Annotated in this window: 43 protein-coding genes (1 of these 43 running past the window's edge); 18 read left to right on the top strand and 25 right to left on the bottom strand. The window is 59.9% G+C overall.

The features are described 5' to 3' along the window. The 9 genes from ACMLHG_RS09690 to ACMLHG_RS09650 form a co-directional block, all read left to right on the top strand. Positions 1 to 225: the final stretch of an urea amidolyase associated protein UAAP2 gene (locus ACMLHG_RS09690; RefSeq protein WP_294432861.1), read on the top strand. Its footprint begins 420 nt before the window's first position; only the last 225 of its 645 coding nucleotides appear in the window; the start codon falls outside the window, past its left edge; its stop codon occupies positions 223 to 225. A 13-nt stretch (positions 226 to 238) separates the two neighbouring features. Then, complete coding sequence (locus ACMLHG_RS09685; protein WP_294432862.1) at positions 239 to 889, top strand: DUF1989 domain-containing protein; 651 nt, start codon at positions 239 to 241, stop codon at positions 887 to 889. Between the two features lie 3 nt (positions 890 to 892). Then, positions 893 to 4,495 carry an urea carboxylase gene (gene uca, locus ACMLHG_RS09680; RefSeq protein ID WP_417170356.1) on the top strand — a complete coding sequence of 1,201 codons (3,603 nt, stop codon included), beginning with the start codon at positions 893 to 895 and terminating at the stop codon, positions 4,493 to 4,495. 77 nt (positions 4,496 to 4,572) lie between these two features. After that, entirely contained in the window at positions 4,573 to 6,303 is a 1,731-nt protein-coding gene (gene atzF / locus ACMLHG_RS09675; protein ID WP_295807070.1) for an allophanate hydrolase, read from the top strand. 16 nt (positions 6,304 to 6,319) lie between these two features. Next, on the top strand, positions 6,320 to 7,150 hold the full coding sequence (locus ACMLHG_RS09670) for an alpha/beta hydrolase (protein WP_295807067.1): 831 nt from the start codon (positions 6,320 to 6,322) through the stop codon (positions 7,148 to 7,150). Positions 7,151 to 7,278: 128 nt separating this feature from the next. After that, on the top strand, positions 7,279 to 8,112 hold the full coding sequence (locus ACMLHG_RS09665) for a M48 family metallopeptidase (protein WP_417170355.1): 834 nt from the start codon (positions 7,279 to 7,281) through the stop codon (positions 8,110 to 8,112). 442 nt (positions 8,113 to 8,554) lie between these two features. Further along, a complete protein-coding gene (locus ACMLHG_RS09660) occupies positions 8,555 to 9,322 on the top strand; it encodes a type II secretion system protein (RefSeq protein WP_417170354.1) in 768 nt (255 codons plus the stop codon). A 14-nt stretch (positions 9,323 to 9,336) separates the two neighbouring features. Further along, positions 9,337 to 11,610 (top strand): hypothetical protein, encoded by a 2,274-nt coding sequence (locus ACMLHG_RS09655; protein ID WP_417170353.1) that lies wholly within the window; start codon positions 9,337 to 9,339, stop codon positions 11,608 to 11,610. 6 nt (positions 11,611 to 11,616) lie between these two features. Continuing rightward, on the top strand, positions 11,617 to 12,930 hold the full coding sequence (locus ACMLHG_RS09650; RefSeq protein WP_417170352.1) for an FAD-dependent oxidoreductase: 1,314 nt from the start codon (positions 11,617 to 11,619) through the stop codon (positions 12,928 to 12,930). Between the two features lie 18 nt (positions 12,931 to 12,948). On the opposite strand, the gene ACMLHG_RS09645 is transcribed toward ACMLHG_RS09650, so the two are convergent. Beyond that, the gene (locus ACMLHG_RS09645) at positions 12,949 to 14,985 is read right to left on the bottom strand and encodes a family 78 glycoside hydrolase catalytic domain (RefSeq protein ID WP_417170351.1); all 2,037 of its coding nucleotides are present in this window, start codon (positions 14,983 to 14,985) and stop codon (positions 12,949 to 12,951) included. 287 nt (positions 14,986 to 15,272) lie between these two features. On the opposite strand from ACMLHG_RS09645, the gene ACMLHG_RS09640 reads away from it, so the two are divergent. From ACMLHG_RS09640 to ACMLHG_RS09630, 3 genes are all read left to right on the top strand, one after another. Next, complete coding sequence (locus ACMLHG_RS09640; protein ID WP_417170350.1) at positions 15,273 to 16,082, top strand: DUF1559 domain-containing protein; 810 nt, start codon at positions 15,273 to 15,275, stop codon at positions 16,080 to 16,082. 105 nt (positions 16,083 to 16,187) lie between these two features. Next, a complete protein-coding gene (locus tag ACMLHG_RS09635; RefSeq protein WP_417170349.1) occupies positions 16,188 to 17,324 on the top strand; it encodes a DUF6786 family protein in 1,137 nt (378 codons plus the stop codon). 137 nt (positions 17,325 to 17,461) lie between these two features. Then, positions 17,462 to 20,518, top strand: coding sequence for a hypothetical protein (locus ACMLHG_RS09630; RefSeq protein ID WP_417170348.1), 3,057 nt, complete (start codon positions 17,462 to 17,464; stop codon positions 20,516 to 20,518). 82 nt (positions 20,519 to 20,600) lie between these two features. Here the strand turns inward: ACMLHG_RS09630 and lpoB are convergent, their stop codons facing one another. The 13 genes from lpoB to ACMLHG_RS09565 all read right to left on the bottom strand — a co-directional run bounded on the left by lpoB (position 20,601) and on the right by ACMLHG_RS09565 (position 31,860). Continuing rightward, complete coding sequence (gene lpoB, locus ACMLHG_RS09625; RefSeq protein WP_295807039.1) at positions 20,601 to 21,212, bottom strand: penicillin-binding protein activator LpoB; 612 nt, start codon at positions 21,210 to 21,212, stop codon at positions 20,601 to 20,603. 19 nt (positions 21,213 to 21,231) lie between these two features. After that, the gene (locus ACMLHG_RS09620) at positions 21,232 to 21,690 is read right to left on the bottom strand and encodes a YcfL family protein (protein WP_294432878.1); all 459 of its coding nucleotides are present in this window, start codon (positions 21,688 to 21,690) and stop codon (positions 21,232 to 21,234) included. Between the two features lie 28 nt (positions 21,691 to 21,718). Continuing rightward, a complete protein-coding gene (locus tag ACMLHG_RS09615) occupies positions 21,719 to 22,327 on the bottom strand; it encodes a penicillin-binding protein activator LpoB (protein WP_294432879.1) in 609 nt (202 codons plus the stop codon). Between the two features lie 4 nt (positions 22,328 to 22,331). Then, on the bottom strand, positions 22,332 to 23,825 hold the full coding sequence (locus tag ACMLHG_RS09610; RefSeq protein ID WP_417170347.1) for a hypothetical protein: 1,494 nt from the start codon (positions 23,823 to 23,825) through the stop codon (positions 22,332 to 22,334). Positions 23,826 to 23,847: 22 nt separating this feature from the next. Next, a complete protein-coding gene (locus tag ACMLHG_RS09605; RefSeq protein WP_417170346.1) occupies positions 23,848 to 25,158 on the bottom strand; it encodes a CsgG/HfaB family protein in 1,311 nt (436 codons plus the stop codon). Further along, positions 25,155 to 25,994: a hypothetical protein gene (locus tag ACMLHG_RS09600; protein WP_294432882.1), complete on the bottom strand. Its 840-nt coding sequence runs from the start codon at positions 25,992 to 25,994 to the stop codon at positions 25,155 to 25,157. The genes ACMLHG_RS09605 and ACMLHG_RS09600 overlap by 4 nt, the downstream gene beginning before the upstream one ends. Before the next feature lies 1 nt (position 25,995). Continuing rightward, the gene (locus ACMLHG_RS09595) at positions 25,996 to 26,427 is read right to left on the bottom strand and encodes a hypothetical protein (protein WP_417170345.1); all 432 of its coding nucleotides are present in this window, start codon (positions 26,425 to 26,427) and stop codon (positions 25,996 to 25,998) included. A 105-nt stretch (positions 26,428 to 26,532) separates the two neighbouring features. Then, entirely contained in the window at positions 26,533 to 26,907 is a 375-nt protein-coding gene (locus ACMLHG_RS09590; protein WP_295807025.1) for a hypothetical protein, read from the bottom strand. A 14-nt stretch (positions 26,908 to 26,921) separates the two neighbouring features. Further along, positions 26,922 to 27,821: an ABC transporter permease gene (locus ACMLHG_RS09585; RefSeq protein WP_417170344.1), complete on the bottom strand. Its 900-nt coding sequence runs from the start codon at positions 27,819 to 27,821 to the stop codon at positions 26,922 to 26,924. After that, positions 27,727 to 28,194, bottom strand: coding sequence for an ABC transporter permease (locus tag ACMLHG_RS09580; RefSeq protein WP_417170343.1), 468 nt, complete (start codon positions 28,192 to 28,194; stop codon positions 27,727 to 27,729). The genes ACMLHG_RS09585 and ACMLHG_RS09580 overlap by 95 nt, the downstream gene beginning before the upstream one ends. Next, on the bottom strand, positions 28,191 to 28,883 hold the full coding sequence (locus tag ACMLHG_RS09575; protein WP_417170359.1) for an ABC transporter ATP-binding protein: 693 nt from the start codon (positions 28,881 to 28,883) through the stop codon (positions 28,191 to 28,193). The genes ACMLHG_RS09580 and ACMLHG_RS09575 overlap by 4 nt, the downstream gene beginning before the upstream one ends. Positions 28,884 to 28,909: 26 nt before the next feature. Next, positions 28,910 to 30,436 carry an efflux RND transporter periplasmic adaptor subunit gene (locus tag ACMLHG_RS09570; protein ID WP_295807021.1) on the bottom strand — a complete coding sequence of 509 codons (1,527 nt, stop codon included), beginning with the start codon at positions 30,434 to 30,436 and terminating at the stop codon, positions 28,910 to 28,912. Further along, the gene (locus ACMLHG_RS09565; protein WP_295807019.1) at positions 30,433 to 31,860 is read right to left on the bottom strand and encodes a type II secretion system protein GspD; all 1,428 of its coding nucleotides are present in this window, start codon (positions 31,858 to 31,860) and stop codon (positions 30,433 to 30,435) included. Before ACMLHG_RS09565 ends, ACMLHG_RS09570 begins: the two co-directional genes overlap by 4 nt. Before the next feature lie 348 nt (positions 31,861 to 32,208). On the opposite strand from ACMLHG_RS09565, the gene ACMLHG_RS09560 reads away from it, so the two are divergent. After that, positions 32,209 to 32,811, top strand: a complete 603-nt coding sequence (locus ACMLHG_RS09560) for a TIGR00730 family Rossman fold protein (RefSeq protein WP_417170342.1) — start codon at positions 32,209 to 32,211, stop codon at positions 32,809 to 32,811. An 83-nt stretch (positions 32,812 to 32,894) separates the two neighbouring features. On the opposite strand, the gene ACMLHG_RS09555 is transcribed toward ACMLHG_RS09560, so the two are convergent. The 3 genes from ACMLHG_RS09555 to ACMLHG_RS09545 are packed head-to-tail and all read right to left on the bottom strand — an operon-like array spanning position 32,895 to position 37,777. Beyond that, on the bottom strand, positions 32,895 to 34,901 hold the full coding sequence (locus ACMLHG_RS09555) for a beta-galactosidase (protein WP_417170341.1): 2,007 nt from the start codon (positions 34,899 to 34,901) through the stop codon (positions 32,895 to 32,897). Further along, positions 34,883 to 37,018 carry a beta-galactosidase gene (locus ACMLHG_RS09550; RefSeq protein ID WP_295807006.1) on the bottom strand — a complete coding sequence of 712 codons (2,136 nt, stop codon included), beginning with the start codon at positions 37,016 to 37,018 and terminating at the stop codon, positions 34,883 to 34,885. Before ACMLHG_RS09550 ends, ACMLHG_RS09555 begins: the two co-directional genes overlap by 19 nt. Positions 37,019 to 37,051: 33 nt before the next feature. Then, a complete protein-coding gene (locus tag ACMLHG_RS09545; protein WP_294432898.1) occupies positions 37,052 to 37,777 on the bottom strand; it encodes a prepilin-type N-terminal cleavage/methylation domain-containing protein in 726 nt (241 codons plus the stop codon). Between the two features lie 206 nt (positions 37,778 to 37,983). On the opposite strand from ACMLHG_RS09545, the gene ACMLHG_RS09540 reads away from it, so the two are divergent. Continuing rightward, positions 37,984 to 39,189, top strand: coding sequence for a substrate-binding domain-containing protein (locus tag ACMLHG_RS09540; protein ID WP_294432899.1), 1,206 nt, complete (start codon positions 37,984 to 37,986; stop codon positions 39,187 to 39,189). A 61-nt stretch (positions 39,190 to 39,250) separates the two neighbouring features. Here ACMLHG_RS09540 and serS read toward each other — a convergent pair whose 3' ends face one another. From serS to ACMLHG_RS09525, 3 genes are read right to left on the bottom strand one after another with little or no spacing between them, the layout of a single operon-like run. Then, positions 39,251 to 40,498, bottom strand: coding sequence for a serine--tRNA ligase (gene serS / locus ACMLHG_RS09535; RefSeq protein ID WP_294432902.1), 1,248 nt, complete (start codon positions 40,496 to 40,498; stop codon positions 39,251 to 39,253). Positions 40,499 to 40,516: 18 nt separating this feature from the next. Further along, entirely contained in the window at positions 40,517 to 42,235 is a 1,719-nt protein-coding gene (locus tag ACMLHG_RS09530; RefSeq protein WP_294432905.1) for a serine hydroxymethyltransferase, read from the bottom strand. A 46-nt stretch (positions 42,236 to 42,281) separates the two neighbouring features. Continuing rightward, positions 42,282 to 42,725, bottom strand: a complete 444-nt coding sequence (locus ACMLHG_RS09525; RefSeq protein WP_417170340.1) for a low molecular weight protein arginine phosphatase — start codon at positions 42,723 to 42,725, stop codon at positions 42,282 to 42,284. Between the two features lie 522 nt (positions 42,726 to 43,247). On the opposite strand from ACMLHG_RS09525, the gene ACMLHG_RS09520 reads away from it, so the two are divergent. The 3 genes from ACMLHG_RS09520 to ACMLHG_RS09510 are packed head-to-tail and all read left to right on the top strand — an operon-like array spanning position 43,248 to position 47,226. After that, on the top strand, positions 43,248 to 44,465 hold the full coding sequence (locus ACMLHG_RS09520) for a substrate-binding domain-containing protein (protein ID WP_417170339.1): 1,218 nt from the start codon (positions 43,248 to 43,250) through the stop codon (positions 44,463 to 44,465). Between the two features lie 13 nt (positions 44,466 to 44,478). Beyond that, on the top strand, positions 44,479 to 45,195 hold the full coding sequence (locus tag ACMLHG_RS09515) for a type II secretion system protein (RefSeq protein WP_294432908.1): 717 nt from the start codon (positions 44,479 to 44,481) through the stop codon (positions 45,193 to 45,195). A gap of 21 nt (positions 45,196 to 45,216) precedes the next feature. Next, positions 45,217 to 47,226, top strand: a complete 2,010-nt coding sequence (locus ACMLHG_RS09510) for a hypothetical protein (protein WP_417170338.1) — start codon at positions 45,217 to 45,219, stop codon at positions 47,224 to 47,226. Positions 47,227 to 47,235: 9 nt separating this feature from the next. Here the strand turns inward: ACMLHG_RS09510 and ACMLHG_RS09505 are convergent, their stop codons facing one another. The 5 genes from ACMLHG_RS09505 to ACMLHG_RS09485 all read right to left on the bottom strand — a co-directional run bounded on the left by ACMLHG_RS09505 (position 47,236) and on the right by ACMLHG_RS09485 (position 56,125). Continuing rightward, a complete protein-coding gene (locus ACMLHG_RS09505; RefSeq protein ID WP_417170337.1) occupies positions 47,236 to 49,014 on the bottom strand; it encodes a glycoside hydrolase family 36 protein in 1,779 nt (592 codons plus the stop codon). 376 nt (positions 49,015 to 49,390) lie between these two features. Then, positions 49,391 to 50,797 carry a GH39 family glycosyl hydrolase gene (locus tag ACMLHG_RS09500; protein ID WP_417170336.1) on the bottom strand — a complete coding sequence of 469 codons (1,407 nt, stop codon included), beginning with the start codon at positions 50,795 to 50,797 and terminating at the stop codon, positions 49,391 to 49,393. Next, positions 50,794 to 52,224 (bottom strand): MGH1-like glycoside hydrolase domain-containing protein, encoded by a 1,431-nt coding sequence (locus ACMLHG_RS09495; RefSeq protein WP_295806986.1) that lies wholly within the window; start codon positions 52,222 to 52,224, stop codon positions 50,794 to 50,796. Before ACMLHG_RS09495 ends, ACMLHG_RS09500 begins: the two co-directional genes overlap by 4 nt. Positions 52,225 to 52,275: 51 nt before the next feature. Then, on the bottom strand, positions 52,276 to 55,398 hold the full coding sequence (locus ACMLHG_RS09490) for a hypothetical protein (RefSeq protein ID WP_417170335.1): 3,123 nt from the start codon (positions 55,396 to 55,398) through the stop codon (positions 52,276 to 52,278). Between the two features lie 13 nt (positions 55,399 to 55,411). Beyond that, positions 55,412 to 56,125: a DUF1559 domain-containing protein gene (locus tag ACMLHG_RS09485; RefSeq protein ID WP_417170334.1), complete on the bottom strand. Its 714-nt coding sequence runs from the start codon at positions 56,123 to 56,125 to the stop codon at positions 55,412 to 55,414. A gap of 98 nt (positions 56,126 to 56,223) precedes the next feature. On the opposite strand from ACMLHG_RS09485, the gene ACMLHG_RS09480 reads away from it, so the two are divergent. After that, positions 56,224 to 57,671, top strand: a 1,448-nt coding sequence (locus tag ACMLHG_RS09480; RefSeq protein ID WP_417170333.1) for a recombinase family protein, incomplete at its 3' end; no start/stop codon positions are given.

Below are 57,671 nucleotides of genomic sequence, written 5' to 3'. Positions count from 1 at the left end.
ATGGACAAGCGCGACCAGGTCAACAATCTGAACTTCTTCATGTACGTTCCGCTCGACGCGGAGGGGCGGCTCAATTTCGCCGACGGCATCTCCTCGCCCGGAAAGTACATCGAACTGGAGGCCATGATGAACGTCATCGTGCTGGTTTCCAACTGTCCGCAGCTGAACAATCCCTGCAACGGCTACGATCCGACTCCGGTCAAAATGATCATCTGGGATGAATGACGGGGAGGTTGCCATGAACGAGAAACTGCTGGATGTTCCGAGAGACCGCTCCCGTGCGGTCTATTCGGAGACCGTCAAGGCCGGTACCGGCTGGATGCACACCGTGAAGAAGGGGCAGATTCTGCGGATTGTCGATCTCTGCGGCAATCAGTCGGTTGACATGCTCCTCTACAACGCCCACGATCCGGCCGAGCGTTACAACGTGAACAACACTCTGGCCGCGCAGCGCAAGGCGCTGATCGAGTTGGGGACGGAGATCCGCTCCAACGACGACCGCGTCATGCTGCGGGTGGTGGCGGATACCTGCGGCGAGCACGATACGCTCGGCAGCGGCTGTTCCGCCGAAGGGAATGTGATCCGTTACACCGACCGGACCCGCTATATGCACAGCTGTCGCGACACCTTTGTCCGGAAGTTTCTGGAAACTCCCGGCATGAGCAAGCGCGACCAGACCTGCAATCTGAATTTTTTCACGAAGGTTCTGCTTGACGGGAACGGCCGTCTGGAGTTCGCCGACGGCATTTCCGGCGCGGGAAAGTATGTCGATCTGCTGGCGGAAATGGATGTGACGATCCTCGTCTCCAACTGTGCACAGCTGAACAATCCCTGCAACGATTACAATCCCACACCGGTCGAGATGATCATCTGGGATCCTCAGGAGTAGAAAATGTTTACCAAGGTACTGGTTGCAAACCGCGGCGAGATCGCATGCCGCATCATACGAACCCTGAAGAAGATGGGGGTGGGGCCGGTCGCCGTGTATTCGGCCCCGGATGCGACTGCCGCCCACGTCCTTCAGGCGGATGAGGCGGTGCGGGTCGGACCCGCCGCCGCCGCGGAGAGCTATTTGAATGTGGAGGCGATTCTGGACGCCGCCCGCCGGACCGGGGCGCAGGCGATTCACCCCGGCTACGGTTTTTTGAGTGAGAATGCCGCATTCGCCCGGCTCTGTGCGGAAAACGGGATCGAATTCATCGGCCCCACGCCGGAGCAGCTGGTCGACTTCGGTTTGAAACACAAGGCGCGCGAGCTCGCGGAACGTTGGCAGGTGCCGCTCGTTCCGGGGAGCGGACTTCTGGAAACTCCGGCGGCGGCGAAGGCCGCCGCCGCGCAAATCGGCTACCCGGTGATGCTCAAGAGCACCGCCGGCGGCGGCGGCATCGGAATGTGCATCTGCCGGAACGACGCCGAACTTGAAGAGGGGTTTGAACGGATCGGGCGGCTGAGCCGCAACAACTTCAAGGATTCCGGCCTCTTCGTCGAAAAGTACATCGAACGTGCCCGCCACGTCGAGGTGCAGATTTTCGGCGACGGCAAGGGAGGGATCGCCATCCTCGGTGAGCGGGACTGCTCCGTTCAGCGGCGCAACCAGAAGGTGATCGAAGAGACCCCTGCGCCGAATCTGCCGGAGGCGACCCGCCGGGCGCTTCACGACGCGGCCCGCCGTCTCGGCGAAGGGGTTGCCTACCGTTCCGCCGGAACGGTGGAGTTCATCTACGACAGCGAGGCGGACCGGTTCTATTTTCTCGAGGTCAATACGCGGCTTCAGGTGGAGCATGGCGTGACCGAGGCGGTGTTCGGCATCGACCTGGTCGAATGGATGGTCCGGCTGGCGGCGGGAGAGCTCCCGTTCGAGCCCGGCCGTCAGTTTGTTCCGGAAGGGGCGGCGATGGAGTTCCGGGTCTATGCGGAGGATCCGGGCAAGAATTTCCAGCCCTCCAGCGGGCTGGTGACCCAGGCGCTCTTCCCGGCGCAGACCCGGTGCGACACCTGGATCTCCACGGGGACGGAGGTCAGCGCCTTCTACGATCCGCTGCTGGCGAAGATCATCGTCAAGGGGGCGGACCGGGCCGAAGTTCTCCGGCTGGCGGAGCGCGCTCTGGCGGAGACGAAGATCGCCGGTTTCGAAACCAATCTGCTGCTGTTGCGGGATGTTCTCGCCATGGAGCCGTTCCGTGAAGGGACGGCCGGAACCTGGCTGCTCAAACACTATCACTATGCGGCGCCGACGCTTGAAATTCTCGCGCCGGGTGCGCAGACCACCGTGCAGGATTATCCCGGCCGGCTCGGCTACTGGGCGGTCGGCGTTCCGCCGTCGGGGCCGATGGATGCGTTCAGCTTCCGGCTGGCCAACCGGATTGTCGGGAACGCCCCCGAGGCGCCCGGACTGGAGATGACGCTTTCCGGCGCATCGCTGCGTTTCAACACCGGGGCGGTTTTCGCGCTGACCGGCGGCGACTTCCCGGCGACGCTGAACGGCACATCGATTCCCCGGAACACGCCGTTGCACGCGGAAGCCGGTGATGTGCTGAAGATCGGTGTGACCCGCTGTGGCCAGCGCTGTTATTTCGCCGTCGCAGGCGGAATCAACGTGCCGGAATATCTCGGCAGCCGTTCCACCTTCACGCTCGGTCGTTTCGGCGGCCACGGCGGGCGGGCGCTCGCCGCCGGCGATGTGCTCCACATCGGCGAATGGAAGGCGGCGGAGCCGCTGCAGCCGTCGCCGGAGGCGCTGCCGAAGATCGGGAACACCTGGAACATCGCGGTTCTCTACGGGCCGCACGGCGCGCCGGACTATTTCACCGACGAGGACATCGAAGAGTTTTTCCGGGCCGAATGGGAGGTGCATTACAACTCCTCCCGCACCGGTGTCCGCCTGGTCGGCCCCCGGCCGAAGTGGGCGCGTCCGGATGGCGGGGAGGCCGGTCTGCACCCCTCCAATCTGCATGACAACGCCTATGCGGTGGGCACGATCGACTTCACCGGTGACATGCCGGTGATTCTGGGCAAGGACGGGCCGAGTCTCGGCGGATTCGTCTGTCCGGCGACGATCATCACGGCGGATCTCTGGAAGGTCGGCCAGCTCCGCAGCGGCGACAAGGTGAAGTTTGTTCCGGTCACGCCGGAGCAGGCGGCCGTGCTCCGGGAGGAGCTCGACGCGCTGCTGCAGAATCCGGACCGGAAGGATCTCGTTCTCGATGAACCGGTCGGAATCGTGCCGAAGTCGCCGATTCTGGCGGAGTTCCACCGCGAGGACCCCATGTCGCACATCGTCTGCCGTCAGGATGGCGACGCCTACTTCCTGCTGGAGTTCGGTCCGCCGGTCATCGATCTGCGTCTCCGGTTTACCGCGCATGCGTGGATGCTGAAACTTGAAGAGATGCACCTGCCGGCGATTCTGGACATCACGCCGGGAATCCGATCCATACAGATCCACTTCGATCCGGCGAAGATGAAGCAGGAAGAGTTGCTGGAGCTGATCGGCACTTTGGCGGAGAAGCTGAAGACGGAGACGATCAACTCCGTGCCGACCCGGACGGTCTACCTGCCGCTGAGCTGGGATGATCCCGCGACGCGTCTGGCGATTCAGAAGTACGTCAGCACGGTGCGGCCGGATGCTCCGTGGTGCTGCCCGAACAACATCGAATTCATCCGGAGAATCAACGGTCTCGATTCGGTCGAGGAGGTTGCGCAGATCGTCTTCGATGCGAACTACATCGTGATGGGGCTGGGCGACGTCTATCTCGGCGCTCCGGTGGCGACGCCGCTGGATCCGCGCCGCCGCCTGGTCACGACCAAGTACAATCCGGCGCGGACCTGGACCCCGGAAAACGCGGTCGGCATCGGCGGCGCCTACATGTGCGTCTACGGCATGGAGGGGCCCGGCGGATATCAGTTCGTGGGGCGGACGGTCCAGATGTGGAACCGCTTCAACGTCACGCCGGAGTTTGCGGAGGGCAAACCCTATCTGCTCCGGTTCTTCGACCAGGTCCGGTTCTTCCCGGTCGGTGCGGAGGAACTGCTGAACATCCGGCGCGACTTCATCGCGGGGAAATACCACCTCCGCATTGAGAACAGCGTGTTCGACATCCGGGAGTATGAGAAGTTCCTGGAGGAGAACGCCGCCTCCATCGAGGCCTTCGAAACCCGGCGGAAGCGGGCGTTCGAAGAGGAGAAGGCGCGCTGGATCGCCAACGGCCAGCTCACGTTCGAAAGTCACACGATTGAAGCTGTCGCTCCCGCCGACGAGGCGGTGCTGCGGGACGATGAGAGCGGGGTCTACTCGCCGGTCGCCGGCAGTCTCTGGAAGCTGAACGTCGCCGCGCCCGGCACGAAGGTCCGGGCCGGGGAGGTGCTGGCGGTTCTGGAGAGCATGAAGACGGAGATTCCGATCGCGGCGGAGAGCGACTGCGAGGTCACCCGCATCTTCTGCTCCGCGGGGATGGAAGTCAAGAGCGGACAGTGTCTGTTCGCCGTGAAAGAAAGTTGAATGGAGGTTGCCCCGTGTCCCGGTTCTCCTGCCTTTCGGGGCACGGGGAGGCCTCCTTTTTCCGAAGAGGTGCAAGGATGAACTGCGAATTGTCGATTGCCGCGCTTCTGCGCTCCTACCGGAACGGCACGGAGACGCCGCGCAGGGTTCTGACCGGACTGCTGCGCGCGTGCGCCGACGCGCCGGCCGGCATCTGGATCTCCCGGATCAGCGAGGAACAGCTGGAGGGTTTTCTGGCGCGGCTGGAGAAGAGCTCGCCGGAAGCGCTTCCGCTGTACGGCATCCCGTTTGCCGTGAAGGACAACATCGATGTGGCGGGCCTGCCGACGACGGCGGCCTGTCCGGATTATCTCTACCGGCCGGAACGTTCCGCCCGGGTGGTGGAACTGCTGATCGAGGCCGGTGCGGTTCCGCTCGGCAAGACGAACATGGATCAGTTCGCCACCGGTCTGGTCGGCGTCCGTTCGCCGTACGGGGCGGCGCCGAACCGGCTGGCGCCGGGATATGTCTCCGGCGGTTCGAGCAGTGGTTCTGCGGCGGCGCTGGCGTACGGGTTGTGCAGTTTCTCCCTCGGGACCGACACCGCCGGGTCGGGCCGGGTGCCGGCGGCGTTCAATGAGCTGGTCGGCGTGAAACCGAGCCGCGGCGTGCTCAGCTGTCGCGGCGTGGTTCCGGCGTGTCGTTCGCTCGACTGCGTCTCCCTCTTCGCCCGGAATCTCGAAGATGCCGACATTCTGCTGAAGACGACGGCGCAGTTCGATCCGGAGGATGCCTACAGCCGGGTGCTCCCGGAGCGTGCGCCGCTGCCGCTGCGCTGGAAGTTCGGCGTGCCGCGCGACGAGGATCTCGAATTCTTCGGCTGCACGGCGTATCAGGAGGCGTTTCAGCGCGCGGTAACGCGCATGGAGGATGCCGGCGGCGAGAAGGTGACGATCGACTTTTCGCCGTTCCTCGCGGCCGCGCGTCTGCTCTACGAGGGGCCGTGGGTGTTTGAGCGCTATGCGGCGGTCGGGGAGTTCATCGAGCGCCATCCGGAGTCGGTGCTCCCGGTCATCCGGTCGATCATCACGCCGTCGAAGACGCCCCATCCGGCGGAGGTGTTCCGGGCGATGTACCGGCTGCAGGAGTGTCGTGCGGCCGCCGAGGCGCAGTTTGCGGGGGTGGATCTCCTCCTCACGCCGACCGCCGGAACCATCTACCGCATCGACGAGGTCGAGGCGGATCCCATCCGGCTCAACAGCAACCTCGGATACTATACCAACTACATGAATCTGCTGGATTTCTCGGCGCTGGCGATTCCCGCGGGGAGGGCGGCCGGACTGCCGTTCGGAGTGACGCTGGTGGGGCGGGCGTTCGACGACCGCCTGCTTCTGGAGGCGGCGCGCCGTTTCCGCGGGGCGGAGCGTTATCCGATTGCCGTCTGCGGCGCGCACCTCGCCGGAATGGCGCTCCATTCTGAACTGGAGGCGCTCGGAGCCCGCTTTCTGGGGAGTGCGGAAACCGCTCCCCGTTACCGGATGTTCCTGCTGGAGAACGGCCTGTTGCCGAAGCCGGCACTGTTGCGGACCGGCAGGGAGGGGAGCTCGTTCTATGTGGAGCTCTACGATCTTACGGCGGAAGCGTTTGCCCGTTTTGTCGCCTCGATTCCTCCGCCGCTCGGGCTGGGGGCGCTGGAGTTGAAGGACGGGCGCCGCGTTTCCGGCTTCATCGGGGAGGCGGCGGTCGCGGAGTGCGGTTGCGACATCTCGGGGTTTGCCGACTGGCGCGCCTGGGTTGCCGCGCAGGCAAAGAACGCACGCGGAATCTGAAGGAAGGAGCGGTCCCATGGTTGCCGATTGGCGGAATATGACGCAGGCCGAACTGGACGCGGCGTATGACAACTCCCGTGCGGTCGTTGACAGTCCGCAGATTCTGGCCGGCTTCGAGGAGCGCAGCCGGGCGCTGGCGGAGCGCCGGCCGGAGTTTCTGGATCTCCGTTACGGGCCGCGGGAACGGCAGAGGATCGATCTCTTCTCCGCCGGTTCCGCGGGGAGTCCGCTGCTGGTTTTCATTCACGGCGGGTACTGGCAGATGCGCTGCAAGGAGACCTTCCGTTTTCTGGCGGAGGGGCCGTTGCGGCACGGTATTTCCGTGGCGCTGCCCGGCTATACGCTCGCTCCGGAGCAGAGCCTTGCCGGAATCGTCGAGGAGGTCCGCAGCGCGCTGCGCTGGCTGCGGGAACACGCCGCCGCGCTCGGGTTCGACAGCTCCCGGATCGTGGTTTCCGGCTGGTCGGCGGGCGGGCATCTCGCCGCCATGATGGCGGACGAGCCGGGGGTGACCGGCGTGCTGGCCATCAGCGGAATTTTCGATCTGGAACCGATTCTCCACAGTTATCTCAACGAGAAACTCCGTCTGGCTCCGGAGGAGGTCGCGGGGTTGAGTCCTCAACGCCGGCCGCTTTCCGGGCGGCGACTGATCGCGGTGTGCGGTTCGGCCGAATTGCCGGAATTGCAGCGGCAGAGCTGGGATTTCGCCCGGCTCCGGGCGGCGGCGCACCTGCCCGGCGGCGCTTTCACGCTGAGCGGACGCAACCACTTCACGATCCTGCCGGAACTGGAAAAGGCGGAGGGGGAAATCACCGCTCTGCTGCCGATCCTGTTTGCCGGGAAATGAGAACCGGCTGGACTGAAGATTTCCGGAATTTTTTCACGGGAGAGCCGGAGAGCTCCGCTTGCAAATGAGCGGAATCCGGCTATAGTAATCGCCCGGATAATCGGGATTTTCCGGGAGGATCGTGAAATATGGTTCGGGTGAAAGTGGTACAGTTTCTTCGCGGGAGCAGGCAGGGGCTGCTGCTCCTCTTCGCTCTCATGGTGAGCACACTGGCTTTGACGGGGTGCCGTTCGGTTCCGGTCACCGACCGCACGCAGTTGATGCTGACGAGTTCCAGTTACGAAAACCGTCTGGGGGAGGAGGCCTACGCCGAATACAAGGCGCAGTATCCGCGTTCGACCAATGCCGAGTACAATCAGGCGCTTGCCCGGTGCGGGAAGGCGATTGTCGAAGTCGCCGGCCAGAAGGATTTCAACTGGGAGTTTCTGGTGCTTGAGAGCTCCACGCAGAACGCCTTCTGCCTGCCGGGGGGCAAGGTGGCGGTCTACTCCGGCATCATGGATCTCATGAACAACGAGGCGGAACTGGCCTTCGTCGTCGCCCATGAAATTGCCCACGCCATCGCGCGCCACAGCGGCGAGCGGATCTCCTGGGGATATCTGCAGTCGCTGGGCGGTCTGCTCGTCGCGATCGGATTTCAGAACGACACGATCAACGGCGTGTACGGCACCGGCACCGAACTCGGCGTGATGCTCCCCTTCAGCCGGAGCAATGAATCCGAAGCGGACCAGATCGGGCTGCTGCTGATGGCCGAAGCCGGCTACAACCCCCGTGCCGCGGTGCAGTTCTGGAGCCGTTTCAGTTCGAATTCATCGAACGGCCTCTTCAGCAGCTGGCTGAGCACCCATCCCTGTGACAGCGACCGCATCAAGGCGATGAATGACCAGATGGGGGCGGCCGAGGAAGCGTATAAAAAAGCGCGCTCTCCGAAGGGGTATGGGGTGACTTTCCACCATAAGTGACCATTCGGCTTCGGAGACGGCGAAATTATCTCTCGCCGTCTTTCTTTCCCCCCCGAAAAATGGGGGACGCCGGCTTTTTCCGTCATCTTTTTCGACTGTTTTTTCAATTTTGATTGAAAACGCACAGTTTTTTTCCTGTTTTGTGGAAGAACATTCCTTTTCAATGTAATATAATATTGGTTGGAATACGAATGATATTCCGCCGGTCAGGGGATGTCGCGGGGAGGGCCCGCGGCAGTCGGGGAAGGATGGAAAACGTCATACCGGCCGGCGGCGGGAGAGAAGGAGGGGGACTTGGAACACCCGGGGGAGAAAGGAGGAATGGCGTAGAAAGATATCCCCGGTTTCCGGCGGGAATGGATTCCCGGCGGTCTCATTTGATGTTCCCGACACATTTTCCCCGGTATTTCGACAAGGTTTTCGACAGCAGCAAGGAGAGAAAATGAGAAGGGTGTTTACTCTGATTGAACTACTCGTCGTAATAGCGATCATCGCAATTCTCGCTTCCATGCTGTTGCCCGCACTCAATCAGGTGCGGGAGACGGCCCGCTCCTCCACCTGCAAGAACAATCTTAAACAGCAGGGACTTGCCATGCACCAGTATGCAGCGGACAACAGCGACTGTTTTGCCTTGCACAGCAACGGCGTGGAGGGCTCCGACGGAAACCGGTTCTGGACCTGGCTCTTGATTGCCGAAGGGCGCTACCTGCCGAAGAAAAGTTTTCTCTGCCCTTCCCGCAACGGCGCAGCGGACTGGGTGAAGGAGTTGTGGAATGAACCGGGGAAGTTCCTCCAGAATTCTGATCACGACGGCTGGTACGTCTGTGACTACGGAATGAACAATCAGTATGTTTCCGGGGTGAAACTCAGCCGCTTCCCGGCGGCTTCCAAAACCCTTTTGATTACGGAATCTGCAGACGCGGAACGGAAGGAGGGGGATCTTCAACCGCCCGGCTTTCACCGGATTGCCGCAAATTATCAGACGACCGAAGCGGTCGCCTGGCCGGTGCATCGGGGCAGTTCGGAAATCAACGCCGTATTTGTCGACGGTCATATCGTCTCGGAGCGGGGACCGGCGGGAGAAGCCGGGGCCAAATGGCTGATGTCCACCAAAGGCAGCAAAATCGGCTGCCCCTGGGTGGATAAGACCAGTACGGCCAATGCCCCCTATAATTTCTGGATTCGTCATGATGGATATTACAGATGGTGAGGAGGAACATAGTCATGCGTGGAATTGCAGTTTCGCTTTTAGCCGGAGCCTGCCTTGCCGCATCCAGCGGAGAGAAGCCGGCGGAAACGATGATTGTCCGGCCCGACGAGGTGTGGCGCCCCATCGATATGACCGCGTTGTCGGTTCAGCCGGGCAGCGCGCTGGACTTAAGCGGAATCCATGAGCCGGGGCCGGCGGGGAAGTACGGCCGGGTCATGATCGGGCCGGATGGAACTTTCCGCTTTGAAAAACAGCCGGAAAAACCGGTCCGCTTCTTCGCGTTCAACGCCTTTGCCAATCACGTGATGAGCTGGAAGGAGTCGATGCTCAAGGTCGGGTCGAAGGAGGAAACCCATAAGAACATCCGGGAATTTGCCGCGAAGGTGCGCCGTCAGGGGTACAATATGGTGCGTTTTCAGGGGGTGGATCTTCTGCTGATGTTCGGCAAAGACGCTCCCGGACGGGCGCAGTTCAGCCCGAGCAATCTCGACTGCTTCCAGTACATGCTCCACTGCCTGAAGCAGGAAGGGGTCTATTTCGGTATCGACCTCTTCAGCTACACCGGCTATGAAAAATTCAACCATCAGTGGGATGACGCGATGGCCAAGCGGTACAAGGAGCGGATGTACTTCGACCCGGTGGCGCGGCAGATGTGGCTCGACGGCGTGAAGGCGCTCATGACCGGGAAAAATCCCTATACTGGCCTGACGTTGAACGAGGAACCGGCTCTGATCTACGTCGATCTGCACAACGAGCAGGAACTCGGCATCTGGATCAAGAAGGAACCGCTGAGCGATCCCGAAATCAAACCGCTGGCGGAGGCGGCTTGGCGCGCCTTCCTCAAGAAGCGCTACGGCGGCGACATCGGCAGACTCTCCCGGAGCTGGAAAGAGAACTTCACTTCGTTCGATGTTGTGCCGCTCTTTGTGAAGAAAAATCTGCAGGAGTGGGGGGCGAAAGGCAAGGACGCCAACGACTTCCTGTACGGCGTCGAGCGGGAGATGCTCGAATTCTACCGGAAGGGGCTGAAGGGGATCGGCTGCCGGACCTTTGCGACGCTCTACGATGTTCTCGGTTACTTCCGTTTCACTTCGATCCGGCGCGATGTGCCGGTGATCACCGCGCACGGCTACCACAACCACCCGACCGCGAACAACAATCCCGGCTCCCGGATGGATCAGTACAGTCTGATCAGCAATGCGGCCGTCTATCTGCGCTATATGTCGACCATGCGGGTCTGGAACCGGCCCTTCCTGATCACCGAATACAACGCGCCGTTCTGGGGGCGTTACCGCCATCAGGAGGGGTTGCTGCTGCCCTCTTACGCGGCGTTGCAGAACTACGACGGCATCACGGTGCATTCCCTTGCGGTGACCCGGATTCCGGCGGAACTTGCGGATTTTCAGCTGGGGCGGGATCCGATCGGCCGGGCCGGACAGGTGATCGCCGCCTTCGCCTTCGGGCGTGGCGACGTGGCCACCGCGCGGCACAAGGTGGGAATCGCGTTGAGTGACCGCTTCATGCGGGATCATCGCAATATGAACAACGGCGTGAGTTCCGAGCAGAACCGTCTGGCCTATCTGACCGGGCTGGGGGTGGTGCTTGACGGGAAAATTCCGGCCGGACTTCCTCCCTATCCGAAACTCGATCTCACGATGCTTCCAATCGGCGGGAGCCGGATTGAGGCGAAGGCGATGTTCACCGTGCCGGTCGACACGAACAATGTCTCGAACTTTGTGGCGATCATCGACAAACTGCGATCGGCGAAGATCCTGCCTCCGGGCAATCTGACCGATCCGGCGAAGGGGGTGTTCCAGAGCGACACCGGCGAGCTGATCATGCGGACGGCGGAAAACCGGCTGACGGTGAACACGCCCCGGTTGAAGGGGGGGGCGTGGAACGGGGAAACGGTTGAGCTTTCCGGCTTCGCCTTCCAAAGTTCGGTGCCCTGTACCGCCGCGCTGATTTCGCTGGACAAGCTCCCGCTGGAGCGCTCGCGCCGGATGCTGCTGGTCTTCTCGACCGATGCGCTGAACAGCAACATGGAGCTCTCCGCCGACCGCAAGGTTCTTCACAAGGCCGGGACACTGCCGGTCCTGCTGGAAACCGGACGCCTCACGGTGGAACTGCCGCGGGAAGTCGCGCTGAAATGCTTTGCACTCGGAATTGACGGCAGTCGGCGGGAGGAGCTCCCGCTTCGGAGGGAAGGGGGGCGCAGCCGGTTTTCCGTCGATACGGCGAAACTCCAGAACGGTCCGTCGCTCTACTTTGAATTCGCGGAAAAATAATGTGAAATGGTTGAAATGGAAAACGTGTTTTATTCTCCGGGCGAGGTCCCGGTTCTTGCCGATGTGGATCTCTGCGTTGCCGGCGGCAGCTGTACCGGGGTGTTTGCGGCGGTCACTGCCGCGCGAAGCGGGGCGCGGGTCGCGCTCGTCGAGGTGCAGAACCGGTTCGGCGGCACCGCCGTCGCTTCGCTGGTCAATTACTGGCACAGTCTCTCGACGCTCGACGGTTCACGGCAGATCGTGTTCGGTCTGACCCAGGAGGTGATCGACCGGCTGGCCCGGCGCGACGCGGTGGAGCTGGCGACCGACAACAATCCGTCGTGGTACGCCCGGCTGAATACGGAAGAGCTGGCGATCGAACTGGATGAACTGGTTCGGGAATCGGGAGTTCTGCCGTTTCTCCACACCCGGGCGGTGGATGTGCTCCGCGATGACCGGGGGGCTCTTGCCGGTATTGTCACGGCGGGCAAGGGCGGTCTGGGTGTTCTCCGGGCGAAGTACTTCATCGATGCGACCGGAGACGGCGATCTCTGCGTGGCCGCCGGGGTGAAGATGTGGCGCAATGCGACGCTTCAGCCGGCGACCGCCTGTGCGAGGTTGAGCTGCTGGCCGCAATTCAAACGGCCGCTGGGCGAACTGGTTCACGAAGCGGCGCAGGAGTTCGGTCTGCCGGAGGGCGACATCTGGGGAACATTCCTGCCGCACAGCAACTCCTATATGCTGGCGGGCACCAAAATTTCCCGGACCGATCTCTCGGATGCGGCGGCGCTGACCGCGGGGGAAATGGAGGGGCGCCGTCAGCTGCGGGCGATTCAGGACATCATCGCCCGGGCCGGTTACACCCGGCCGGTGCTGGAGGCGCTGCCGTCGCTGATCGGCATCCGGGAGACGCGCCACATCCATTCTCTTCACCGGTTGAAAACGGAGGATCTGCTCTCCGGGCGGCGCTTCCCGGACGCGGCGGCACGCGGTACCTACCGGGTGGATGTCCACAGCCAGGAACGGGCGGGGACCCGCTTCCTCTATCTCGACGGGCGGGAGGAGTTTCTTTCGCCGTACCAGCCGCCGGAACAGGGATTCTGGCGCGACCCGTCACTGCCGTCGCCGGAGTACTATGAAATTCCGCTGCGCAGTCTGATTCCGCCCGGTTTCGACAACCTGATCGCGGCGGGGCGGATGATCGACGCCGAAGAGGGCGCCTACGGAGCGGCGCGGGTGATGGTCAATCTGAACCAGATCGGCGAGGCCGCCGGAGCCGCCGCCGTCCGGGTTCTGAACGGCGGGCGATTGATTCCGGAGCAGGCGGCATCCGCCTGCTGAGCCTTCCCGGAGAGTTCTTTACCGGCGGGAGAAGCGGAGGATGCGCTCCATCTCCCAGTCGGTCAGGAACAGTGCGCCGAGCGACATTGTGAGGTGGAAGAGGGAGGTGTTCCACTTCTGATCCTTGTACCACCCCTCGAAGGTGCGCGTCGCCCCTTCGGAGAGCATCCGCAGCCAGGCGTCTTTGTCGGTCAGCAGTTCGTGAATTAGCTCCGTTTCCCCCTCCCGGCGGAGGAACGCCAGCAACGGAAAGGTCACGAAAAGCAGACTCTGCGACAGCCGTTTTTCGCGGATCATCGCAACGGTGTTCCGTACCCCCGCCCGGTCGGGAAAGAGTTCGAAAAATGCGGCGAATACGTTGCCGGGCAAACTGATATGACCGGTCGAAACACTGTCGCGAAACAGCTGCTTCGCCGGGTCGTAGAAGGCGGCGAAGAACGCTTTCTCCAGCGGCGCGGTTTCGGCATAGGGCGGCTGCCCGAGCATTGCGGCCACCTCGTTCAGGCACTTGATCGCGCCGATGTACCAGGCGTTGAGCGCGTTGTGTTTGGTGTCACAGCGCTTCCCCTCGGTGAGATCGACGTCGTAGCCGTCGCGCAGATTGGCGGGCCACTCGACCACGCACCACTTGTCCAGATGATTGAGCAGCCCGTCCGCTTCAGCGTACTCCTCGCGGTAGAAGTCGAGGATGTCGGCGAATGCGGCGTACCGTTCGCGGGCGAACTCGAGATTCCCGGTGAGGCGGCAGTACTCCAGCAGCAGCAGGAACATGATGAGCGGATATTCGGCGATCTCCTGCATGAAGGAGCAGGCCGCGCAGGTCATCAGGCCGCGGTTGATGAATGAGGTGCGGAGAAAGTCATCGAAGAACTTCTCCATCGGCGCGAAATCTTTTGTCAGGATGGACCAGGCGAGCAGGCTGTAGCAGGCGTCGCCGAGGTAGTAACCCTTCTCCCGCTCCATGCAGTCCTGAATGACCTCCTGCATGCCGTAGTGGAGGGTGTCGACACAGAGCTTCCACACCGCCAGTGAATTCTCGTCGGTCCGGTTGCAGAGCGCCTTGAGCGGGAAGGGGTAGTGCCGCGCGCAGAGGCGCAGGGAATCCGGTTCGATTTCGCACCCCGGGGGGAGCAGGAGTTCGACATAGCGGAAACTTTTGTAGTCGAACTGGTTGAGCGTGTCGATATTCCCGGAGAGGCGGAGGAACTCGATGTAGTTGCAATTCGCCCGGAGCTGATGCCGGACGGAACCATCTTCGTTGAGTTCCTGCCCGAAGCGCATTTCGATTTCGTCCGCCCGTTTCCCGCGGGCGCGAAAGGTGAGACTGCCGACGTAGATGGCGCCGAAGTCGATCCGGAACCCGTTCGCCAGCGGCTCTACGGCGGCGGGAGCGATCGATTCGAATTCCAGCTGTGCGGTCGGCTGGCGGAACATCCGGTACGCGGCGTGGCGGCGGATTTTCGCCGGAGTCCAGTTGGAATCGTCGAACTCCGGCTGTTCGAAGCCGATTTCGGGGGCAGCGGCGTCGTAGCGTTCGAGAAACTGGGTTTCATACCCGGCCTTTCCGGCCGCGGAGAATCCGGAGTGCACCCGGCAGAGGAAGCTCTCATCGGAGGCGAGCAGCAGTTTCTCCTGCGCGAACAGGTCGAGCAGCAGCCCGTGCTGCCGGTCGCCGCTCACCCAGACCCGGTTGATGAGTCCCTGATAGTAGGTGTGCACGGCGATGGTGTTCTCGCCGGGGTGGACGAACTTCGACAGGTCCACCCGGTTGTAGAAGTAGTGGAAACTGTAGCCGGCGGCCGGCCCCTGCGTGACGAAAACGCCGTTTACATACAGTTTGTAGTAATCGTCGGCGCTGATGTGAAGGATCACATTGTCCGTTGCCGTCAGCGTGAATTTTCTCCGGAAGAGGATGTGGCGGTTCTGCCGCTCCGGCTCAACTTCCGGCAGCGAGGAGCGGTCGAGCTGGCGATGAAACATGTTCTGAGGAGTGAGGTTGCAGAACTCCTCCGTGGTGATCCAGTATCCGGCGAAAACTTCCGGTTCTTCCTTCATGGTGAAAATTCCTGCTTTGAGATTGATCGTTTGCGCGATGTGTTTACTATACCGCTCCGGCAGGCTTTTGCCAGCCGGAGAGGGGGGGATTCCCGCTCTTTTTCGCGGATGGAATCGCTTTGGTTGGATGGTTCCCAGGAAAACATAACCAAAAAAAGAGTGTTTTTTCACGGTTTTTTGAGCAGGGGGATTGCTTTCCATTTTTGTTTCCGGTATAATGTAATCAAATGAACAGCGACACCGGGGGACGGACCGTGTTTCCCGCAATGTGGAACAGGAGAGCGAAGATGTTGAGATGGAAAGGTTTTCGTGCTGACAAACGGCGGAATTTTACTTTGATCGAACTCCTCATCGTGATTGCGATCATCGCGATTCTCGCGTCGATGCTGCTGCCGGCGCTGAACAAGGCGCGCGACCGGGCGAAGACGATCCTCTGCGTCAACAATCTCAAGCAGATCGGGCTGGGGCTGATTCGCTACACCGCCGATTACGGCTATTATCCCTGGCCGATGGACAAAGATCAAACTCTGCCGACCGGCTACGCGAAGGGCTGGGTCTGGAATTTGATGACCGGCGTGGACGGCGCCGGGAAGAGATTTGCGTCCAGCTATGTTCCGCCCTGGGCAGAGCGGATGCCCAACGGCAGTTACCTCGGGCTGCGCTGCCCGCTGCACGATACACAGCGTTCCGCACCCGGCAGCACCGGACCGGTGAACTCCTATATCTTTGTCGGCAGCAACTCCCAGGTCAATTATGCGGGGAACTCCGTCGGCATCACCGGCTTTCTGGCGACCGGCAGCCGTTCCGCAGTCCGGCCGGAAAAGGTGAGAAATCCTTCGAAAAAGATTGGCATCATCGAGCGTGAGAAAGATCAGGACAATTTCGGGATGGGATACATCGACGACGGCCGTTACCTTTACAACACACCAAGTTCCCCCACTATCGGGCCGGTTCACAACAAGGATGCGGGTTACCTCTGTCTCGACGGGCACGCCGGTATGATCAACGTTGTCGCCGAACTGAATGCCGACGGCAACGCCTACAGTGCTCACACCACCGAGCTCTGGCAGAAGTATTTTGCCACCAACTATCCCTGAGTCCTCGATTTTCCTGCGGAAATCCGTTTCCGGCGGTTGCGTTCCTCCGGAAACGGCGCTATACTAAATCCCGGATGGACAAACGTTGTATTGCGGGAGAATCCTATGAATCAGACATTTCAGAGCGAAGTCGAATTTCTCCGGTCACATGGACTTGCCCCGGTCGTGCTCGGCAACAACGAAGGCGCGCGCCTGGTCACGCTGGCCGAATATCAGGGGCGGGTGATGACCAGCACCATGGCCGGCGACGGGGGGCCCGGCTGCGGCTGGATCAACCGCGCGCTGATCGCCTCCGGCGAACGGACGCCGCACATCAACGCCTACGGCGGCGAGGACCGCTTCTGGCTCGGGCCGGAAGGGGGACAGTTTTCGCTCTATTTCCCGCCCGGCGCGCCGTTCGACTTCGACCACTGGCAGGTGCCCGCCGCCGAGGATACCGAGGTCTGGAGGCTCGATTCCGCGGGAGAACCCGAAGCGGCGTTCTACACGGAGTTCTCCATCCGGAACTGGAGCGGATTCGAGAAAAAAATCCGCATGGAGCGGGTGGTGCGGCTGCTTGACTGCGCTGGAATCGCCGCCGATCTCGGCGTCACCTTTGACAAAACCCGCGTTTTCGCCGTCGGCTATGTGACGGAAAACCGCGTGACCAACATCGGGCAGGAGGCGTGGACCCGGGAGAACGGCGCGCTCTCCATCTGGATGCTCGGCATGTTCAACCCGTCGGCGCGGACCGTGATCGTCATCCCCTACCGCACCGACGCTCCGGGCGCGATTGTCAAGGATGACTACTTCGGGCGCATTCCCGGCGACCGGCTCCGCATCGACTCCGGGCGCGGCCGGATCCTCTTCTCCGCTGACGGCAACTGCCGCGGCAAACTCGGCCTCTCCAACCGCCGCGCCACCGGCGTGCTCGGCAGTTATGACGCCGAAAACCGGATTCTCACCGTGGTTCACTATTCGCCCGGCCCCGCCGACGCCGAATATGTCAACGCCGCCTGGGAGATTCAGGAGCGCCCCTTCGAAGGCGACACGGTCAACGCCTACAACGACGGACCGCTCGCCGACGGTTCGCAGATGGGGCCGTTCTACGAACTGGAATCGAGTTCTCCGGCCGGATTCCCCGCGCCGGGCGATTCCCTGTGCCACACCCACGCCACCTTCCACTTCTCAGGGGACCCGGAGGAGCTGAACCGGATTGCGGAAAAACTGCTCAACGGCCCGGTCACATCGCTGACCTTGTGAGCCGGTTGCGCCTCCACCGCCGTACCCCGGGTGTTTTTCGTCGGAAAATCCTCTCTTGACGGATTGAAATCCCGGCCCGGGTACGGTATCTTAAACACATATCAGACCATTGCACCAGAGAATGAAAGAGTATTTTGATGATGAAACAACCGCTTGAACTGGCCGCTCCGCCGGCCGATTACCGTCCGATTCCGTTCTGGAGCTGGAATGAGAAACTGGAGCCGGAGGTGCTCCGCGAACAGATTCGCCAGATGCATGACGCCGGAATCGGCGGCTTTTTCATGCACGCGCGCGGAGGACTTCAGACCGCCTACCTTTCGCCGGAGTGGATGAGTTGCGTCGAAGCCTGCATCGACGAGGCCGACAAGCTCGGCATGAACGCCTGGCTCTACGATGAGAACGGCTGGCCCAGCGGCTTCGGCGGCGGCGCGGTCAACGGCCTCGGCGTGAAATACCAGCAGAAATATCTGCGGTATGAGTTTCTCGACGCCGCAGAAGCAGGCGGCCGTACCGACACCATCGGCTGGTATACGCCGGAGGGCGAACTGATCGGCAAGACCCTCCCCGCCGGTGTGGAAGGGCGGGTTCTGCGCTGTTACTTCGAAGTCAATCCCTACTATGTGGACAACCTCGATCCGGAAGTGGTGGCGGAGTTTCTCCGGGTTACCCACGACTACTATTACCGCAATCTGCCGAAACGGCTCTCCCGCCGTCTGAAGGGGATCTTCACCGACGAGCCGCAGCTGTCGCGCAACGGCTTCCTCTGGTCGTTCGTACTGGAGGAGGAGTACTGGAAGGCCTACCACCGCGAACTTCTGCCGGAACTGCCGATGCTCTTCCTCGGCATGCCGGGCAGCGACGCGATGCGGATTCGTTTCTGGAGCCTCGCCGCCCGCCTCTTCAGCCGGAACTTCATGCAGCAGATCCGCGAATGGTGCGATGAACACGGCTGGATGCTGACCGGTCACCACGTGCTCGAAGAGACCTGCCAGGGGCAGATCAACAGCAACGGTTCGGTGATGGCGCAGTACCGCTGGTACCACATTCCGGGCATGGACCACCTCGGCCGTTCGGAACCCAGTCCGGTCGCCATGACCCAGCTGGTCTCCGCCGCGATGCAGGTCGGCCAGAAACAGATCCTCTCCGAGAGCTTCGCGCTCTGTGGCTGGAATTTCAACTTCTCCGGCATGCTGTGGATGTTCCAGCAGCAGTTCGCGCACGGGGTGAACCTCCCCTGCCAGCATCTGCAGGGCTATTCGCTGCGCGGACTGCGCAAGCGGGACTATCCGGCTTCGCTCTTCGTGCACCAGCCGTGGTGGGGCGACTACCGGCAGATCAACGACGCCTTCGCCCGGATCGGCATGATGCTCGCCGAGGGGAAGGCGTCCGCCGAAGTGCTGGTGCTCCACCCGCTCTCGACCGCGTGGATGCACTACAGCGAATGCGACCGGCTGAAGGCGATGGAGTTCTATACGGAAGGGCTGAAACGGCTCACCGTCGAACTCGACTCCCTGCAGATTCCGCACCATTACGCCGACGAGGTGCTCACTTCGGAGCTCGGCTCCTTCGAAGACGGAAAGATCCGGATCGGCCGGATGGCGTATTCTCTGGTGGTGATTCCGCAACTGGTCAACCTCTCCTCGCAGATTCTGACGATGCTGGAAAAATTCACCGAGGCCGGCGGCATCGTGCTGGTGGTCCGCAACCGGCTCGAACCGGAGAAACTCACCGTTGACGGCGAGCCCGCGTCGCAGCAGGTGCGCGACTGGTTCGCCTCGCTGCCCGCCTACGACTCGGAGGCCGCCGCCGCCGAGACCGTCGCGGATCTGCTGCCCGACCGGGTGCGGATTACCGAGCACGGGGTGCCCGCCCGCCGGGTGGTCGGCACCTTCCGCGACTTCGACAATCTGGAGGGGCGCAGCGGCCGGATGCACTTCATCACCAATCTGCAGTACAACCAGCCTTGTTCGCTGACGATCGCGCTGCCCCGCACCGGGCGGCAGGTGGAGGTGATCGATCCCTTCAGCGGGAAGTTCTCGATCCTCTCCGGAGTCCGCCATTCCGGGAACCATCTCGTCTTCGACTATCCGCTGGCGGCGGGGGAGGCGGCGATCTTCTTCGTTTCGCCGCATCCGGAGAAACATGCTCCGAAAATCCGGGTCGAGGATGTGTTCGCGCTGGAACCGGTCCGGCGGCTCGACTCTGCTTTTACGGTCGAGCACGCCTCCGAAAACCTCTTCACTCTCGACCGCTGCCGCTACCGGGTCGACGGCGGCGAGTGGATCGACGAGCATGTCTGCGTGATCCATGCCCGGCTGCTCCGGCTCCGGAGGCCCTGCGATCTGGAGATGGAGTTCCGTTTCAATCTCGCGCCGGACTTCGACTTCTCCGCGCCGCTTTCGCTGGTGGCGGAGACGCCGGAACGGTGTGAATTCGCGCTCAACGGACACCGTTTCGACGCGGTGGATTCCGGGGCGGTGTTCGACCAGGCGTTCCGCCGGATTCCGTTGCCGGCGGCGCTGATCGGCGGCGTCAACGTGCTGTCGATCCGCACCCGCTACACCCAGCCGGAGGAGGTCTACGCCAAGCTCGAACGCGCCCGGCAGTTCGAAACCGAGTACAACACGCTCTGTTTCGATTCGGAGGTGGAGAGCGTCTATCTGGCCGGAAACTTCTCCGTGCGCCACATCGGCCGCGAGGAGGAGCTTATGCGCGGGGCGGAGCGGTTCCACGGCCGGTTCGAACTCGGCGCTCCGATGACCGGTGCGGCGGTCGATGCCGCCGATCTGGTCCGCGCCGGAATGCCGTTCTTCGCCGGAAAGGTGACGCTCGCGCGGGAGATCGATCTCACCGCCGACGAGGCCGAATCGATCCGGTATCTGCGTTTCGCCGCGGTCGGCGCGAACTCCTACCGCGTCTGGATCAACGGGGAAGAGGCCGGATTCCGCTTCCAGGGGCCCTACGCCCTGCGGATTGACTCCTTCCTCCGCGCCGGCGTGAACCGGATTGAAGTGGAGCTGACCACCTCGCTGCGCAACCTGCTCGGCCCCCACCACCTCGACGAAGGGGAGAGCTACGGCGTCAACACCCGCTCCTTCGACAAGGAGCCGAACGCGATCGACAACCCCGCGCCGCCCTGGAACGACGGCTACTGCTTCGTCAAGCTCGGACTGCGGGACATCGTCCTCGCCTGAGGCGCGATACGGAAATCCCCCGCGTTTTCTTCTGCGTGAAGAGAAGCGCGGGGGATTTTTTTGCCCGTTGCCGGCGGCGGCATCAGTCGAAGATCGATTTGGTCTCCTGCTTGCCGATTTCGACGTTGTCCTCCCAGACTGCGAGGCCGGTGGCGAGGTCGGTCATCACCACGTGGAAGAAGAAGTAGGACTCTTCAACCCGGCCCACCCGGTTGCTCTGCTGGACGATCTCACCCGAGAGGCTCATATCCGGCGCGATCACGGTGCCGCGCTTCTGCACGGTCGCCTGATTGAAGAGGTCGTCGTTCTCCAGTTCGCGCACCTGCCGGACCGCGGCCTCCTCGGCTCCCTTCGCACCGACCGCGGTGGTGGTGACCGCTTTGCCGGAGCGGAGAATCGCCTGCCGGATCTTGTCGGTCAGAATCCGGGTGTTGACCGGCGTGGAGGTGTTGTTTTTCACCTCGCCGACCATCACGATCGTCTTGCGTCCGTCGGCCCGGTTCAGCGCGCCGGAGGCGAGGAGCGAATCGATCGATTTCAATGCGGCGGTCTGCCAGTCCTTGACGTCGATCCGGTGGGTGCTGGTCAGCGTCTGGTCGCCGGCGGGGTCGATGCGGTGCGGCGCGACGGCGCAGCCGTACCCGAGCAGCAGTGCCGCGGCCGCCGCTCCTCCATAGAGTGCACGTGTCTTCATCGGTTGATTTTCCTTTCCGTCAATCGTTTTTTTCCTTGAGGCTCACCATGTAGTCGGCGCACTGTGACGTCGGCGCCACACTGCGGATGTATTTGGTCTCGCCCGGGTAGAAGATTTCCGTCATCCAGTTCGAGGAGGGGGAGGGCACCTGCATGCCGTTGCCGTCGAGCCAGTCCACCCGGTAGTTGATGTAATAGGGATTCTCGCCGGTCATCCAGCTCCAGATTTCGGAGAAGAAGCCGTACCGTTCGCTGCGCAGCGTCACCTGAAGCTGCCGCACGCCGCCGTCGGTCTGCGCCATGTTGACCGCCAGCACCGCCAGCCGGTCGCGGCAGAAGCTGTCGCTGGTGAAGCGTTTCAGATCGGCGGCGGTGACGCCGGGGCCGCCGGAGAGGGTGTTCACCGTGTTCTGACAGCCGGTCAGCGCCAGAAGAACGGCGGCGAGACAGGCGGCCCGGACGAGTGTCTGCTGGATCATATGTTGGATTCCTTTCCTGCTTGCCCGCTCAGAAGAGCGGATAGGTTCCCTGTTTTAAAATTTCCACAGTGTGCTCCCAGACGGCGATTCCGGTCACCAGATCGGTGAGCGCCATGTGGAAGAGAAAATAGCTCTCTTCGGTGCGTCCCTGATAGATGGTCTGCTGGGTGATCGCGCCGGAGAGGCTGAAGTTCGGCGCGATCACGGTGCCGCGCTTCGGCACGGTCGCCTGGTTGAAGAGGTCGTCGGAATCCTTGTCGCGGATTCTCCGGACGGCGAGGTCGAGGTTGCCGCCCGCGCCGAGCGCCGAGGTCACCTTCGCCTGCCCCGACTGGAGGATCGCCCGGCGGATCTTGTCGGTCAGGATCTGCGACTCCAGGTGGAGCGTCGTGTAGTTGCGGATGCGGCTGACCATCACCACCGCCGGCTTGCCGTCGGGACGGCGGAGCGCGCCGGAGGCGAGCAGGGAGTCGATGTTCTCCGCCGCCGCCCGGTTCCAGTCGGCCGGGTCGAGTTCGCTGATCGTCACCAGCGCCTCGTCGCTGTCCACCCCGATGATCCGGGCGGGGGAGGCGCATCCCGCTGCCAGCAGCATCGCCATTGCGGCGAAGAGAAAAGTCATGAGCCGCCAGTTCATAGTTTCACTCCATCGTACTCCACTGTTTCAGGTAAAATTTTCCGCCCGCCTCCCGGAGGTAGATCAGCGCCCGGGTGGTTTCCGGTTCGAATTTCAGGGTCTTCCGGAAGAGGCTCTTCCGGTCGGCGCCCTCGATTTCGACGGTGATCTCCCGGTTCGCCGGAATCGGCAGGTGAAGAATCCGGTAGCGCTGCGCGATCGTCACCCAGCGCCGCCAGTCGGTGTCGTTGATCGAAACGCTCGAAGTGGCGGCGACCTGCGCCGTCGCCGCCGCGACCGCCAGCGCTTTGCCGTCGAAGTTCGGCGAGGCGAGCAGGGCGGCGAGCGACGCCTTGGCCGCTTCGTGTTCGATGGTCTTGCTCCGGATGGCGGCGGCGGCGCCGCCCGCCAGTTCCGGCATGGTCAGCTGCCAGAATTCATCCTGCGCGATGCTGGTGAGGTCGGCGAGTTCACTGCCGACGCAGTGGCGGCCTCCGCCGCTGGCGCGGAGCGTCAGCGCCTGGGCGCGGCTGTCCTCCGGCAGGTTGAACTTCCAGTGCCCGGGAACCATTCCCGGCAGGCGGACGGTGGTGCTGCGCTCCTTCCAGCCCGGCGGAATTCCCTGCGCCAGAATGACCACCGCCAGATTGTCGGTGAGCGGGTAGTCCCACGGCTTGACCGAGGCGAGTTCCGGAGGAATTTTTTCGCCGAGCAGATGGAGCACGGTCGCATAGTCGCGGCGGAAGAGTTCGTTGTCCGGCTGGAGCCAGAAGAGGTACTTGAGGTCGACCGCCGCTTCGTCGAACTGATTGTCCCAGTAATAGCCGAGGGCGGAGAGGTAGAAAGGAAGCGGGTTGAAGAGGAGCGCCAGCCGCGGCCGCAGCCGGTCCTTGTATTCGCCGTACTCCGCCTGCACCCCGGCGGCGCGGAAGGTTCCGGCCGCCGTCTGGTTCTCCTTCTCCAGCTTCCGCAGCCGGTAGGGGGCGACTTTGCGGCCGAAGTTCTCCTGATCGTATTCGCGCAGATTCGGGTCGGACTCCTTGAGCAGATAGAGGTACTGCCCGGCGCGGAGCCGCCGGATTTCGACCAGGGCGTCTTCCAGCTCGCCCCGGCTGAAATAGGTGAAGAACTTGAGCATTCCGAGCACCAGCCGGTCGTTCCGGTAGCCGTGATAGGTGGCCGTCCCCGGCCGGTGGAGGCGAATTCTGCCCTGCCGGTCGAAGAGCCAGAAGAGCTTTTCCGCCCGCTCCAGCGCGGTGAGCGCCTCGTCGAACCGCCCGGCGTCGAGGTTGATGCTGCCCGCCTCCAGATGCCAGAGCAGTGCTTCGCGGCCGGTCTCGCCGTTCTCCGCGTCGCTCATTTTCATGCTGAGTTCGGCGGCACGGTCGAGGTCGCCGGAGTAGTAGAGCTGCTGAAGTTTCTGCTGATCCTGCCGGGTGAAGTCGGAGCGGCAGCCGCCGGCCAGCGCCAGCAGCGCCGTCAGCAGAATTGCTCCGCGTGATCTCCTCCGTCTTCTCACGGCCCGTCTTCTCCTGACGCTCTTACGGTGTGGCTTTCGGGTAGGCAGGCTTTGCGGCCTGCGGCGTCGCAGTCCGGGAATCCGCCTTCAGGCGACAGCGGGCGCCGACGGCGGGGAGTTCCCCTTTGCCCTGCCAGGAGGCGGTGCTCATGTCGGCCGTGACCGATTCAATCCGGGCGTCGCCGAGCCGTTTTTCCGCCGACCCCAGCACCCGGCCGGTCCTGGGATGCACCACCGGTTTGCCCGGCTGATAGATTTCGTAGATCTGCCCGGCACGTACGCCGGCCCCTTCGCCGCGGGTGAGATAGAGGGTGTTGCCATCGACTGCGGCAACCAGCACCGGATCGAGCCGTTCGAGCAGTTTGCGCCCGGCGGTTTCCGCGGCCAGGCTGAGCAGGTCGTTCTGGTAGTCGGCGGCGGTCCAGTCGCGGCGGGTCTCGGCGGGAATCTCATTGCTCCGGCGGCGGCAGGTGATCGACTCCACCGCGACGAGGGTGCCGCTTTTGACCTCGATGATCCGCAGTTCCGCCTCCAGCGTGGCGACGGTGCGGGTGGAGGTTCCGGCGATGGCGGTGCCGGAGGAGAGATTCTGCACCTCCAACCGGGTGAGCTTCGGCAGGATCAGCCAGTCGCCGACCGCCAGCGCGCCGGTTTTGATCTGCTGACCGGGGGCGGCGAGCGCGGCGTCGGCCAGCGCCGATTCGGCGGCAACTGCCTGGAGCGTATCGCGGCCGAGGAGTTCGAAACTGCCGGATTTCAGCAGAAATTCACTGAGTTTCGTCCCGAACGAGGTGCCGGAGGCGGGAGCGATGCCGGGCGCGACTTGCACCGGGAACACGGCGAGCTGTTTTCTCACGGCGGTTTCGCCGGGGCGGGCGAGAAGGCCGATCTTGTCGAGCGCCCAGTCCAGCCGCCGCATGAGGCCGTTGAGATCAGGTGCGTCGAGGGAGATGTGCCGTTTCGGGTCGACTTTCCCGGTACTGCAGTCGACGACCATCAGCGTCATGCCCATCCGGGAACCGATTTGGGCCACCGAAGTGACCAGAAGATACTTGACCCCGTGGACCCGGCCGAGTTCGGCCAGCTGCCCGGCGCTGTCGGCCAGTCCGGATTCGGTCTGAAACGCCACCTCCTTGAGCATCGCCTGCAGTGCGGTGCGGGAGATCACCTCATAGTTTCCGCCGAGTTTCGCTTCGATCTGGTCGGCCAGTCCGGCGAGACCGGCGGCGTCGATGTTCCCGCGGGTCATGATCTCCGCCACGGCGATCCGGTCGGCGGCGTGAAGTGCCGTCGCGCAGAAGAGCGCCAGAATAAAGAGATGCAGTTTTTTCATCGCTTCTCCTCCTTCGCTTCGAACCGCCGGTTCATGGCGGCGGCGGCCTGCCGGACCGCGTCTTTCATCAGTTTTTCATAGAGCCCGGTGTCGGTGTGGGTCACCGCGCTGTGGTCGAGTTGGCGGACCTTGCCGGTGAAGAGACCGCTGAAGGCGATGGAATTGTCCCGCAGGTCCACGAGTTTGACGAGCAGGTCCAGCGTGTAGATTTTGTTCTTTGTTTCGATGCCGTACCCTTTGAAGGCGGTCTCCTCCTTCTGACAGTCGGAGACGACCGCGTAGAGCACATGGGTCGCTCCGGAGAGGCGGCGGAACTTCTGTCCGGCTTCCGCCATCGCCGTCGCCTGAGTGCCCAGTTCGATGGCCAGCAGCGAGTCGTCGAGCGTCCGCCGGTCGACCGGAGTGAAGGTCTGCGGATACTCTCCCAGCGCGGCGAGCATGTATTCCGAACCGATCACCGCGGTGCGCTGCGGCGAGTTGAGAAGCTTCGCCGCGAGGGCGTCCCGCAGGGCGAGGGTGCGGTCGTTGAGCTGATCCATCCGGGCGCGCTCCTCCTGCCGTTCCTGCAGTGTTGCCCGGTTTTCGAACAGCCGGATCAATCCGAGCATCCGGTCGTCGATGGTACCGTAGTCGTTTGCGTTCAAAGAACTGTACGAAATGGAGGGAATCCTCTCCTCGGTGTAGCGGTAGAACTTCTGCCCGACGGTGTCGATGGTGGAGAAATCGAATACCGCCACCTTGATTTTTTCCTGCTGCCCCGTCTTCGCCGGAGCTTCCGCCGCCGGCAGAAGCGTCGCGGCCGCCAGCAGGGCGGCAACCCATGAAAACAGTTTCATTTCATCTTCCCTTCCGGTGTATGAGTTCCTTTTCGATCACTATGGTCTGGCCGTCGTAGAGTGTCAGAGGGTCGAGGCTGATCTTCCAGCGCATCCGGTCGCGGAAGAGCCGCCCGCGCACCGTTCTGCCGTTTTCCAGCCGGACCGAAACCATCCGGCTGCCGTCCTCGAGCGTCTCCTGCAAAATTACTCCGGCCGATTCTCCACGGTGGAGGCCCGCGTCGCGCAGCGCCCGGTCCGCCGCCCGTTTCAGCTCCGCGCCGGTGGGGGCGGCTGTGTCCTGAACTGCGGTGGAAGAGGAAAGGGGCGTGGCGGGGGAGGGTGCGGGACACTCCGCGGCGCAGAACCGCCCGACAGCGAAGCCGAGCAGAATTCCGGCGAGCGCTCCCGCTGCCGCCGTCACGGCTGGATTTTTCCACATTCCCGGTGCCATATTGCCTCTCCTCTGATGGACCGGGATCAATTTACATGTCTGGCGCTTCTTTTTCAACCGGAACCGAGAAAAAAAGTACAGGCGGCGAGGCCGTGAGGCACGCGGTCAGATATCCACTCCGAACAGGTTGACCGGCAGCATGCAGGCGTGGAAGGCCATTTCGAAGGGGGCGGCTCCCCCCTCGATCAGGTTGTTGACGCCGGAGCCGAGACAGCCGAACGGAAGTCCGAGCGTGCACTGCACCGCCCCGAGCGGCAGGTAGAGGGTCTTGAAGGCGGAGATCCCGGTCTTGGCCAGACCGCGGGCGCCGCAGGCGAGCCCGTTCATGAGATAGGGGTGGGTCGCCTCCGCCATCCGCATCGCCGCCGGGGCGAGCAGCGCCAGCGTCACCGGGTCCATCGCCCGGGCGCGGGGCGCGGCGAAAAAGCTCCCCGCCGCCAGCAGAAGTGCGGCAAGGAGAAGTTTCGTTCGCGTCATCATGGGCAGATCCTCCGTTATTCCGAACGCAGAACCGTGATCGGATTCTGCTGCGCCGCCTTGTAGGCCGGATAGGTTCCGAAGATCACGCCGACCAGACTGGAGATCGCCAGCGAGAGCAGAATGCTCCACAGCGAATAGACCGTCGGCATGCCGCTGTAATAGGTGATGGTCCGCGCGATGCCGACCCCGAGCAGGATGCCCGCCACGCCGCCGGTCGAGGTGAGAAAGACCGTCTCGATCAGGAACTGCAGCAGAATATCCGACTTCTGTGCGCCGAGTGCGCGGCGGGTGCCGATCTCCTTGCGCCGTTCATAGACGCTCGCAAGCATGATGTTCATGATGCCGATGCCGCCGACCACCAGCGAGATGCCGGCGATGGAGCCCATCACGATGGTGAAGATGTTCTGGGTCTGCTCGCGCTGTTTGAGCAGTTCGAGCGGCACGACCATGCCCCAGTCACGGGTTTCGTCGTGCACCTTCTCCAGATAGGCGGCGATGCGCTTGGAGGTGTTGTCGATGTAGCTGGTGTCGTTCACCTTGACCAGGAAGAGGTCGTAGGCGATCCGGGTGATTTTAAACTGCCGCCCCTCCCGCTGGTAGGTGTAGTCCTTGAACTTTGCCCGCGCCGTCGACATCGGAATCAGGATCATGTCGTTCTGCCCGCCGACCTCCGGATACTGCGTGCCGTACTCGTTGGAAAGGATTCCGATGATCCGGTAAACCCCGTCTTCGATGCGGAGGGTGTCGCCGACAATATCGGTCCGGCCGATGGAGAAGAGTTTCCGCTTGACGTTTTTGCCGATGACGCAGACGTTGGATTCATTTTTGAAATCCACCGGCGAAAACCAGCGCCCTTTTTCGATTCGCGCCGAGGAGTCCTCGAGGAAGCGGTAGTCGCATCCGACAAGTTTCAAGTCGGTTCGCTGCAACCCCTTGAGTATTTTTTTTTCTCGCGTCGAAAACGCCGGTAATCCGTTCGACGTTGTCCATCCGGCTGATGTGGAAGAGGTCGCGTTCGGTGAGGCCGTAGCGCTCCATGACGCTGGCGTTTTCCGACCCCTCGCTCCGCCCCTCCAGCGGCGGCCGCTTGGAAAAGAGGATGATTTTGTCGATTCCCATCGCTTCGATCTGGGCGAGTGCGGAACGCTTCGCCCCCTCCGACACCGCCAGCATGGCGATTACGCTGCCGACGCCGAAGATGACGCCGAGCGAGGTGAGGATTGACCGCACCTTGTGCAGCAGCAGGTTGTGCAGTGACAACCGGAAGAGATCCCGAACCAGCATCATCGGATTTTCTCTCCTTCCAGCGGGGTGTTTTCAATCCGCCCGTCCCGCAGGCGGATGATCTTGTCGTAGTGCGGCGCGAGCAGGGGGTTGTGGGTCACCATCACGATGGTCACCCCCTGGCCGCGGTTGAGTTCGTGAAAGAGCTTCATGATTTCATCGCTGGTCTTCTCGTCGAGGTTGCCGGTCGGCTCGTCGGCGAGGATGAAGGCGGGCTGGTTGCTCAGCGCCCGGGCGATGGCGATCCGCTGGCACTCTCCGCCGGAGAGCTGAGTCGGGCGGTGTCCGAGCCGGTGGCCGAGGCCGACCCGTTTGGCCAGCTCCAGCGCCCGGGCCCGGCGGATTCGCCCCGGAATCCGTGCGTAAACCATCGGTACTTCGATGTTCTGTTCGATCGTGAGATGCGAAAAGAGGTTGAAGCTCTGGAAGATGAAGCCGATTTTCCGGTTGCGGATTGCCGCCTGTTCCACATCGGAGAGGCGGCTGACTTCAGTCTCTTCCAGATAGTACTGCCCGGAAGTCGGCACATCAAGCATCCCCAGAATGTTCAGCAGCGTCGACTTGCCGGAGCCGGAGGTGCCGATGAATCCGACAAACTCCCCCCGCGTCACCGTCGCGTTGATTCCCTTGAGCACGGGAACCTGCAGTTCGCCGGTGACGTAGGTTTTGCGGATGTCGATCAGCCGGACGATTTCGTCTCCGCCGCCCGCCATGGCCGTCATTGTGCCTCCTGCGTCTTCTGATAGGGCCGGTAGAGATAGACCACGTCTCCCTCTTCGAGCCCCTTGGTGATCTGAACGAAGTTGTCGTTGGAGTCGCCGATGGTGACATCCACCTCCGTCGGGCCGCCGAGTCCGCTGCGGTAGACGAAGAAGCGGTCGTTCTCCTCGAAAACCGCTTCGACCGGTACGAAGATCGTGTTCGGAATGACCCGGGTGACCACGTTGATTTGCACGCTCATGCCGTTGACCAGCTTGGGGGACTGCTTGTCGAGTTTGATCTTCGACTTGTAGATCTTCGGCGAGGAGCTGTCCCAGACGACCAGGTTGACCGGAAGCGTGTCGATGTGAGAAATCGTGCCGCCGAACTTCTCCCCGGGGAGGGAGTCGGGCGAGATCACCGCCCGGTCGCCGATCTTGATCTTGGAGCGGTACTGCTCGGGCAGGTCGAAATCCACCACCAGGTTGGACATCTCCGGAATGGTGATGAGCACCTGTCCCTTGCCGACATCGATGCCGGGCTTGACGTCGAGATTGCCCCAGCGGCGGTCCGGGTCGGCGTAGATCACGATGCCGTCGACCGGAGCGACCAGCTTCATCATCTCCATGTAGCTCTTGTAGCGGTTGAGCTGGTCGGTCAGCCGGCGGATGCGGCGGCGGAGGTTCGCGATCGACTTCTTCTGCTGGACCAGCTTCGATTCGGTCGAAATCTTCACCTTGCGCAAGTTGAGTTTCGCCTGTTCGAGCGCGTTGACCAGCCGGGTGATCTTGCTCGGATTGTCGTAGCGGCGGAAGACTCGCAGATTGTCCTCGGCCGTCTGGAGCGCATTCTCCGCCTCGTCGATTTTGCTCTGCTGGGAGTTCAGCTCCTCGCGCTTCTTGTCGTCGGCGTTTTCGTCACTTTTGGTGGCGGTGTCGCTGTCGCGGATTTCGGTGTAGGCGCTGTTGGCTTCTGCGAGCGACGCTTCCGCCTTGGAGATGGCAAGATCGAGCGCGTCGCGCTGGCTGGCACGTTCGAACCGGCGATATTTGCGCAGCGCGTCGTCGGCCTGGAGAAGCGTCTCTTCGGCGGACTGCAGGTCCGCCGCGTTGGAACTGACCTGGATCTTTTCCGCCTCGATGGCGATCTCCAGCTCCTTCGAGAGGTTGTCCAGCTCGATCTCCTGATTCTCGATCTGCTCCTTGAGCTCGTCGGTTTCGAATTTCGCGAGCAGGTCGCCCGCCTTGACCTTGCTGTTCTCGTCGATCACCCAGAGGAGTTTGGTGCGGTAGTTCGCCTGCAGCGAAAGTTTGTGCTTCTTGCTCGCGTTGACATATCCGCCCTGCAGGAGTCCGATCACGAGGTCGTCGCGCCGGACCTTGTAGGTGCGGTCCATGTCGCCGCCGTCGGTGGCGAGTTTCTTCGCCTCCTCCGCCAGGCGCGCCCGTTCCCGGGGCAGGTAGACGCCCCAGTAGTAGCCGGCAGAGCCGCCGGCTGCCGCCAGCAGCAGAATGATCCATATCAGTTTCCGGCGGGAGATTTTCATTTCGTTTCCGCTCCGCTGGTGGTGGTTTCTGCCGGTTCATCGATGGTGATCGGCGTCTGGTGGAACTCCCGGCGGCGCCGTTCGAGTTCCCCCGGCTTGGCGTGGTTGAGCTCTTCGCCGAAGTTTTCCACCGAGGTGCGGTGCAGCGGAATGCTGTCGGCATTCTCAACGATTTCGCCGAGCTTTTCGCTGATCTTGCCGGTGCGGTCGAAGTTGTAGAAGATGCCGCTGGCGGCCTGGTCCGGGGAGATGATGTGAATCTTCAGGAAGAAGATCAGCTGAGTGACCTCTTTGGACTCGTTCTTGCCGGTGAAGAGCTCGCCGATCAGCGGGAGGTCGGAGAGCACCGGAATCCGCTGCTGCTGGAGCGTGTCGCGGCTGTTGTACAGCCCGCCCATCATAACCACCTGCTTGTCCTGCATCCGCAGATGGGTTTCGACGCTGCGGGCCGAAATCACCGGCACCGGATAGGTGGTGTCGCCGCCGGCGGAGACGTTCTCATAACGGACCACGTTCGAAACTTTCGGGAAGATCCGCAGCGTCACGTTGTCGCGGTTGATCATGCTCGGTTCAACTTCGAGCGTCACGCCGACGCTCTTGAACTTGGTGCTGAGCGAGAGGGTGTTCCCGGTGCTGTTCGCCTCCTGAATCGGGATCTCCTCGCCGGTGACGATCCGGCTCACTTCGTTGCGCGACAGCAGGATGTTGGGCGAGGAGAGCACCTTCGCGTCCTGCGCCGAAAGCAGCCACTGGAAGGCGATGTTCATCGAATCCTTGCCGGAATAGGGGGTGAAATTTCCTCCCAGACCGGTGGTGGGCTGAGCGCTCTGTCCGGGAACCTCCGCGGAACCGCTGACATTGTAGCGTTTGCCGGTGAAGTTGAACGAGAGATTGCGCTGCATCCCGTCGGTGAACATCACCTCGACCACTTTCGCTTCGATCAGGATCTGCGGGGAGGGCACATCCATCGCCAGAAGAATGTCGCGATAGCTCTGAATTTCCGCATCCGGGGCGTTGATGAGCAGTTCGTTCTGCTCTTTCAAAGGTTCGATCAGCACCGAGCCGATCGCGACGCCGTCGACGGTTTTGGCCATCTCCTTGGCCGACGAGAAGCGGGGGCGGAAGACCAGCGTGGAACGGCCGTTCTGGCCGGAGATCACTTTGACGTAAGGCGGTTCAATCGGCTTGTGGGCGGCGACCACCTGCGGCAGAGAGTTGTCGGCGGCAAAGAGCTCTTCCAGCTCGTTCAGAACCGAGCGGACGTTCCGCTTGCCCTGTTCCATGTCCGCCTCCGTGCGGATCACCGGTTTTTCCGCCGGCGTCCCCGATTCCGCCGCGGTGGCGGAAAGCGCCATCATTCCGGAAAGAAGGCAGGAACATACCGCATTGCGACGCATTCCCGACGTCAGTTGCAATTTCATCATCAAAAGATCCCCCGTCCAAGTTGTTTTCCGCAGTGAATGCCAACCGGGGGGAGTGCAGACAGACAATGACGGGGCGGAAGAAAATCCGTCCCGTATTGTTCCGGCAATATCGTCGTCGTTTCCCGAATTGCCGGGTGCGTCCCTTCGCCCCGGTGTCCAAAGCATACTATACCCGATTCCGGGCAATTTCAAATCGAAATTTGTAAAAAAAACGCTTTTTTATGAGAATCCGGTTTGAGAGCGGTTCGGATTGTGCGAGATCCTTTCCGGCGGGATTGCAATTGACGGCGGCGGGCAATACATTGAACAAACCCCCGAAAGGCGGGGAAAACAGAAAGGAGAAATTCTATGATGTTTCGCAGACAACTGGGGCGGGTCGCCGTCTATTGCGCCTCCAATCCGGGGCGTGATCCGGCGTTCTCGCGGATTGCCGCGGAGCTCGGCGCCGAACTGGCCCGCCGCGGCATCGAACTGGTCTACGGCGGTTCCGACGCCGGACTCATGAGAATCGTCGCCTCCTCGGTCCTGGCCAACGGCGGCCGGGTGACCGGAGTCCATCCGGAGGGGCATCCGATCGAGGATCCCCAGCGGAACCTGACGCAGCTTTACGTGGTCAAATCGATGGCGGAACGCAAGGCGAAGATGCTCGAACTCGCCGACGCCTGGCTGGCGCTGCCCGGCGGCTTCGGCACCCTGGATGAGTTCTTCGACGCGATCTGCCTGCTTCAGCTGGGAATCCACCGCAAACCGTGCGGGCTTCTGAACATCCACGGCTACTACGATCACCTGCTCGCCTTCCTGAACCATGCCGAATTCAGCGGACTGCTCAAACCGGAGCACCGCCGTCTGATCAACGCTTCCGCCTCTCCGGCGGAACTCATCGACCTGCTCGCCACCCGCGCCGCACCGGCGCTCCTTCCTGCGGAAAAGCACGACCGCGCCGCGGTCTAGGTGTTCTGCAATGTGATATCACGGGCGAAGCGAAATTTCCTCTTCCGCCCGTCCGGCGATCTCTCCGGAATCTTTCCATCGGTTCAAAATCCCTTTCGGAATGTTATCGGCTGCGTCTCATGTCGGAAGCGGTAGAGTTGTTCCGAAAATTTTCGATTTGCTTCGACGAACTCCCGGTAGGGAGTATCGGTCACATCGACTAGCCCGATGCCGTAGTTTTCACCGTCGTAGCGTCCGATCAGCGGCTGGTCTGCAAACTGGAAGTGGTGGATGCCCACGATCTGCGGATGGCGGGCGGCACTTTTCAACAGACAGTTGAGCGCGTCCTCACGGGCTCCCGGTTCAAGCCCCGGGTAACTGAGAGACGAAAACATTCCCCGCGATTCGTGGCCGACGCTGGACTCTGAAATCAGCAACGGCTTGTCGTCCGGTATGCCGCGCATCTTGAGATTGTCCAGCTGCAACGCGTAGTTGTTGACCGATACCACGTCGGCATAGGCTGCATGCGGTTCGTTGACATGGGCGCGGTAGATGTCGGCGACCGGGGTGCGCGACCCGAGATAGAGGTGATTCGGTGCACATTTCCGCACGATGTCGCGTGAAATCTGATAGAAGCGTTCGATGTATTTCCGACTGAATATGGAAAACTCTTTTTTTGCAAATTTCCGTTCCGGCGGCCGGGTGGAGGCGGCAAGCTCTTCCCACGAGGCGTATTGACTTTTCCATGCACGGTTCAGCTTGTCAATTGAGCTGAATTTCTCCATCAGAAACTGAACCAGTTTCTGTTTGGCCGGCCGGTCTGCCGGTGCGGCGAAGATGCGTCGGGCCGCCTCGTCTTCCGGCCCGAATTTCACCTCGTTGCCGATGAAATAGCCGATGCAGAAGGGATCGTCACGGGTCCATCCGATCGTATTGACCAGATAGTGTTCCAGGCGACGGGTAAACTCCGGATTGTACACATCCCAGAGCGACGGCGTTCCGGGCAGGCGGGTTGAGGCGGGCAGCGGGATGTCGATGAGATAGGGCATTCGGCCGTGCCGGCAGAGAAAAGGGTCACTCCAGTTGCCGAGTGTGTTGAATCCCCATCCGGCGAGGCGTTCCGGCTGGGCGGCCTTCCATGCGTCAACACTGCCGTATTTCTGTTCGATGTTCCGGCGGAAGAAATCGATAGGTGCGTCTGTTTTTGCCGGTTTCTCGAAGTAGAGAGCCTCTTTTCCCGTTGTTTTCGGCAGCGACCAACTTGCGGAAAGGGCGACGCTGTTGACGCCGCGTGAGAAGAAGAGCCGTCCTTCCGGATCAACGAAGTACCATTTCCCCTCGTACTTCTCCACCCGGAAGAATCCGGTTGCCTTCAACTGCGGCCCCTTTGCCCAGCCTCCGTACCGATTCCAGTCGGCGAGGCGGGGCAGGGGTGTTTCCGGCTTCAATTCGGCAGCTGAGCGGATTTTCTCCGGCCAGTCGGAATGCCGGTTCTGCCCGAATTTATCGAACAGCGGGAAGAAGTTCTCCCGACTGCGCAGGGCGGGAGAGGGGATGTATCTTCCATGCACCCGGAGGTTCGAGAGGCGGAAGCGGTTGTAGCGTGCGAAGCCGCAGACGATGCGAAACCGTTCAATCCGACGGGTGTCGACATTGGTTCCTCCAGGGAAGCCGGAGGGCATTCCCTTCGCACGGAATAACGGGTCGAAGCCGGGATCTCCGCTGTGATTCAACGCGAAGGTGAAGGTGCGTTTTTCGCCCGGCGGTACGACGAAAACACCGAGCAGAGCGCCGGGGCCGAAGCCGAAATCGCCGCTGACAGAACTTTCTGCGTCCAGATTTTCGATGTCGAAGGAGAGGCAGGCGAAGGAGGAAAAATCCCAGCTTTCACCTTTTCGCGGCGCGAAATAGACCATTGGCCACGGGCGCTCACCGGTCCGGAATTCGATGATCGCGGCATTTTCCCCTTCCGGGGTGACGTTGATGAATTTTTCCGGGATTGACTGGGGAGCCGCCGGATTCCAGAGAATCGGTTCCGCCGCAAGGTGGAGACCGGCAAGGAGCGCGATGATGAAAAGGAGTGGCGAGCGGTTCATTTTGACGTTCTCCATTCATCGGTGAATGTTCCGGCGAGGCGGTAGGAAATCATATGTTCCCCCACTTTGCGCATGGCGTCGACAAACTCCCAGTAAGGAGTGTCTGTGTTGTCCACGACGCCGATGGCGAAGTTTTCTCCGTCGCCGCGACCGGTCAGCGGCTGATCCCGCCAGCAGAAGTGGTGCATCCCGACGATCTGCGGATGGAGCAGCGCCCCCTGCAGCAGCCGGGTATAGGCATGGGCGCGGTCGTTCTGATCGACTCCCGCCGGACGGCTGTCGGCGTTGAAGGTGCCGCGATCAAGGACTGCGACATGAAATTCGCTGATCAGGATCGGCTTGTCATCCGGCAGTCCCTGCCGCCGGAAGCCGTCGACACTCCACGTGTAGGTGTTGCAGGCTACCACGTCGCAGTATTTCGCCGCTGCCTGATAGAGTTCAGGCAGCTGGTCGATGTGGAATCGCGAACCGAAGTAGAGCCGGTTCGGAGCACAGCGTTTCACTGCATCGCGGCAGATCCGGTAGAAGCGGTCGATGAAAGCGGTGTTGAATTGCAGCAGATCTTCGTAAGAACGTTCCGCATCGGGTAGCTCCCGAGACCTGAGAATTGCGTTCCAGTCGGGGTAGCTGCTTGCCCAGCGCTCGTTGAGCAGGTCGATCGCCTGATACTTTGTTTTGAGCATGTTCACAAAGGCTGCCTTGGCGGGCAGCTCGGCGGGTGAGACCAGCACAGCGCGTGCCGCAGCGGTACGGTCCCCCCATTTGATCTCATTGATCAGGAAGAAGCCGATGCACCAGGGATCATCCTTCGCCGCAGCGATAACCTTCGAGTCGCCCCGTTTTGCCAGCGCCTCGGCGAACTTGGGATCCCAGGGATCCCAGATCCCCATCGGCAGCCCCGGCACCGGTTTGATTGTACGCCGGTAGTTGACCAGGCCGAAATCCAGTGTGTAGGGCGTGCGCCGTTCCGCGAGGATTTCCGGATCGCTCCAGCAGCCGATGGTGTTCAGGCCCCAGGCGGCGAAGCGGTCGGCGACCACAGACGGATACTGTTTGCGGAATTCCGGACCGTATTTTCGCTTCAAATTGTCTTCGGCGAAATCGAGCATGCCGCCGGGGCGCCGTACCGCCGCCTTTTCATACCAGAAGGAATGACGCTCCTTCGCCTTCGCCTGCGTGGTGACGGCGTTGACGCCGTGCGAGAAGAAAAGCCGTCCTTCCGGGTCGACGAGGAACCATTTCCCCTCGTATTTCGTCACGTAGAACGCCCCGGTCGCCTTCAACTGCGGTCCGGCTGCCCATCCGCCGTACTTGTTCCAGCCGGCGGGGCGGGGTTGGTTGAATTTTCTCTCCCGTTCAATGGCGCGGGAGAAGTCGCTGTCGGTGTGAATCTTATCCGGCCAGTCGGCATGTACATACTGCCCGTAGCGATCGACGAAGGGGAAGAATTTTTCCGGATCGTTTACCGGCGCTCCCGGTCCCCGGTACGGTCTGGCGAGCCGGATGTTGCCGACGCGATAGTGGACCGACTGATTTCGGGAGAAGCCGCGCAGATTGTGCCCCCAGAAGATCAGTGCGTCAACCCGGCGGGGATCGACATTCTTATGGCCGAAGATTCCCGGCGGTGTGGCGCGGAGTCCATCGATGCGGCACCGGGTGAATTCATCCGCCTGCGGGTAGTAGAAGCGGAGTGTCCGTTTCTCGCCGGGATTGAGCGCGAATCCGCTGTTGTTGGCAATTTCGTAGCGTCCGACCAGCGGATTGGTAATCCGGACTGAGAGGATCATCTGCTGATCGTGATCCATGTTCTCGATGTCGGCGTAGAGATGCTCGTAGCCGGAGAGATTCCAGTAACGCTCTCCCTCCGGTGGCGGCAGCAGAATGCCGGGATTGTCGAGTGTCACGTCGGAGATGGTGACGTCGAGCACCCAGCCTGCGGAATTTTTTTCCTTGCGGATCTTCACCTTGTCGGAGTGGACCACTTTCGGTGTCACCCAGAGCGGCGGACCGAAATCGATCACCTGAATCTTCGAAATGTCGTAAGTTTCCAGGTCGACCAGCGGTTTTTCCGCACCGACGGCGAGAGTCAGCGCAGCGATGAGTGCTGCTGCGGTGAGTGTTGTCTTCAGCATGGTTCCTCCTATGGTGTACAATGGATTGAATTCCTATGGAATCAGATTGGCATTCCGGTCGGCGTATTTGTTGAAGTCCATATCGCGGAGGTCGTTCAGTGTCTTGCTTTCCGTATGGCCGTCGGCGAAGGCGATGTTGGCGGTGTTGAGATGTCCCAGCCAGATTGCGGTGTCCTGCGAAAGCAGACTCTGTGGACTGAAGCACCAGGAGGTGCGGCCTTTGTTGGTACCGGCAACCAGCGCTGTGTCGGCAAAGAGAAGCACCTCCGACGGGCGGCGCATCCGGTGCAGAATGTAATAGCGTCCTTTCACAGAACCGCCATCCTGGTATTCGGCGGTGAAGCGCCCGAGCTGGTCGGCATGAACCTTGTAATAGAGCGTGGAGGTGAAGTGGTCGACCTGGCCGTAGGAGTCCCACGAGAAGACGGTGACGCCGTTCGCTGCTGTGTAGTTGGACCGGGCGGGATTGGAGGGGCAGCGACGCATTTCCAGCGGCAGAATCCGCATGATCCAGCCGACCGCACCGTAGTGCGGCAGCAGGTAGGAGTTGTACCAGGTGCGGTTGACGATTGCCCCTCCGTAACTGTCCGCGTAGAAGATGTGTGCTTTCATCGTCTGGGAGAGACGGTTGACGCATTCGCTTTTTCGGCCGGATTCCCTGGCCCGGTTGAGCGCTGGAAGCAGCATCCCTGCCAGAATGGCGATGATGGCAATTACTATGAGAAGTTCAATCAGAGTAAATTTATCATGCTGTTTCACTTTTCCGAACTCCTTTGCTGGTTGGATCGGTTCCTTCATGATGTTCCGCCCTTCTTCAAGCTAATTATACCGGAAAGAAAAGAGAAAGTCAACTTTTTCGATACCATAAATTAAACTCTTTTTAAGAAAAAATGTTGAATAAATACCATAAACTAATTATAGTATTATATAAGACGGTATACTGCGTGGTATTGAGGGGATGATACATGGAACGGATTCTTCCTGAGTTTGATCTGCTGCTGGAAGAGGGGAGGCGGCGTTGTTCCGCGGGAGAGTTCTGTGATCGGCTGCGGCAGTTTCTCCGGCGGGAGAGTCGTTCCATTCCGGAAGGAAGCGCGCTTGCGCCGGAACGGCAGGTGGCGGCACGTTACGGTATCGGCCGCGGAACCGTTCACAAGGCGTATGAACAGCTCGCAGCCGAGGGATTGTTGCGACGACGGGAGAACGGCCGCTGTTATCTGGTCTGCTCCGCCGGAGAGAAGGGGGTCCCCTGCATCGGCATCATTCTGCCGCGCCGGTTTGAGGAGTACTATGCGCCGGAGAGCCTATCCGGACCGATGTCACAGGGGTATTACAATGGATTTGCCGGGGAAGCGGGGCGGCGTGGATTTGCCACTGTACCGCTTTTCCCGCCGGCCCCGGAGGCTCCTCGCGACGAGGTGCAACGCTGGATCGACACAGTTCTGCCGCGGCTGGTCGGACTTCTTCACCTCGGTGACCGCGGGTTTGAAACGGACCCGACCCTGGAGTTGATTTTTCTACAGCAGAAGATTCCGCAGATTTTGCTTTGTGGTGCGGTGGATTATCCGAATGTGACGACTGTTTCATTCGATTGCGATCTGTTGGCGGAAACTCTATTGCAATATCTGCAGCCGCTCGGGCACCGACGGCTCGGCCTCTGCCTGGCCGCCGATTGCCGGGAACATCATCTCTGCTGTTATGACCTTACCGGTTCTCCGCAGGCAATGGCGCTGTTTGCCCGGCATGGTGTAGAGATTTTGGAGGAGGCCTGTCTCTATTTTTCCCAGCCGGCAGATCTGGAGAGGCAGTTGCTGAAACTGTTAGAACAGGAGCAGTGCCCGACGGCATTCTGGTGTCGGAATGACATCTTCGCCCGGGAGTTAACTGCGGCGATCCGACGCATCGGATGTCGCGTGCCGGAAGATTTTTCGGTGATCGGTTTTCGAGGGCAGAACACGCCGGATCCGGGAGCTGCCGAGCTCACTTCGCTGCTTTGTTCACGCGAAGAGATTGGCCGTCTGGCTGCTGAAACGCTGATCCGCAAGATTCAAGTGCCAACTCTGGTGGTCCCCCGACGGCTCGGGGTTCCGGTGAGGCTCTGCGTGCGAGATACCAGCGGTCCGGCTGCTGAGCGACGCAATCGCTCGCAGGAGTTGGATATGTTCCTCTGAATGAAAATCCGGGCGGAAAATGCATCTGCACTCCCGCCCGGAATCGTAACGCTGCTGGTTTTTACTTCTTCGCCGGTTCGATCCGGTCGAAGCCGCACAGCGGACGGAGCACCTCCGGCACGATGACTGTGCCGTCCTCCTGCTGGAAGTTCTCCATGATCGCAATCAGCACCCGGTCGGTCACCGCCGTCGCACTGATGGTGTGGACGTAGTCGCGGGTGTCACCATCCTTGTAGCGGATGTTCAGCCGGCGGCTCTGGAAACTGGTCAGGTTGGTGTTGCTGGTGACCTCGCGGTAGGCGCCGAATCCGGCGAACCACGCTTCGATGTCATACTTCTTGTACCCCGGCGCGCCGAGGTCGCCGACGCAGACGTTGACCACGTGGTAGGGGATCCCCAGCTGCTGGAGGATGTATTCCTCGTTCGCCAGGCAGAATTCGTGGTATTTCGGCGAATCCTCCGGCTTGCAGAAGATGATCTGCTCGACCTTGTGGAACTGGTGCACGCGGAAGATCCCCCGCGCTGCCTTGCCGTAGCTGCCCGCCTCGGTGCGGAAGCAGGGGGTGAAGGCGGTGTAGCAGAGCGGAAGTTTCGCCCCGTCGAGCACGTCGTCGGCGTGGTAGCCGACCAGCGTCTGCTCCGAAGTTCCAATGAGAGCGAGATCCTCCCCTTCGATGTTGTAGGTCTGATCGGCGAAGAACGGCAGATAGCCGGTGCCGAAGAGGGTGCGCTCCTTCGCGAGGCAGGGGGTCATGAACATCGTGAAGCCGCGTTCGACCAGCACCCGCTGTACCCAGAAGTAAAGCGACTGGGCCAGAATCGCCCCTTTGCCCTTCCAGTAGTAGAATCCGGCCTGCGCCACTTTGGCCCCGCGCGGAATGTCGAGGATGTCGAGCAGTTCGCCCAGCTCCTGATGGTCGCGGATCTTGAAGTCAAAGGTCGGAATTTTGCCGACTTTCTTGATTTCGACGTTGCCGGTGTCGTCCTGCCCGTCCGGCACATCCGGCGCGAGCATGTTCGGCATGCGGATCAGGATCTGATGCATCTGCTCCTGAAGCCCGGCCAGCGTCTCCTCCTTGGAAGAGAGCACCGTCTTGAGCTGTTTGACCTGCTCGCGGGCGGCGGGATCCTTGGCGCACTCCTTGCTGAGCCGGTTGCGTTCGGCTCGGAGCGCCTCCGACTCCTGCGAGAGACGGCGCGCTTCGGCGTCGAGCTTGAGCAGACCGTCAATATCCACCTCGAAACCGCGGCGGATACAGTTGGCGCGAACGAGTTCGCTGTTCTCACGAATAAATTTGATATCGATCATTTTGGGTCCTCTCCGGAATTAAAAACAGGGCATCGGGAAATCCGCCATGAACTCCTTGACCTCGTTGCCGAGGGCGCGGAGCGCGGCCTCATCCTCGCGCAGTTCGACGCCGCGTTCGATGAAGTCGGCCACCTTGACCATCTCCGCCTCCTTGAGCCCGCGGGTGGTCACCGCCGGGGTTCCGACCCGGATGCCGCTGGTGACGAAGGGTTTCTCCGGGTCGAAGGGGATCATGTTCTTGTTGACGGTGATCCGCGCCAGGTCGAGCGCGTTGGCGACCACTTTGCCGGTGGCGTGTTTCGGCCGCAGGTCGATCAGCATGAGATGGTTGTCGGTGCCGCCGGAAACGATCCGGAACCCGCGGCGGACCAGCTCGGCCGAAAGTTTCGCCGCGTTGAGCTTGACCTGGAGCTGATAGGCCTTGAAGGCCGGCGTGAGCGCTTCGCCGAAGCAGACCGCCTTGGCCGCGATCACATGCTCGAGCGGGCCGCCCTGCATGCCGGGGAACACCTTGGAGTTGATCGCCTTGATGTACTCTTCGCGGCAGAGGATCAGGCCGCCGCGCGGTCCGCGCAGCGTCTTGTGGGTGGTGGTGGTGACCACGTCGCAGTAGGGAACCGGGTTCGGATGTTCTCCGGCGGCGACCAGTCCGGCGATGTGCGCCATGTCGACGAAGAGCTTGGCCCCGACCAGATCGGCGATCGCCCGCAGACGGGCGAAGTCGATCACCCGCGGATAGGCGGAGGCGCCGGCGAGGATCATCTTCGGCTTGTGTTCGACGGCGAGACGTTCCACTTCGTCGTAGTCGATCATTTCGGTCTCGCGGTTGACGCCGTAAGGAACGATGTTGTAGAGCATGCCGGAGAAGTTCAGCGGATGCCCGTGGGTCAGGTGGCCGCCGTGGTCGAGGCTCATCGACAGCACCGTGTCGCCGGGCTGGCAGAGCGCCATGTAGACCGCCTGATTGGCGGCGCTGCCGGAGTGGGGCTGAACGTTCGCGGCTTCGGCGCCGAAGAGCTTCTTCACCCGTTCAATGGCGAGCGACTCCATCTGGTCGATGAATTCGCAGCCGTTGTAATAGCGCTTGCCCGGATAGCCTTCGGCGTATTTGTTGGTCAGCACCGAACCCTGCGCGGCGCGGACGGCGCACGAAGCGAAGTTTTCGCTGGCGATAAGTTCGATGCCGTCGGCCTGCCGTTCCGCTTCGTGGTCGATGATCGCGGCGACTTCGGGATCGGCGGCGCGCACCGCGGCGATGTCGTCGTAGGTGTTGGTTTCGAGCTTGATCAGGCGGCGGACATGCCGTTCGTCGCCGCTGAACGGCGCATTGAACCAGCTTTCGATGACCGGTTTCATGCCGGCGAAATCGAGCGAGTCACCGGGCAGAACCAGCACGTTCGAGCAGTTGTGAGTCCGGCTCTTCTTCGCGAGTTCCACGTTGTCTGCGACGACGGCGCGGACGCCGTGGACGCGGTTGGCGAGGATTCCCATGCCGACGCCGGAGCGGCAGATCAGAATGCCGCACTCGGCTTCGCCGCGGGCGATGGCCCGGGCCACCGGAGCGCCGAAGTCGGAGTAGTCATCCGTGGTGTCAAAGGAGAAGGGACCGCAGTCGATCACCTTTGCTCCGCGGGATTCCAGCCAGGCGGCCAGCTCCGCTTTCTGAGAAAAACCGCCGTGGTCGGTGCCGATGGCAACCCGGAGGGATTTGCCGTACCAGTCGATGATCTGAACCATAAATGTTGTTCTCCTTGCAAAAAGATAATGTGAGTTGTTGATTCGCTTATCGAAATAGCTGTTTTGCCAGATTTTCCAGAGCCGGTTTCATCCGGGCGAACACCGCCCGGTAACATGCGTCGCTGCCGCCGAAGGGATCGGGCACATCGCCGCCGCCGTCGAAGTCGAGCAGCAGATGGACCTTGGAAGCCGCATCCGGCGCCAAAGCGAGGACCGCCTGCCGGTGGGACGCGGTCATGGCGACGATGAGATCCGATTCCGCGGCCATGGCCGGAGTGAGACTGCGGGAGCGGAAGCGGCTGCTGTCGATGTTGAGCGCCTGCATCACGCTTGCGGCGCCGCGGGAGACCGTTCCGCCGTCTCCGGTGCAGGTTCCGGCGGAGCGGACGAGAAAATCGCTCCGGCCCGCCCGGCGGCAGAGGTCGTCGAAGTACAGTTCCGCCATGGGACTCCGGCAGCTGTTGCCGGTGCAAACGAAGAGAATCCGCATCGATGTAGCTCCTCCCGGATCGGTTTGACGTCGTATCCGATAATATACATCGTTCTTTCGTGTTTTTAAAGCAGTTTCGCGCAGATTCCGGCGAATTCATTGAGAAGTCGGCTCGAATCGCTTCGTGCACGGCCATCGATTGATCTGCAGTTGAGGCAACTGCAATCTGCCGCGGAATGTTTTTTCTGGAGAGTGTGTCGCCGCTCTGCGGCGGGCAGTTGCTGAAATTTGTGTTTCAGCGTGCTCGCAATGTTCACTTCTGCTGCTATGCGTCGAGACAGATGCGGCACACCTCTGCTGTACCGTGCGTCCCATTCCTGTAAGATTCGCGCCAGGTATGTCATGGGGGCTGTTGAAAAAATACAGTATCATCTTCAGAAACGGCATGCCTGACTTTTCTGCCCGAAATGAATTGTTTACAATAGAAACCCTATTGGCAATAACAACTGCAGATTTTGAAAATTCAGTTGACAATCTGAAAAAATCAGAATATAATAGTTTAGAAAAACGGAGATTGTAAGCATGGAACCGGCATTTCTGGGAAATCTGCGGGAGAAAATGTGCAACTGTTCGCGAAACAGTACCATTTCCGTGATTTATGATGCCTTTTCCGAGTGGTTGCGTCTGCACCGTCGGGAATTCGCCGGCAAGGCGTTGCCGCCGGTCAACCGTGTGTCCCAGGCGCTGGGCGTTGCCCGGCAGACGGTCCGGAAAGTGTATCTCCGGCTGGAAACAGAGCATCTGATCGTCCGTCGCCAGCATGAGCGCAACTGGTTTGTTACGCCGCTGAAACGTTCCGGTCCGCAGAACATTGCGTTGATTCTGCCGACGATGTTTTCCGACTACTACCTGCCGTCGACGGAGTATGGGCAGCGTCATTTCGGGATCTATTCCGGCATCGCCGACCGGGCGATGGAGCGGGGCTACGCATTGATCCCGTATCAACTGCCGCCACCAGACGCCTCCCGGCAGGAGATTGTTGCATCTGTGGAGGAACTCGTACGGAACTATGCCGGAGTCATCCACCTCGGCGGCCGGCAGTTCGAGACCGATCCTCCGCTCGCCGAACTGGTGGCGCGGAACGATCTGCCGCAGATGTCGATCGACTGCGATTTCGGGTTGCCATGGATTGGTGTGGTTTCCTTCGATTTTCAACAGGTTGCCCATACCGTCGCCAGTTTTCTGAGGGAAAACGGCCACCGGCGCATCGGAATCGTCTATCCGCTTCGAACCGAACCAGAGAGGGTGCCGGAGTTTCATTATATGATGAACGACCGGGCCACGGTGTTGGAACCGTTTCTGCGCGAGCCGATGCGATTCGATCGGATATTTGAGATCGTTTCCGAGCGGCATCAGTTCGGGGAACCGTTCCGGGAACAGATTCGAGAGGCGATGGAGGATCCGGAGCCTCCGACCGCCTTCTGGTGCCGGGATGACATTTCCGCGATGGAACTGATCCGGGTCCTGCGGTCGTTTCACTGTGCGGTTCCGGAGGACTTTTCGGTGATCGGCTTTGACGACCTGTCTGCCGCGGAGAGCTTTGATCCGCCGCTGACAACCCTCCGCAATCCGGTGTATGAACTGGGATATCAGGCGATGTACCTGCTCGACCACTACATCATGCAGGGGGTGGACAGCATTGCGCACATCACCAGGCTCGCTCCGGTTCTGTGTGTCCGGAAGAGCGTCGGAGCAAGAAAAATTTCTCCCGCAGGGGGTCCATGGCAACACAACATATAGCAAGGAGGCGTTCATGAGAAGATATTTTACGTTAATAGAACTTCTAGTTGTTATCAGTATCATTGCCATCCTGATGGCTCTGCTGCTTCCTGCCCTGACGCGTGCGCGGGAGCAGGCCGCTGCCTCGAATTGTCAGGGCAATCTCCGGCAGGTCATGATGGCACAGGCACAGTACAGTATGGCATTCAACGACATGCTGATTGTTCAGACGGCGGAGAAGACATACTCGACTCCATGGACCACGATGTTTCTCCGCCTGAAGTATCTGAATGTTAAAGTGTTGAATTGTCCGAAGATCGGGAATCCGATCACGGAGGAGATACGCAACTCCTCTCTCAACTCCTCCGCCCAGTTCTACTACAGCTATGGATTTCACAATCAGTGGAATCTTTCCGGTGCGGCTTTCACCGCCCTTGCCGGCAAGTTTCTGCATGTCGATGGATCTTCCATTTTCTTTCTGGCCAACCGCATGAAACGACCCTCCGTCACCTTTCTCGGCACAGACACCGTCACTGCGGATGCCGGAGCGTGGCGTGGATACGGACGGTATATGTGGGGATCGAACACTTCCAGCGGCGGACGCATTCATCTGCGCCACCTCGCCCAGTCAAGTGCGGCCGCCGCGGACGGCCATGTCCGCTGGCTCTCGCTGGGGGAGTGGAGGACTCCGAAGTTGAGCTGTGTGACTCCGCAATATTTTTATATGTCGGATCTCGTGTCATATCCATAATGATGAAAGGAAGATGGAAGCATGAAAATCCTGATGTGGCTTGCTGTTCTGGGGTGCGGTATTCTGTCTGCTGCAGCGGAGGAACAACAACTGACGTTTGCCAAAGCGGCTTGCGCCGCCGGCATTTCCGCACGAGTGGAGAATCCCGGGAATCTGGAGATCCTGGCGACCGGCAATCAGCCGTGGATGGGGCTTCATCTGCGTCCGGACCAGGGGGAGCACTGGGACTTTTCCAAATTCAGCCGTTTTGAGTGTGAAGTGGAAAATCGGAATCCGGATGGTTTCTGCGGTGTCGCATTCTATATGAACGATCAGCTGGTGGGGCGTTCATCGATTCGCCCCGGCGAGACAAAACCGTTGCGCTTTCGGCTCAACCACGCCGGACCGTCGCGGTTCGATCCCGGATTCCCGCCCCGGCTTCGGGGGGTGCCGATCGGGTTTCGCGGCGGCAGAAATTTCGATTCCGCCCGCGTGACCCGGCTTCGAGTGGAGGTTTTTGCTCCGGGAAAAGTTCGATTTTCCATCCGCAACTGCCGGGTTTCCGGGCGGTCGGAAGTGGCGCCTGAAGTGACCTCGCCGGAACGGTTCTTCCCCTGCATTGACCGGTATGGGCAGTATATCCACAAGGAGTGGCCGCAGAAGATCCACTCCGACGAAGCGCTCCGGAGCCGCCTCCGGGAGGAGGCCGGACAGCTGCGCGCCCCGGTCGCCGGGTGGAACCGCTATGGCGGCTGGGCGGAGGGACCACAGTTGAAGGCGACCGGATTTTTCCGGACGGAAAAATATCAGGGGAAATGGTGGCTGATCGATCCGGAAGGGCGGCTGTTCTTCTCCCGCGGTCTCAATTCGATTCGCAGTACCGATCTGCTGACCGGCGGTCCGGGACTGGAGAAGTTTTTTGAGGGAAAGAGCACGCGAAAGGATGGTCGATTCGGCTTCACATCGGCCAATCTGCGGAGGAAGTACGGCCCCGATTACCGGGATGCGTTCAACCGTTTCATGCTCCTCCGGCTGGCCGACTGGGGATTCAACACGATCGGCAACTGGAGCGATCAGGAAATCTGCCGCATGCGCCGGATTCCCTATGTGGTGAATCTGCCTCTTCCCGCAGGGCTGCCCCGTCTGGCCAAAGGTGGATTCTACGATGTCTTCGATCCCGCATTCGAACCCGGAATGCAGAAGATCTTCAGCCGGGAGTTCGACTGGTGCAGAAACGATCCGTGGTGCATCGGCATCTTTGTCGGCAATGAACTGCGTTTCGCCAACCGGAAGCGATCGCTGGGAACCGACACTCTGATCGCGGATCCCGCGACCGCCGCAAAACAGGAGCTGATGAGGGATCTCCGGAAAAAATACGGCTCGATCGAAGCGCTGAATTCCGCCTGGAAATGTGATTTCGCGGATTGGGATGCGTTGGCCCGGCTGCGGATTCTGCCGGAGGGAAACGGCTGGCGGGAAGATATTGACGAGTTCTTTGAGAAATCGGTCCGCCGGTTCTTCACCGTTTCAAAAGCGGTCGTGAAAGCCGGTTCCCCCAATACTCTCTATCTCGGCTCCCGGCTTTATGTCGGATATGACTACACCAATCGCAGACTCAATCGCGCCGCAGCCGAATGTTGCGATGTGGTCTCCTACAATCTCTATCAGCCGGTCTTTGATCACTTCGCACCGCACGGCATGGCCGATGTGCCCATCCTCATCACGGAGTCGACCGTGGGCGGCGAACTGGAGCGCGGCACCTGGGGGCCCTATGCCAATCCGGGAACGATGCCGGGCGCACGACGGGAGGTTGTTTTCCGCCAGTATGAATCGGCGGCTCGCCATCCGAATCTGGTCGGAATCCATTTCTTCACCCTGTTCGACCAGCCGATTCTGGGGCGGTGGGATGGAGAAAACTGCAATTTCGGCGCCGTCGACATCACGGATACCCCGTATCGGGACGTCGTTGATGCAAACCGCGCATTTTCAGAGCGGCTCTATCCGTTCCGGAGCGGTTCCCGGGCGTTGTTTTCCGCCCGGGAACTGTTCTGAATTTTTCGCTCAGAAGGAGAGCTGGATCATTCCGGCCGGCGGCAGACTCACCTGGTTGAGGCCGGCGTGAATCGCATCCAGCCGGATGACGTTGCCCTGGGCATCGAAACAAGTGCTTTCGACCGGTTCCCGGTCGAGATCGAGCACGAATCCGACACTGCCGGAGGCGTTGACGATGCACTCCGTTCCGCCATCCTGCGGCGCGAGATGCAAGGCGCTGTGCGCGGCGTAAAGAACGCTGACCCGGCGGTTCTCCTTCTCCGCGGAAACGACCGTGTCGTTGCATTCCGGCTGCCGGGCGTGGAGTTTGCCGTCGAGCAGTACGTCGCGGAACTCCCGCCAGAAGTCGAGGTAGAACTTCAGCATCCGGCGGTGGGACTCCGGAATGTCACGGAGCCGGACCGAGATCTGCGGTACGGCGAAGAGCACGTTCAGAAGCTGAAGCGCGGCGACCTCCACCGGCTCCTTGTAGTTCCACATGAGCATGTCGGAGTGGACCGCCGTATCACCCGACAATCGCCGGATGTTGACGATGCCGGTCCGGTTGGCGATGACGTCGCAGGGACAGTCCCCGACCCGGAAGATGTTGCCGTACTTGCGCATTGCCGGGCCGATGTACCGCTGACGGAATTCGATCAGAATGTCCGGGCGGATGGCCCGCAGCCGGGTCATGGCGTCGGTGAGCAGCCGGTCCACCGCACGCGAGAGCAGCTTGTAGTCCCGCCCGGCATACCCTTCGGCGACGGCGGGATCCTCCCCGTCGAAACGGAAGGAGTCGAGGAAGTCGAATTTGAAGCCGTCAAGGTCCCATTCGATCAGGGCGCGTTCGTAGATGTTGAGCAGATATTCGCGCACTTCCGGGAAGCGGGGATCGAGCGCGGCGGCGCGGAGCCGGTCGTTGTGATACAGAAACTTGCCGGAGAAGCGGCGGTACGCTTCGCTTTCGTAGCCCGCCCAGACCAGCGAATACCAGAGCAGATACTTCATGCCGAGGGCGTGGACGCGGTCGACGTGTTCGCGCATCCGGGGGAAGCGTTTGAGACAGATCTCCCAGTCGCCGCAGTAGGCGTAACCGCGGCTGTTGTCTTCGGTCTGCCAGCCGTCGTCGACGATGATTCCCTCCATGCCGTATTCGCGGGCGAGTTTGCACTCCTCCTCGAGTTCGTGATCGAAAAGATCCTGATGGAAGCTGTACCAGGTCGAATAGAAGGGATGCCGGGCGGCATCCGGAACCGGGCAGGGGCGGTACTCCGGCATGGCGGCCCACCAGGCGGCGACGTCGGCCAGAGCGGTTTCGCCGGAAACGGAACTGCGGGTGTCGATCCGCAAGGTGGCGCAGTAACTGTCCGCCGGCGCGGAAGGGGTGGTGAAACAGTGGATCTCATTCACGAGCCAAGCGTCGGTTTCGCGGATGCCGCAACGGATGTCGACCGGATTGAGTGCGTCGGAGAAGGCGAAGGTCATGCGGTTCGCGCCGCGGTGGCTGCAGAGGCTGACGACGGGGGAGCCGATGGCGAGTTCGCTGTGAAGGAGGGACTGGTTCCAGTCCGGCGGAAGCCAGCAGCCGGTCGTGCCGGCGAAGGGATGCCAGCGGTACTGGATGTCGATCGAGGGGACCACCCAGCTGATGGTCGTCTGCGGCAGGACAGCGGGGGTGTCGCGCTGGAGCTCCAGGGTGACGAGGGTGATGCCGGGCAGCGGATTGTTGTTGCGCAGTTCGCAGTTCCAGTCGTCGGATTGAATGTGAACAGAGACGGGGCCGACGGGGGTGTTGACAGTTTTCAGCATGAGACGGACTCCTTCCGGTCAAAATTGGCAAATGGAGGAACGGAGCGCTGCCGCGTGGAACCTCCCGATGTTTTTCTCCTGCGGAGAACTCAGGCCGGAGCCGCGGAACGATTCTCGTCTCGACACAGTTCCGGCGGTCCATACAATAGCATACAAAAACATCAAGTCAAATGCTCTTGGGCAATCGCATCGGATATTTTGCATGCATTCGGGCCGGCGACCGCCGGTTCCGGGTTGAAGCGTCAATTCTTCGCCGTTCTCCCGGGGGGGGAGGCATCCGGGCAATTTTGCAACTCCGGAGAGAGGCCCCCATGCCCTCCATGAGAAATGGTCCGTTCCGGGATGGGAGGCGCCACGGGCGCCTCCTCGCCCGGATTTATTCTTCCACCGAAATGCAGTTCAAAACGGCCTCCCGGTCCGCCAGCAGCATCGGATAGTTTTTCAACGGAGCGTCGAGGATCTTCACCCGGCAATCCGGTTTCTCGTAGATGAAATCATATTCAAACACCTCTCCGGTCAGCGGGTCGATCACGACCGGTTTTTGAAACGCTTTGTCCGGAGACCATACCAGCAGATTCATCGGGTATGGCGAAGAATCTTTCAACGCGGAAACCTTCTGCCACCAGGCGATCAGCGGCCGGCCGTTCCGCTCGAATGCGACCACATTGGAGGAGGTGATTTTTTCGTGAAACGAGTAACGGTCCTTCTCCGCCAGTGCGTTGCAGGTCTCCATCGTCGCCAGTGTGGTTTTATCCCGCCGGGTGGAACTGTCGAAAAGCGTACAGATGTGGCGGAACGCGTCATACGACTTTTTCGGGCGCGGCGGAGTATCCGTCGTGAGCAGTCCGAAATAATTGGGTTTGTTCCGGAACCCGTTCTTGTAGTAATATTTGAAGTCGGAAATGGTGAAGTAGGAGGTGTAGTCATTCTCCAGATAGAGGTCGGTCAGCAGACTGCGCAACAGCAGTCTGGCCTGGATCTCTTCGTTCATCGGCACTCCGGCCAGCGCTTCCGTTTCACTGGTGACCGAAGGAAATCCCGCTTCGCCCTGCCAAAGCTCCAGGTGGTCGGCGCCATATTTTTTGAAGATGGCCCGATAGAAGTTGATCCATTCCGGCGTTTCAATCTCCGGCATGACCCGGTAGCGATGATACGAATACACATCCAGATACCGGCCCAGTCCGAGCTTCATATACTCTTCGATACAAGGGGCGAACCACAATTCGGTCCCGGTGTTGCCGCCGATGATTTTCGCTTCGGGCAGAATCCCCCGGATTACCTCGGCGGTCAGTTTGACCAGCTCCACATATTCGCTTTGCGAAGGGGGGCCGGGCAGCCAGAAGCCCTTACTGTAAGGCTCGTTCCAGACTTCGTAAAGGGATACCCGGTCGCGAAAATGCCGGACCAGTGCCGCGATGTAATTCCGCCATCCGGTTCTGGCCTCTTCGGTGTAGAGCGGAACCCAGCCGCAGGCGTCCGGTGCCGGGGCGTCGGTGTACAGCATGTTGCCATATCCGAGATTCAGCCAGGGCTGGATGCCGCCGGCAAGAAGTTTGTCGACGGTTCGATCCAGCCAGGTAAAATCGTATTGGCCGCGGACCAGTTCCGTGCGGCTCCAGCCGGTTTGAACGCGGGCGTATTTGGCGCCGGTGGCGACGGCATAGTCGTACACTTCATCCACATCGTCCCACATCTTCCGGTCGAGACATTCGAAGCCGATGCCGATGCGGGAGGACTGGATCTGGTTCGAAGTGCGGGGTGAAATTTTTCCGATCCTCTTCATGAAATTTTTCCTTCCTTTATCCGGCAGACGCCTGCCGGAATGTGATATATTCTGTCTTCGATTTTCAACCGGAACGGCTCTGAAGTTTCCACGGCAATGGTTCCCCGGTCAAACTCCAGCGAAGCGGTTACGCCGCCGAAACGGAGGTTGCGTATGCCGTGGCGGCAGGTGTGGTGCAGCCGCCAGTGAATCATCCGGGAAACGCCGTCCGCCTGAATTCCGAGAACATTTTCAATGGTCAGATTGATCGGCCCCAGAGCCGACCAGCCGCAGAAATCCGGTTTGCCGTGATCGGGCAGACAGTTGTATTTGCAGGTGGCGGGTTCCGCACGGGTCGGGGAATAAACCTCCCACACCGTATGCGGTGAAAATTCGAGCCACGTACGCAACTGATGCCGCACCAACTGTTCCGCCAGACGGTCCGCCAGAGCGGTAAATTGATACTGTTCCAGCGCTTTGACGGCCATGTAGGCGGTCGGCAACCAGACGCCGCCGCGCCAGTAGCCGCCGGCCGGGTCGAAATGCGGCGAATTGCGCGCGACGGAGGGGAACGGCACCGGACCGCCCAGCTCCATCGCATTTTCCGCATGAGCGGCCATGCGTGCCGCCTGTTCCGGTGACGCAACGCCGGCGAGCAACGGCCAGAATGAGGCCGGAGTCATGACCTTGACGCGGCGATGGGGAGCGGTCGCTTCGATGTCATAATAGCAGCCGTCCTCTTCATCCCAGTAGTAGTGATTCAGCAATGCTGCAAGGGTGTCATACTCCTGGCGGAACGCCGTGTCGCCGGTCACTTCCCAGATGATTCGCGCGCTCAGCGCCTGCTGGGCGGCGGCGTCCAGAAAAAGGATCTTTCGATATGCGGGATCGTTGTCGATCACGGTACGGGGGAAATCTCCGCGCGGGGTGTTGTCCATGCCGCAGCGGCCGCCCGACCAGTGGTACCCGAATGGCGTTTTCTGCCATTGCACGGGGTAGAGGGAACTCATGTACGGAAAGCGGTCGCCATAGTGAAGGGATTCAAAGAAGCGGAACATCCTCTGCGGATAGCGGTGTTGAAAGAAAAGCTCCTTCAGGTGTTCGCGATCTCCGGTGATGCGATAATTTTCCCACTCCGCCCAGGCGAACAGGGGCGGGTTGTCGGGAATGTGGATTTTGAGCGGCGTCTCCACGCCGTCGAGCATCGGCAGGTAGAAGTTCCGCAGACTTTCAACGCCGGGAAAAATCTCCGGCGCATACTTGCAGTAAAGCACCATGAAGCAGGTATCCCAGATCCAGATCCGGTCCTCGGCAAACGCCTCGTCCATGTAGGGACTCTGAGGCGCTCCGGGACAGGAGGAGATGTGTTCCGCGGCGCATTTCCAGGCGAAGGCGGAAAGTTTTTCCAGTTCCGGTTCCGCTTCGAAAACAATCTGCGGAACGTTCACGGCAACATCCGGCCGCGCGGCAATATTCTCAACGATATACATTTCCATAACTTATTCGGTTACAACTTTCCGTTCAGGAGCATCCTGATCTGCAACCAATTCAAAAAAAGGAGTAGGCCCATATTGCAGAGATGCGGTGTCGAGTCGAAGCTTCAAGCCGGAAGCGGAATTCCTTACGGGAATTTCTTCCCTCCGGCTCCCATTCATTCCGAGGGCATACAACTTCCAGCTTCCCTGCCGGCGAACATTCAATTCAAGAACACCGGTACGGGCGAGGAGTGGAGCTGAGCCCGGAGAGAGCAGCGTGGCCCGGTTTGCCGCCAGACTCATATTGCTGTTTGCCTCTTCGGTCATGTAGAGAAAAACGATTCTGCGGCTTGTTGCAAGCGGTTTATTATCAATGGAACATGCGGCGATACAACTGTTGGCGGAATTTTTCTCGACTTGAAAGAATTTCAACGATTCCCGTTCTCCGGCCGTCATGCAAATCGCTTCTGTACGTGGTGTTATGACCGTCATTTTCTTCTCACGGGATTTCAGGAGAAGCTCTTCCGTATCACTTTGAAAGATTCCCCGTTTCGGAGAGCTGATATTGCGGGGCGAAAGAATCCCTTTCTCTTTCATGATCGCGACCGCTTCGTCAAGGGAGAACGCATTGTGGTTGTTTTGCGGTTTCACCACTTCGGAAAACCAGTCGTGGGACAGGATTTCCGTACTGCCGGAAATCGGGAAGGCGAGGTCAGCAACTGGTTGAGCGATCGTGCCCGCCGCTGCTGGTTCCCCCGGAAAGACAAGTCCGAATCCTGCCAACAGGCCGATGTTGGCCTGGACCGGGGAGACGGCCTTGTCGGCCTGTGAGTGATTGCGCAGAAATTTTTGAGGGACAATCAGGGCAACCTGGTGCGGAGAAGTTTGAACATCTCCGCGTTGAAACAGGCAGGCGGTCAAAAACTGCGCAGCCCGAAGCAGGGGGGAGTTGCCGACATAAAAACAACTTGCCGCTTCTTTCGAAATATCATCCAGAATCACCGGTTGCTCATGAATTTCCAACGCGCCATATCCTTGCAGAGCAGAATAGCCGCCGAAAACCATCCCTGACTCATAGCGGTAGGGATTCCAGAAACAGTGATTGAATTCTCCGCTGATAAAGGGGCGTCCCGCCAATTTTACGGAGTTGCTGTCTTTCCAATATCCCGTTTCCTCTTCAATCGAGCTGTCGGATTCAACGACAGAGTCCTTTTGAGTCCAGTTGCTTGGGTGCTTGAAGTAAGCATGTACATCTACAAGTGGTATCGTTTCCCAACGGACTGCCGCATGGCCCAGGTTTTTAGAATAGCTGTAATTGCTCACCAGCCCCTGATAGCCGGTTTCCCGGATGATTTTTTCACATCGCAATGCGCTCTCTTTGGCCTGATCCATCCAGAATAGTGCAAAATCATTGCTGAGTTTTTCCCCGGCAGATGTCGGAATTTCCGCCTTCTGCATAGATTTTCCATATTTTTTCTCCAACCAGCCATGCCAGCAGCGCAAAAGATGCTCGCGTATTACGGGATTCTTTTGCAATACAGAAAACATACGTCCGCCAAGCCCCAGCGATTGTTCGTTGTAATACTCCACCCAGGCGATTGCGGGATCATCCTTCCACGCAATTCCAGTATATGGGTTGACGTGTTGAAACAGCGTATTCACCGCATACCGGAATCGATCCATTTCCCATTTTCCGTTCAGATACATCATCAGCTTATGCCGGGTTCTGTCTTCAAACGCCGAAGAATTCTCTTTTGTATAAAGGTGAAACGAAAAGATCACCAGATGGATGTAGATCCCTTCCTTCTTCAACTCAGAAATAAGATAGTCCCAGCGATCCAGATATGCCGGATTGATTGCCATATCCTGCGTGGCTCCTTGGCAGAGCCATCTGTCGAGAAGGGCGTGAACACGAAAGAGCCGGTATCCCTGTCGTCTGGCAGCTTGTGCGAAACGTTGTACTCTTTTTTTGAACGCCTCGTCATCCTTTGTCTCGAAAATATTTTTCATACCATTGAACCCCAGCAGACGAACCGGCTTTGCGTGTTCCTTTTCGAAGACAAGTTCGCCCTTGTCCGATATTGTCAACCGGCCCGATTTCCCTGCCGGCCGGTCCACTTGTCCAGACAAATCCAGGGCGCTGCCTGATTCGATTTCCGGAGAAGTCAGTTGGTATTTCTTCCACGTTGAATTTTCCTGAAAAATGATGGGAGAACGGGGAATGCCACAGCCGAATCCCCACCCGCTGCTTCCTGCGCGTACTACTGCGACCAGCAGATTGCTGCCTTGTTTCACTATGAGGTCTTCGAAACAATTGTCAGGGGAAAAGGGTTTTATCCCCGTCCTGGTTAAAATACGTTTCCCATTGAAATAGATGTCGAAATACCAGTCCGCACAGAATCCAACTCGCATCAGCCCTGATGTCGTGGAATCAAACTGGTTGTAAAGTATGGCGGTGGAGCGTTCCGGCTGAAATCCGCCCTGCTTCCACTGGCGCAGATCGATCCAACCCTTCTGCATGGGTACAACCGTGCCGGATTGATTGTCGAGACTTTGGGGAATCTCATGCCATTGTGTCGGCAGTTGACAATTCCAGAAAACACGCCACTGGGGGCTGAGGGAAAATGGAATTCTGGCTAAGGAGACCTCTTCCAGGCGAATGTGAGACAACGACACTTCCCCGGGCAGGCGACTGAAATTGAATGTGAGTTGAGCGGGATTCCCGTCTCGTTGTGAGGAGGTGAATAAGGTTTCCAGAGAATGGCTTCCCGGTCCCAGTGTCCAATTCATGGCGAGTCCTCGGTTGGTATAGGGCTTCCGGGAGTCCTGGTACACGGCGCGGAAACTTCCCTTTCCTTTGCATTCAATCTGAAAGGACAGACGGTAGGTTTTCCCGCCGGGAAGCGATACTTGCTGGAACAGCAAACTGGAATAAGGAGAACGACCTTCGGGAATTTTTGCAATCAACTTTCCTCCCCTGATCTGACAAGGAAGGCTCGACTGTTTCCATTGGGCCATGCCGGTTGCAAAATTGCTGTTTCGCAGCAGGTTCACGTCGGCGGCCGGCGCAGATGCTCCAATTGCCAGGGAAAAAATTAGAAAGGTCTTGTATAGAGGATTCATCATTTGTTTCTCATCTTTCTTCAATCATTCATTTCGGTCAGCGTAATTTTATACCATCACTGCTGTAGATATTGTCTGTTGACAGTTTCGCCAGTGAGGCAAGTTCATTAATCCCCATAGACCGGACACTGCAGTCCAGAGTCAGTACGTTGGCTTGTTTCCCATGAGCGAGGGCGATTTTTGCGTCAGCTGCGCTGAAATAATTGGCCATGATTTTTCCAACGAACGCTGGTTTCGCGGAACTTCCGGCGTGAACACTGTCTGCCAGTAAGATAGTGGAGGAAGGCTGCTTTCCTGTAACGAAAGCAACGTAGTGGGTGATGCGATTGATATTGTTGAGTTTAATCAGTACTCGTGTATCCCAGGACCCCTTTAACATGGGGTTCATCCCGTAAACCTGCCGGGAGGCCGCACCATAATATGTGTCGGGAATTGCTTGATATGGTTTTGTGGGGCAGTTAAAGATTTTCAACAGCTCTGCTTTTCGAGCTTCCGGGGTTGCGGAATCGGAAAATTCAGCGGCAATAGAGGAAGAGTTATACGCCAAAAGTATGGTTGCGTAAGTAAAATTCGGATACCATTCCGTTCCGGCATTCTCCAGACCTGTGCCTTTCGGAGAGTTTGCCGGCGGAATGAAATCATTATAATCATTGCTGTAATTTGTAAAGAGGACACCACATTGCTTGAGGTTATTGGCACAGGTAATGGCCCGGGCTTTCTGGCGACTTTTCTCCAACGCGGGCAGCAGCATGGCGGCCAGAATTGCAATAATAGCAATAACTACTATGACTACTTGTTAAATATACAATATGGTGTATATTAAAACAAGTAGAATGAGGAGCAAAAACAATGAAAGCACTGATCTATGCACGGCAAAGCAGCGGGAAGGATGATTTTTCTGAGTCGGTGGAGGCGCAGATTTCCAACTGTAAGAAACTGGCGGCAAAAGAAAAACTTGAAATTATTGGCATCTACAAGGATCTCAACACCAGCGGAGAGACTTATCCAGTGGGAGCGGAGGAAATTGCCCGGCTTGACAAAGCATATATGAAATGGGTTCTCAACCAAAGTTCCAAGAAGGATTTCCGGTTGGGGCTATGTCAGGTTCTGCAAAAACTTTCTGAGGTTGATTTTGTGTTGGTCAATGAATTGACCCGATTGTACCGTCCGATCAACGGGAGTTTTCTGGAGGGGCATATCAATCAGCTTCTGAAAGAAAATGAGGTGAAGGTTCTGCAGGTTCAAGGCGGAACGATTGACCTGAGCAAATTTGACCAGCAGTTAATTACCTTAATCAAAAATCAGATTCTCTATGAGGATTTGCAGAAAAAGCGGCAGAACAGTATCAACGCTTTCCGGATCAAGAAAGACAGCGGCAGACTTTGCAGCGATGCCAAGATGCATGGAATTCGCTATCTTGGCAACGGAAAAATCGAGGTGATTCCCGAATGGGTTGAGATCATCCGTTTCATCTATGACAATATTTGTGCCTATCGTCCTTACCGGGCAATCATCCGTGATTGCAATGAACGCTGGGGGAAAGAGATCTTTTTCTATGAAAGCTCCATTTATGCCATTGCAAAACAGCCGATTTATTGCGGTTATCAGTATAACAGTCAGGGCGAATTGATTAAAAACGTGCAGATTACCGGTCAGGAGTTCATCTCTTTCGAGCAGTGGCAGGAAGTGCAGAAGATCATTTCGCACAAGCGGGCCGATTATCATGTAAGAGCCAAAAAGCACTGGCTTCCATTGTCCGGTAAACTCTACTGTGGAGAATGCGGCAGCAAATTGATATGTCTATTGGAACATGGAAAAATTTACTATACCTGCAATAAACGGACGCTTGACCGTAATCATGTCAACTGCCGTAACAGCCGAATCCGTTTTGAATCGGGATTGCGTGGAGAACCCGCTCTTTATGATGCTATTTATCCCCTGTTGTCCATTGCTTTGATTGAACGGCATAGAAAAGCTGTTGAACTCTTGAACGATAAAAATGAGTTGGCAAAGTATGACGTGGAATTGAAAAATCTGGCAACCAAAGAGGAGCAGCTTCATGAAATGTTCCTGGATGGTCTTGCCACGGAGGAGCAGTTACGCAATCTGCTGACCCGAAACAAAGCAAGGCGTTGCGAATTACTGAAAAAAGTGACTCTTTTGAAAAGCAGCAACCTGAATGACGAGACTCTGCAGGATTTGGAAAAGAATGTTCTTGCAGATCAGTTCAATGATCTTGCGAACAAGAATCTCCCGCAAGGTATCTATGAAAGGTTGTTGAATGACGCTCAAATTAC

This window comes from Victivallis sp., assembly GCF_048170485.1.
Lineage (GTDB): Bacteria > Verrucomicrobiota > Lentisphaeria > Victivallales > Victivallaceae > Victivallis.
This window is presented reverse-complemented; position numbering and strand designations above follow the sequence as displayed.

Excerpts from the sequence above, each read along its gene's own strand:
- ACMLHG_RS09685 (WP_294432862.1), top strand. The coding sequence starts at position 239 with ATGAACGAGAAACTGCTGGATGTTCCGAGAGACCGCTCCCGTGCGGTC.
- uca (WP_417170356.1), top strand. The coding sequence starts at position 893 with ATGTTTACCAAGGTACTGGTTGCAAACCGCGGCGAGATCGCATGCCGC.
- atzF (WP_295807070.1), top strand. The coding sequence starts at position 4,573 with ATGAACTGCGAATTGTCGATTGCCGCGCTTCTGCGCTCCTACCGGAAC.
- ACMLHG_RS09670 (WP_295807067.1), top strand. The coding sequence starts at position 6,320 with ATGGTTGCCGATTGGCGGAATATGACGCAGGCCGAACTGGACGCGGCG.
- ACMLHG_RS09665 (WP_417170355.1), top strand. The coding sequence starts at position 7,279 with ATGGTTCGGGTGAAAGTGGTACAGTTTCTTCGCGGGAGCAGGCAGGGG.
- ACMLHG_RS09660 (WP_417170354.1), top strand. The coding sequence starts at position 8,555 with ATGAGAAGGGTGTTTACTCTGATTGAACTACTCGTCGTAATAGCGATC.
- ACMLHG_RS09655 (WP_417170353.1), top strand. The coding sequence starts at position 9,337 with ATGCGTGGAATTGCAGTTTCGCTTTTAGCCGGAGCCTGCCTTGCCGCA.
- ACMLHG_RS09650 (WP_417170352.1), top strand. The coding sequence starts at position 11,617 with ATGGTTGAAATGGAAAACGTGTTTTATTCTCCGGGCGAGGTCCCGGTT.
- ACMLHG_RS09645 (WP_417170351.1), bottom strand. The coding sequence starts at position 14,985 with ATGAAGGAAGAACCGGAAGTTTTCGCCGGATACTGGATCACCACGGAG.
- ACMLHG_RS09640 (WP_417170350.1), top strand. The coding sequence starts at position 15,273 with ATGTTGAGATGGAAAGGTTTTCGTGCTGACAAACGGCGGAATTTTACT.
- ACMLHG_RS09635 (WP_417170349.1), top strand. The coding sequence starts at position 16,188 with ATGAATCAGACATTTCAGAGCGAAGTCGAATTTCTCCGGTCACATGGA.
- ACMLHG_RS09630 (WP_417170348.1), top strand. The coding sequence starts at position 17,462 with ATGATGAAACAACCGCTTGAACTGGCCGCTCCGCCGGCCGATTACCGT.
- lpoB (WP_295807039.1), bottom strand. The coding sequence starts at position 21,212 with ATGAAGACACGTGCACTCTATGGAGGAGCGGCGGCCGCGGCACTGCTG.
- ACMLHG_RS09620 (WP_294432878.1), bottom strand. The coding sequence starts at position 21,690 with ATGATCCAGCAGACACTCGTCCGGGCCGCCTGTCTCGCCGCCGTTCTT.
- ACMLHG_RS09615 (WP_294432879.1), bottom strand. The coding sequence starts at position 22,327 with ATGAACTGGCGGCTCATGACTTTTCTCTTCGCCGCAATGGCGATGCTG.
- ACMLHG_RS09605 (WP_417170346.1), bottom strand. The coding sequence starts at position 25,158 with ATGAAAAAACTGCATCTCTTTATTCTGGCGCTCTTCTGCGCGACGGCA.
- ACMLHG_RS09600 (WP_294432882.1), bottom strand. The coding sequence starts at position 25,994 with ATGAAACTGTTTTCATGGGTTGCCGCCCTGCTGGCGGCCGCGACGCTT.
- ACMLHG_RS09595 (WP_417170345.1), bottom strand. The coding sequence starts at position 26,427 with ATGGCACCGGGAATGTGGAAAAATCCAGCCGTGACGGCGGCAGCGGGA.
- ACMLHG_RS09590 (WP_295807025.1), bottom strand. The coding sequence starts at position 26,907 with ATGATGACGCGAACGAAACTTCTCCTTGCCGCACTTCTGCTGGCGGCG.
- ACMLHG_RS09580 (WP_417170343.1), bottom strand. The coding sequence starts at position 28,194 with ATGATGCTGGTTCGGGATCTCTTCCGGTTGTCACTGCACAACCTGCTG.
- ACMLHG_RS09570 (WP_295807021.1), bottom strand. The coding sequence starts at position 30,436 with ATGAAAATCTCCCGCCGGAAACTGATATGGATCATTCTGCTGCTGGCG.
- ACMLHG_RS09565 (WP_295807019.1), bottom strand. The coding sequence starts at position 31,860 with ATGATGAAATTGCAACTGACGTCGGGAATGCGTCGCAATGCGGTATGT.
- ACMLHG_RS09560 (WP_417170342.1), top strand. The coding sequence starts at position 32,209 with ATGATGTTTCGCAGACAACTGGGGCGGGTCGCCGTCTATTGCGCCTCC.
- ACMLHG_RS09555 (WP_417170341.1), bottom strand. The coding sequence starts at position 34,901 with ATGGAGAACGTCAAAATGAACCGCTCGCCACTCCTTTTCATCATCGCG.
- ACMLHG_RS09550 (WP_295807006.1), bottom strand. The coding sequence starts at position 37,018 with ATGCTGAAGACAACACTCACCGCAGCAGCACTCATCGCTGCGCTGACT.
- ACMLHG_RS09540 (WP_294432899.1), top strand. The coding sequence starts at position 37,984 with ATGGAACGGATTCTTCCTGAGTTTGATCTGCTGCTGGAAGAGGGGAGG.
- serS (WP_294432902.1), bottom strand. The coding sequence starts at position 40,498 with ATGATCGATATCAAATTTATTCGTGAGAACAGCGAACTCGTTCGCGCC.
- ACMLHG_RS09530 (WP_294432905.1), bottom strand. The coding sequence starts at position 42,235 with ATGGTTCAGATCATCGACTGGTACGGCAAATCCCTCCGGGTTGCCATC.
- ACMLHG_RS09525 (WP_417170340.1), bottom strand. The coding sequence starts at position 42,725 with ATGCGGATTCTCTTCGTTTGCACCGGCAACAGCTGCCGGAGTCCCATG.
- ACMLHG_RS09520 (WP_417170339.1), top strand. The coding sequence starts at position 43,248 with ATGGAACCGGCATTTCTGGGAAATCTGCGGGAGAAAATGTGCAACTGT.
- ACMLHG_RS09515 (WP_294432908.1), top strand. The coding sequence starts at position 44,479 with ATGAGAAGATATTTTACGTTAATAGAACTTCTAGTTGTTATCAGTATC.
- ACMLHG_RS09510 (WP_417170338.1), top strand. The coding sequence starts at position 45,217 with ATGAAAATCCTGATGTGGCTTGCTGTTCTGGGGTGCGGTATTCTGTCT.
- ACMLHG_RS09505 (WP_417170337.1), bottom strand. The coding sequence starts at position 49,014 with ATGCTGAAAACTGTCAACACCCCCGTCGGCCCCGTCTCTGTTCACATT.
- ACMLHG_RS09500 (WP_417170336.1), bottom strand. The coding sequence starts at position 50,797 with ATGAAGAGGATCGGAAAAATTTCACCCCGCACTTCGAACCAGATCCAG.
- ACMLHG_RS09485 (WP_417170334.1), bottom strand. The coding sequence starts at position 56,125 with ATGCTGCTGCCCGCGTTGGAGAAAAGTCGCCAGAAAGCCCGGGCCATT.